Source organism: Pseudomonas thermotolerans DSM 14292, assembly GCF_000364625.1.
In the GTDB taxonomy this organism is placed as follows: domain Bacteria; phylum Pseudomonadota; class Gammaproteobacteria; order Pseudomonadales; family Pseudomonadaceae; genus Aquipseudomonas; species Aquipseudomonas thermotolerans.
This window is the reverse complement of sequence record NZ_KB822622.1, coordinates 1-51,287: the sequence shown is the minus strand read 5'-3', so window position 1 is coordinate 51,287 and position 51,287 is coordinate 1. Positions and strand designations below refer to the sequence as shown.

Genomic DNA, 51,287 nt, shown 5'->3' with positions numbered 1-51,287 from the left:
AGTTTGGTTACACCAAGGTGCGCTTCCGTGGCCTGGCCAAGAACACCGCACAACTGATTACGCTGTTTGCGCTGTCGAATCTGTGGATGGCGCGGCGGCATTTACTCGCGAACACAGGGGAGGTGCGCCTGTAACACGGCGAATAGCCGCTACGGGGTACGCGTAGCGGCTAAAAACCCTACATAAGACGACGATCTGAGCGCTTTTTGATCGATGGATCGCTTCAAAAAACAGCGAGGTCTGTAGTCGGCCAGAAATACGTGGCTACTTCAGACCATCCCCAACACGCGCAGCTTTGTAGTGAAGGCGAAGCCGCAATGAAAAAGCTGTCGCTGTGCTTGGTCTTGTTAGCCATTTTCATTGGTGGTATAGCCTCGCCACTCAATGGTTTGCTCAACTAATTCCAACAATCTGAAATTCAAGACTGATTTATAAAGTTTCAAAGGGTTGTCATCTGAATCTGTATCGACTAGACACATTTGTTCTTCTGGCACCTCAGGTTGCGAACCATAATTCTCTGCTAAAAGGCGTACTTTATCGATAATGACTAGCCACTGCATGGCATGTTTCGGCGACAGCGATACAGCCAAAGGCAAAGCGTGACGAAAATCTTCTAGTCGAGAGTCAGCCGCTTGCAATGCAAACTTCAATGGAAGGAACTTAACCTTTTCATTCTTTAAAAGCGTTTTATGCTCACAGAGCCATCTCTCGCTCAAAACAGATTTATCCACATGAGAAATTGGTGTTTCATGACCGAACACTCTACCCCTCGAATATGCGTCCAATATCGAAGCCAACAAAGAATCAAGAACGACCCTGGTGTCTCTTTCTGCCGTTGCTCTTGGCATGAAATCTATAAACAGATAGAAAACGTATGCCGCAACAATACTGAGGCATAGTTCAGAAACAATACGTTTAAACGATTCGTTTGTGAGCAAATAGCCTACGTTTGTGTCCACCAGAAAACTTGGAAGACCAAAGTTGGCCTCGATTACGCACAATATTGTGGACGCACATAGCGTCAATATGAGCAGATTCCTTTCTTTTCTATCGTTCAGTATTCGCATTCTCTACCAAAGGCACCGAAGCTTCCTGTATGGATAACAGTGATTAGATGGGATTCTTGTATAACGGACTTCCGTATAAATTCCAAACGCTCTCTAATTCCCGTAGGGCTCACGCATTGATGGCGCGACGCTACTATTTCTATACGCCCGCTGTCCACCCACAAAAAAGCCCGACCTGAATCCCTTCAGGTCGGGCTTTTTGCCGCACCTACGCCTTACAGCGTCGGGTAGTCGATATACCCCTCGGGGCTCAAGCCGTAGAAGGTCTCGAACTTCGGCTCATTCAACGGCGCATCCAACTCCAGCCGCTTCACCAGATCCGGGTTGGCGATGAAGGGAATGCCGAAGGCCACCGCATCGCACTTGCCAGCGGCCAGCCATTCGTTGGCCTGTTCCTTCGTGAAGCGTTCGTTGGCGATCAGCGCGCCGCCGAACTGCTGCCTCAGTTGCGGGGCCAGGCTGTCGTCGCCCTGGTATTCGCGGGTGAAGATGAAGGCGATCTTGCGCTTGCCCAGTTCGCGGGCCACGTAGCCGAAGGTTTGTGCCGGGTTTTCATCGCCCATGTCGTGGCTGTCGCCGCGCGGGGTAAGCGCTCCATAAACCCCGTCCTGGCGGACGGGGTTTATGGAGCGCTTACAGCGCTTTTGGTTACTTTTGCCGCGACTGGCAAAAGTAACCCGCCCGTCAGGGCGGAACCTGTGAGCCCACCAGCAGCGCAGCCGCCCAGAAAACCAACCGCAATCCCCTGCCCTACGGAAACCCGCCTGAGCCACCAGGCGACCTCAACCGTCCCTTCAGAAGGGCGGGCGCAGCGAGCAACCCGAAGCACAGCGAAGAGCCGGATGACAGGGGAAAAGCGCTTTTGGTTGCTTTTGCCGCGACTGGCAAAAGCAATCCGCCCGTCAGGGCGGAACCTGTGAGCCCACCAGCAGCGCAGCCGCCCAGAAAATCAACCGCAATCCCCAGCCCTACGGAAACCCGCCTGCCCCCTCAGGCAGCACCATTCAAAGAGGCCAAACCTGCTCCCCATCACCGGCATAACAGCCAAAGACTCCCCCAACTCCGCCCATTAATGTTCTCCCGCCTGCCAATCACCACCAACAACAAGGACGACTCCATGCGCGTGCCCCGACTACTCGCCTTGCTCTCCCTGGTGCTGCTGACCGGCTGTGTCGGCAGCCCCCTGCACAACGCCACCCACCCGGACCGGCAGTTCTACGAGAAGGACGGTCACCATATAGTCGTGCTGAAACAGCCCGACCACTGGGCGGCCTGGTATGACGGCAAGAAGCTGTTCTACTTCGTGCCCAACCTGAATGAACTCAAACCCATCCAGGTCGAAGCCATCGAGCACGTCTCGGGCTGCAAGGTCATGGACGCCAGACACTTCGCGAACGGCCAGCCCGCCTATCTGATGGCCCATGTGATATGCCCTGACGGCACCACGCTCTGACCTTTCCCGTCAGCTACCCAAACTATCAGGCAGCGCCAAGCCCCCTTCAGGAGGACGCGCGGAATCGTTGTGGAAGGGGAGCGAGCGGCAGGAGTGCCGCGAGAGCCACGAAGGGCCGGATGACTGGGGGCAAAGCGCTTTTGGTTGCTTTTGTCGCGCCTGGCAAAAGCAACCCGCCCGCCAGCAGCGCAGAAGTTGCAAGAGTCGGCCCCAGCTACGCAGCAACTCAACCGAAAGCGGCCAACGAGCCCCGGTCAGGGCTGGTCAACGCGAATCGCAAAACCGCCCCTGTTCTCGCTGACGATCCGCAACTGGCGGCTCTCCCCCGCCGCCACCGGCACCGCCAGCTCGCGCCAGAGCAGCCCCTTGCCGCACAGGGTCGGGTCGTCGCGGTCGGCGGCGATGCCGATCACCCGCTCGCCGGGCGGGACCTGGAAGGTGGCCACCTCGCCGACGCCGATCCGCGCCGCCACCTGGCGGTCCACCAGCACCGCTACGTAGCAGCCGCCGCCGAGGAAGCCGAAGTCGCGGTTGACCACCAGTTGCCCGGCCTCGGCCAGCGGCTTCTGATAGGCCAGCAGGCGCTCGACGGGTACCGACCTCACCTGGTCGGGGTCGGCGCGGTAGGACGAACAGCCGGCCAGCATCGCCGGCACAAGCAGCGCGAAAATCGCTCGCATGGGGCCCTCCTTGGGCGGGTGGTCGGCCTTGAGTATTGGCGGGGCCAGCGCCGCGCTCAAGCCAGGCGCCGGCAGAGGTGGCGGCTCAGCGCGCCGGACGGCGGCGCAGCGGCTCCAGCAGTCCCCGCAGGCCGTTGTGGTCGATCTCGTGCATCAGCGCCAGCAGCCGGCCCAGTTCGCCCCTGGGGAATCCCTCGCGGGCGAACCAGGCCAGGTAGTGGCCGGGCAGGTCGGCGAGCAGCCGGTCCTTGTACTTGCCGAACGGCATGGTGCGGGTGACGAGCAGCAGCAGGTCTTCGGGGTTCACGGTGGCGCTTCCGGCAGGTAAAGGCGCCATCCTGCGCTAGCGGCGCGCGCCGCGCAATTCCGCCACCTGCGCCTGCAGCAGCTGCGGGCTGGCCAGCTCCGGGGCCAGGGGCGCGCCGGCCACCAGGGTGATGCGCGACCAGAAGCGCTTGAAGAAGCCCTTGGCCGGGTGGCGGCTGAAGAAGCTGCCCCACAGGCCCTGCAGGGCCATGGGGATCACCGGCACCGGGTTCTCGGCGAGGATGCGCGCCACGCCGCCCTTGAACTCGTCGATCTCGCCGTCGCGGGTCAGCTTGCCCTCGGGGAAGATGCACACCACCTCGCCGTTGCGCAGGTACTCGGCGATCTTCTTGAAGGCCGCGTCGTAGACCAGCAGGTCCTCGCTGCGCCCGGCGATGGGCACGGCGCCGGCGGTGCGGAACACGAAGTTGAGCACCGGCAGGTCGTAGATCCGGTAGTACATAACGAAGCGCACCGGCCGGCGCACCGCGCCGCCGATCAGCAGGGCATCGACGAAGGACACGTGGTTGCACACCAGCAGCGCCGGGCCCTCCTCCGGAATGCTCTCCAGACCGCGGTGCTCGACCCGGTACATGGAATGGCCGAGCAGCCAGACCAGGAAGCGCATGCTGAACTCGGGGACGATCTTGAAGATATAGCTGTTCACCGCGACGTTCATCAGCGACACCACCAGGAACAGCTCGGGGATGCTCAGCCCCGCGACGCCGAGCAGGAGGATCGCCACCAGCGCGGAGATCACCATGAACAGCGCGTTGAGGATGTTGTTGGCGGCGATCACCCGGGCGCGCTGATCCGCCTCGGTGCGCGACTGGATCAGCGCGTACAGCGGCACTATGTAGAAGCCGCCGAACACGCCGATGCCGAGGATGGCGCCGAGCACCCACCAGGCCTGGCCCAGGCTGAGCAGCGCCAGCCAGTCATGGGGCTCGGCGCCAGCCGGGAAGCCGCCGGAGTGCCACCAGAGCAGCAGGCCGAAGCCGGTCAGGCCGATGGAGCCGAAGGGCACCAGGCCGATCTCCACCTTGTGCCCGGAGAGCCGCTCGCAGAGCATCGAGCCGAGGGCGATGCCCACCGAGAACACGGTGAGGATCAGGGTCACCACCGACTCGTCGCCGTGCAGGTGGTCCTTGGCGTAGGCCGGGATCTGGGTCAGGTAGATGGCGCCCAGAAACCAGAACCAGGAGTTGCCGAGCAGCGAGCGGGACACCGCCGGGCGCTGGCCGAGGCCCAAGCGCAGGGTCGCCCAGGTCTGGCGCAGCACGTTCCAGTCCAGCCGCAGCTCCGGCAGGGCCGCGCCGACATGGGGAATCTGCCGGCTGGTCAGGTAGCCGGCGCAAGCCACCAGCACCACCGCGCCGCCCACCAGGGGCGCGTAGGCGTCGCTGGAGAGCATCAGCCCGGCGCCGATGGTCCCGGCGAGGATGGCCAGGAAGGTGCCCATCTCCACCAGGGCATTGCCGCCGATCAGCTCGTCCTCGCGCAGCGCGGCGGGAAGGATGGAGTACTTCACCGGGCCGAACAGCGCCGAGTGGGTGCCCATGCCGAACAGGGCGAGGAACATCAGCGGCAGGCTGGCGAACAGGAAGCCGGCGGCGCCGACCAGCATGATGAGGATCTCGGCCAGCTTGATGGCGCGGATCAGCGCATGTTTGGGGAACTTCTCGCCGAGCTGGCCGCCGAGGGCGGAGAACAGGAAGAACGGCAGGATGAACAAGAGGGCGCAGAGGTTGACCAGCAGGCTGCGGTCGGCGGCGAGGCTCAGCTTGTAGAGGATGGCGAGGATCAGCGCCTGCTTGAAGACGTTGTCGTTGAACGCCCCGAGCAGCTGGGTGAGGAAGAACGGCAGGAAGCGTCGGGTGCCCAGCAGGGCGAACTGTGAATGTTGGTTCATGTCCCTTGTACCTGTGTGGGGCCGATCTGGCCGTCCGCTATTGGACTGCAGCAGCCGGCCTCCAGGCCACAGCCCGGCTCGCAATACCCGTCACAGCGGCAGCTGACCGAGCGCCCAGCGCAGCAGGAAGAAGCTCAGCAGACCGCCGAGGATGGTGGCCAACAGGTGGCGGGTCAGCGCGGCGATCAGGATGGTCGCCAGGCCGGCCAGCAGGTAGGCGTTATCCGCGGACAGGGCCAGATGCTCGCCGTCGGGCAGCAGCATGCCGGGCACCACGATGGCGGTGAGCACCGCGGTGGGCACGTAGTGCAGGCCCTGGCGCACCAGCGGCGGGAAGCGCAGCTCCGGCCAGGCGAACAGGCTGTAGCGGATGGCGAAGGTGATCGCCGCCATGCCGAGGATCAGCAGCCAGATGTGCATCAGGCGCCCTCCTCTTCCAGCTTCCAGGCCAAGTGGCGCTCCAGGACGATGCCCACGGCGATGCCGGCCAGCGCGGCGACCATCAGCCCGAGCTTGTAGGGCAGGCCATGGCAGAGCAGCGCCGCCACGCCGGCCACCAGGGCCGCGGCGACTTGCGGGCGGTTCCTGAGCATGGGCACCACGATGCCGATGAAGGTGGCCAGCATGGCGAAGTCCAGGCCCCAGGCGGCCAGGTTGGGCACTGCCTGGCCGAACAGCACGCCGACCAGGGTGCACAGCTGCCAGTTGAGGTACATGGTCAGTGCCGCGCCGCAGAAGTACCAGTGCTTGTGAGGCGAGGCATCGCGCTCGGCGTAGCGGTGCTGGACCACGGCGAAAGCCTCGTCGGTCAGCCAGAACGCCAGGGGCACCCGCCAGCGCTTCGGCAGGTGGCGCACGAAGGGCTGCAGGGTGGCGCTGTAAAGGGCATGGCGCAGGTTGACCACCAGGGTGGTGAGCAGCACCACCGCCGCGCCGGCGCCGCCACCGATCAGGCTGACGCCGATGAACTGCGCGGAGCCGGCGAACACCAGCAGCGACATGCCCAGCGCCTGGCCCAGGCTCAGGCCGTAGCTGGCCGCCAGGCTGCCGAAGATGATGCCGAAGGGAATCGCCCCGACGATCAGCGGCAGGATGTCGCGGGCGCCTTGCAGGAATTCGTGTCTACGGGTCATGCAACCTCCTTGAAGGCTGGGAGGCTACTGCCGGGGCTCAGGGAAGTCTTGAACGATCTTGCGCTGTTGCGGCGGGCCGCCCCTAGCGCACGCAAGCCCGGCGGTATTCCCCCGGCGCCACCCCGTAGGCCTGCTTGAACTGCCGGGCCAGGTGGCTCTGGTCGGCGAAGCCGAGGCGGCTGGCCACCTCCACCGGCAGGCAGCCGGCCCTGAGCAGGGCGCGTGCCTGTTCCAGGCGGCGCTGCTTGACCCAGGCGTGGGGCGGCAGGCCGGTGGCGGCGCGGAACACCCGGGCGAAGTGGAAGGGCGAGAGGTTTACCGCGGCGGCCAGTTCCTCCAGCGACGGCGGCGTCTCCAGGCGGCTGGCCAGCAGCTCGCGGGCGCGAGTCACCGCACGGGGTTCCTGGCCGGGGCGGCGCGGCTCGGGCAGATCGGCGTGGCGGCACAGCAGCTCGAGCATCACCTCGCGCCACAGCGTCTGGCGCTGCAGGGCGCTGGCCCGCGGATCCTCCAGCAGGCGGTGCAGGCGACCGAGGGCGGCCACCAGGTCGGGATCGGCGTACACGCTGCCGCGGAACATCGGCAGGCCGCGCAACGGCAGTTCCAGCTCGCCGAGCAGCGCCTCCACCAGGGCGGTCTCCGGGTAGAACACCCGGTAGCGCCAGCCCTGCTCGCTGCCCTTGGAGCCGGTGTGCACCTCGTCGGGGTTGAGCAGCGCGAAGCTGCCGGCCGGCACCAGGTGCTCGGCGCCGCGGTAGCGGTAGCGCTCCACCCCGGCCTCCACCAGGGCGATCACGTAGCTGTCGTGAACATGGGGCGCGAAGCGATGCTCGATGTAGCGCGCCGAGAGCAGCTCCAGGCCACCCAGGTCGGCGGGGGCGTGGAAGCGGGCATACTCGCGGACATCGCCGGCAGGCACGGATCAGGCACTCGCGCCGAAGCGCGCCTCCAGCGCGGCCTTGACCTGCGGCCAGTCGCGGTCGGTGATGCTGTACAGCACGGTGTCGTCGAGGCGCCCGTCGGCCAGCCGCCGGTGGTTGCGCAGCACGCCCTCGCGCTGTGCGCCGAGGCGCTCGATGGCACGCTGCGAGCGCAGGTTGCTGAGCGCGGTCTTCAGCTGCACGCGGACCATCCCCCAGTGCTCGAAGGCGTGGCGCAGCATCAGGTACTTGATGCTGGCGTTCAGCCCGGTGCCGTGCTGGGCGCGGTCCAGCCAGGTGGAGCCGATCTCCGCGGCGGGCAGCGTGGTAAGGAAGTCGAAGTAGCGGGTGGTACCGACCACCTGCTCACCGAGGCGGATGGTGAACGGCAGGGCACGGCCCTCGCGCTGTTCGCCCAGGGCCTGGCGGTACCAGTCCGGACGCAGCGGACCGCTCATGTAGACGAGCTCGGCGCGGTTGGCCTCGGCCAGACCGACCAGTTCGGGAATGTCCGTTTCGAGCATGGGCTCCAGGCGCAGCGCGCCACGCTGCAGCGCGACCGGATGCGGCTTGAACATGAAGTACGTCCTCGATGACACGGCGGCTGGCGGATCCAGCCATTTGACGCCGGCGGTGGCGGCGTCGTTCCACGGCCGGGCAGCGCCGCTTCCCGGCAGGGAATGCGCCACCTGCGACCTTGGTCCGACTGACGCGATTGTACTTTGGTGCGACACTGAAAGGTGCCCCCGTTCGGGGCTTTCGCGGTTTCCTTGTGGAGTTCGACATGTCGTTGTCCGGTGGGCTGATCGCCACGGTCGCCTTCTGCTACATGGCCATCCTCTTCGCCATCGCCTTCTACGGCGACCGCCGCCGCGCGCCCCTGCCGGCGTCGGTGCGCGCGGGCGTGTACAGCCTGTCCCTGGCGGTGTACTGCACCAGTTGGACCTTCTTCGGCGCGGTGGGTCAGGCCGCCGGCGAGCTGTGGTCATTCCTGCCCATCTACCTGGGGCCGGTGATCCTGCTGCTGTGCATGCCCTGGGTGCTGCAGAAGATGGTGATGATCAGCAAGCAGGAGAACATCACCTCGATCGCCGACTTCATCGCCGCCCGCTACGGCAAGTCGCAGACCCTGGCGGTGGTGGTCACCCTGATCTGCCTGGTCGGCGTACTGCCCTACATCGCCCTGCAGCTGAAGGGCATCGTCCTCGGCGTCAACATCCTCACCGGCGCCGGCGCCGAATCCGCCGGCACCCGCGCCCAGGACACCGCGCTGATCGTCTCGCTGATCCTGGCGCTGTTCACCATCCTGTTCGGCACCCGCAACCTGGACGTCACCGAGCACCACCGCGGCATGGTGCTGGCCATCGCCTTCGAATCGCTGGTCAAGCTGCTGGCCTTCCTGGCGGTGGGCGCCTACGTCACCTTCGGGCTGTTCGGCGGCTTCGCCGACCTCTTCGAGCAGGCACGCAGCACGCCGGCGCTGGCGGACTTCTGGCAGGAGACGGTGAACTGGCCGGCGATGCTGGTGCACACCGGCCTGGCGATGATGGCGATCATCTGCCTGCCGCGGCAGTTCCACGTCACCGTGGTGGAGAACATCGAGCCGCGCGACCTACGCCTGGCCCGCTGGGTGTTCCCCGCCTACCTGGCGCTCGCCCTGCTGTTCGTGGTGCCCATCGCCCTGGCCGGACAGATGCTGCTGCCCGGCGGGGTGATGCCGGACTCCTTCGTGATCAGCCTGCCGCTCTCCGAGGCGCATCCCACCCTGGCCCTGCTGGCCTTCATCGGCGGCGCCTCGGCGGCCACCGGCATGGTGATCGTCGAGTCGGTGGCGCTGTCCACCATGATCTCCAACGACATGCTGCTGCCCTGGCTGCTGCGCCGCAAGAGCGCCGAACGCCCCTTCGAGCTGTTCCGCCACTGGATGCTCACCGCGCGGCGGGTGAGCATCGTGCTGATCCTGCTCTGCGCCTACGTCTGCTACCGCCTGCTCGGCGACACCGCCAGCCTGGCGACCATCGGGCAGATCTCCTTCGCCGCGGTGGCCCAGTTGGCCCCGGCGATGTTCGGCGCCCTGATGTGGAAGCAGGCCAACCGCCGCGGGGTGTTCGCCGGGCTGACCGCCGGCTCCCTGGTGTGGTTCTACACCCTGGTGACGCCGATCCTGGCCCGCGGCCTGGGCTGGCCGCTGGACCACTTCCCGTTCCTCGAGACCCTCCTCTACCACCCCATAGGCCTCGAGGTGGAGCCGCTGGTGCGCGGCATCGTGCTGTCGCTGAGCTGCAACTTCCTGCTGTTCCTCTGGGTCTCCTACTTCTCCCGCACCCGGGTCTCCGAGCACTGGCAGGCCGGGCGCTTCATCAGCCAGGACCTCGGCCACAAGCCGAGCGGCCGCAGCCTGCTGGCGGTCCAGGTGGACGACCTGCTGGTGCTGGCCAGCCGCTTCGTCGGCGAGGAGCGCGCGCGGCAGAGCTTCACCCGCTTCGCCTATCGCCTGGGGCTGAGCTTCAACCCCAGCCAGCCGGCCAACAGCGAATGGATCGCCCACACCGAACGCCTGCTCGCCGGGGTGCTCGGCGCCTCCTCGGCCCGCGCGGTGGTGAAGGCGGCCATCGAGGGCCGCGAGATGCAGGTCGAGGACGTGGTGCGCATCGTCGACGAGGCCTCCGAGGTGCTGCAGTTCAACCGCGCGCTGCTGCAGGGGGCCATCGAGAACATCACCCAGGGCATCAGCGTGGTCGACCAGAACCTCCGCCTGGTGGCCTGGAACCGCCGTTACCTGGAGCTGTTCGAGTACCCGGAGGGGCTGATCAGCATCGGCCGGCCGATCGCCGACATCATCCGCTACAACGCCCAGCGCGGCCTGTGCGGCCCGGGCGACGTGGAACAGCACGTGGAGAAACGCCTGTACTGGATGCGCCAGGGCACCGCGCACACCTCCGAGCGGATGTTCCCCAACGGCCGGGTCATCGAGCTGATCGGCAACCCCATGCCCGGCGGCGGCTTCGTGATGAGTTTCACCGACATCACCGCGTTCCGCGAAGCCGAGCATGCCCTCAAGGAAGCCAACGAGGGCCTCGAGCAGCGCGTCGAGGAGCGCACCCGCGAGCTCTCCGAGCTGAACCAGCAGCTCAGCCAAGCCAAGGCCGTGGCCGAGGCCGCCAACGCCTCCAAAACCCGCTTCCTCGCCGCGGTCAGCCACGACCTGATGCAACCGCTGAACGCCGCCCGGCTGTTCTCCGCGGCCCTCGCCCACCAATCCGAGTCGCTGCCGCCGGAGGCCCGTGAACTGGTCCAGCACCTGGACAGCTCGCTGCGCTCGGCCGAAGACCTGATCAGCGACCTACTGGACATCTCGCGCCTGGAGAGCGGGCGGATCACTCCGGAACGCACCGCCTTCCCGCTCAACGAGCTGTTCGACGCCATCGGCGCCGAGTTCCGCGCCATCGCCCAGGAACGCGGCGCGCGCTTCCGCCTGCGCGGCAGCCGCCTGCGGGTGGACAGCGACATCAAGCTGCTGCGGCGCATCCTGCAGAACTTCCTGACCAACGCCTTCCGCTACGCCCAGGGCGACGTACTGCTCGGCGTGCGAAGGGTGCCCGGCGGCCTGCGCCTGGAGGTCTGGGACCGCGGCCCGGGGATCCCCGAGGACAAGCGCAAGGAGATATTCGAGGAGTTCAAGCGCCTGGACAGCCACCAGACCCGTGCCGAGAAGGGCCTGGGCCTCGGCCTGGCGATCGCCGACGGCCTCTGCCGGGTGCTCGGCCACCCGCTGGAGGTGCGCTCCTGGCCGGGCAAGGGCAGCGTGTTCAGCGTCCAGGTGCCGCTGGCCCGGACCCCGACGCAGGCTCCCAAGCCGATCAATGGCCTCAAGGAGGTTAACGGCTCGCCGCTGAGCGGCACCCAGGTGCTGTGCATCGACAACGAGGACAGCATCCTCACCGGCATGCACAGCCTGCTGTCGCGCTGGGGCTGCCAGGTGTGGACGGCGCGCAACCGCCTGGAGTGCGAGCACCTGCTGGCCGAGGACGTACGCCCGCAGGTGGCCCTGGTGGACTACCACCTGGACGAGGGCGAGACCGGCACCGAGCTGATGGCCTGGCTACGCGCGCGCCTCGGCGAGCCTCTGCCCGGCGTGGTGATCAGCGCCGATGGACGCCCCGAGCTGATCGCCCAGGTGCACTCCGCCGGCCTCGACTACCTGGCCAAGCCGGTCAAGCCGGCCGCCCTGCGCGCCCTGCTCAGCCGTCACCTGCCCCTGCGCTGAGCCGGGAGACGCCGCCCCTCGCCAAGGGACTTGCGGCGCGCGGCGCGAGTCGGGATGCTTGCGCCCTGCCTCATTCGCCAAGGACGCCGCCATGCACGCCGAAGACCTGCTGCTCGACTTCGCCACTGCCCTGGCCGCCGGCCTGCTGATCGGCGCCGAGCGTGGCTGGCGCGAGCGCGACAGCGCCGAGCGGCTGGTCGCCGGGATCCGCTCCTTCGGCCTCACCGCCCTGCTCGGCGCCCTCGCTACCCTGCTCGCCAGCCTCCATGGCATCGTCGTCTGGGCGGCAATCTTCGCCGGCCTGGCCCTGCTGGTGGTGGCTTCCTACCTCAGCGAGCTGCGCCGCGAAGGCGACCCGGGAATCACTAGCGAGCTGGCCCTGCTGACCACCTTCCTGCTCGGCAGCCTGGCGATCGGCGAGCACACCAGCCTGGCCGCCGCCGGCGCCGTGGTAGTGGCCCTGCTGCTTAGTCTCAAGGAATTCCTGCATCGCAGCCTGGCCCGCCTGAGCGGTGCGGAGATCTCCGGCGCGCTCAAGCTGCTGTTCATCTCGGTGGTGCTGCTGCCGGCCCTGCCGAATCAGGGCTACGGCCCCTGGCAGGTGTTCAACCCCTACGTCACCTGGTGGATGGTGGTGCTGATCGCCGGGCTGGGCTTCGCCGCCTACATGGCCATCCGCCTGGTCGGCACCCACCATGGTCTGCTGATCACCGCGCTGCTCGGCGGTATCGTCTCCTCCACGGCGATGACCCTGACCCTCGCCCGCCTGCGCGAGCAGCACGGCCTGCAGCCGCTGCTGGCGGCCGGCCTGCTGGCCACCTCGGCGCTGATGTTCCCCCGCGTGCTGCTCGAGGTGGGGGTGGTCAACCCGGCGCTGCTCGGCGCCCTGGCCTGGCCACTGGGCACCGCCACCCTGGTCTACGCCGCCGGCGCCCTGCTCCACTGGCGGCGCGCCCGTGCCGCGCCGGCGCCAGACGCCGAGGCGCCGCTGAAGAACCCCTTCGAGCTGGGCCCGGCACTGCGCTTCGCCCTGCTGCTCACCCTGATCCTCTTCCTGGTCGAGGCGGCCCGCCGCCATCTGGGCGACGCCGGCGTCTACCTGGTGGCACTGCTCTCCGGACTCAGCGACGTGGACGCCATCACCCTGTCCCTGGCGCGCGGCGCCCAGGGCGAGCTGGCCGCGCCGGTGGCCACCCTGGGGATATTCCTCGCGGTGCTCAGCAACAGTCTGGTGAAGGCGCTGCTGATCGCCCTGGTCGGCGGCCGCGGCCTGCTGCTGCGCACCCTGCCCTTCATCGCCGGCGGACTGCTGGCGGGACTCACGGTGATGGTATTACGCTAGCATCCGTTGCATGGAAGGCGGTGTTGGCATCAGGGATGCAACCATCGCCACATCGTCGCGGTATCTGCACGGAGTCGTGCCCATGAGTCTTGCCTACGGCGAAGGAGCGCCGACCACGCCCATTCTCGAGGTACCGCCACGGGACTACCTCGCCGAACGGATTGCCAGCCTGTTCTCCACCAGCCCTGCCACGGCCGTCGGCAACGTGGTCGCCGGCAGCCTGGTGTTCGGCATCTATCATCTCAACGCGCCCCTCGGCGGACTGGGCCTGTGGCTCGGCCTGCTGGTGCTGCTGATGCTAGTGCGCCTCGGCCTGGTCGTCGTCCACCGGCGCAACCCCCGGCTGCTGCAACCGCTGACCTGGGCGCGCCTGACCATGTGCCAGTGTGCCGCGGTGGGCCTGGTCTGGGGCATTGGCGCCATCTGGCTGATGCGCTACGGCTCGCCCTACCAGGACATCATCTACGCCTGCATCGCCCTGGCCTCGGTGATGGGCGCGCTGAGCAACGTGTCCTTCTGGCCGGCACACCTGGCCTTCCACGTGCCCATGTTCTTCTTCCTGGGCATCGCCTTCGCTCTCGACGACGAACCCCAGACGCTCTACCTGGCCATCGCCGCCTGGGCGGTGTGCCCCTTCATCGCGGAGATGGGCCGGCGCCTGCAGAGCCGCTTCAACGCCGCGCTGAAGCTGGCCTGGGAAAACCAGGTGCTGGCCTACAAGTACGCCCTGGCCAACCGGGAACTGGCCCTGCTCAGCCGCACCGATAACCTGACCCGCCTCGCCAACAAGCGCCACCTGGACGAGACCCTGGAACGCGAATGGATGCGCAGCCAGCGCAACGGCGAGCCGCTCGCGGTGCTGAGGCTGGATGTCGACCACTTCAAGCTCTACAACGACACCTACGGCCACCTGGCCGGCGACGCCTGCCTGCGCCAGCTGGCCGAGACCATCCACCACAGCGTGCGCGAACAGTGCGACTTCACCGCGCGCTTCGGCGGCGAGGAGTTCTGCGTGGTGATGCCCGACACCGATCTGGCCACCGCGCGCGAGATCGCCGAGCGCATCCGCGCTGCGGTGGAGGCCCTGCAGCTGCCCCACGCGGGCAGCGCGCGCGGACACGTCACGGTAAGCATCGGCGTAGCCAGCAGCGCCCAGAGCCAGGCGAGCTGCGAGGAGGATCTGGTCGGCAACGCCGACAAGGCGCTCTACGAGGCCAAGCGCCGGGGCCGCAACCGGGTCGAGACCTTCGGCCCGCAGCCGGTGGCGGCCTGACTCAGGATTTCAGGAAGCCGTCGAGCAGGCTGCCGACCCGCTCGCCCAGCTCGCGGTTGGCGGACAGTTCCAGACTGCGCGCCAGTTCCACGTCCACAACTTGCTCGACCAGCGGGCGCAGGCGCAGCAGCTGGTCGTTCAGCTGCTGCAACTCGTCCGCCCGCGGCAGACTCTCGCTGAGCAGCGGGTTGACCAGGTGCTGGACGATCAGCCGGACGATGCCGTCGGCCACAGGACGCAGGGTCTCGCGGATCATCGCGAACAGCTCGAGCAGCGCCGCCAGTGGAATGCCGGCGCGGTGCAGTTCCACCCCGGCGGCGAACACCCGCGGGTTGAGCACCCGCAAGGCATCGCCGGCGAACTCCACCAAGCCCAGCTGCTGGGCGCGATCCAGGTTGGCGTCGGTGAGCTCCTCGCCGAACAGCGCCTGCAGCTCGGCGAATTCCAGGCGGGTCGGCTCTACGCGGTTCCAGGCCCCGACGATGGCATCCCCCAGGCCCAGCACGTGGGTCAGCCCCTGGCCCTGCTGCCAGGCGTCGAGCAGCTCGCGGATGCTGGCAATGGTGTAGCCACGCTCGAGCAGCTGGCCGATCAGGCGCAGACGCACCAGATGCCCCTCGTTGTACACACCGACCCGCCCGCGGCGTTCCGGCGGAGGCAGCAGGCCGCGGTCCTGGTAGGCCCGCACGTTGCGCACCGTGGTGCCGGCCGCGGCGGCCAACTGATCGACGCTGTACTCGGCGCCGGTCAGCGCGCCCAGGGAGGGCCGGCGAGTCAGCAGGCGCTGGAGAAAACTCGGGGTGTCCTTCATGGCTGCGATCATAGCCGCCGCGCCGCGGCACTGGGTAGGCCGGTAACAGCAGGCCCTACGACACCGTCCATCTTCCCGCCCTTGGATGAGTGCCCGGCTCCGGCGCCTTCGCCATGCTGCGCGCCTGGCAACCGAGAGAGAGTCCCATGCACTTCTTCATCCACTCCTGCGGAGACGCGGCATGAACGCCCCGCTGCACCTCGGACCGGAGCGCCTGCGGGTGATGGGCGACGGCGTCGAGCTGGCCGTCTACCGCTGGGGCAAGGCCGGTTCGCCGGTGATCCTGCTGGTTCACGGCTACCCGGACAGCCACGAGGTCTGGCTGCCCCTGGCGCGCCTGCTGGCCGCCGACTTCCAGGTGCTGGCCTACGACGTGCGCGGCAGCGGCGCCTCGCAGATCCCCCGGGAGACCCGCGCCTACCGCCTGGCCCACCTGGCCAATGACCTGGAGGCGGTGATCCGCGCGCTGAGCCCCGACCGCCCGGTGCACCTGGTGGCCCACGACTGGGGCTCGATCCAGGCCTGGGAGGCGGTCACCGAGCCGCGCATCGAGCCACTCCTGGCGTCCTTCACCAGCATCTCCGGGCCCTGCCTGGACCACGTCGGCCATTGGATGCGCGCGCGTCTCGCCGCACGCCGCCCCAGGGCCCTCCTACAGCTGCTCGGCCAGTTGCTCAGCTCCTGGTACATCGCCTTCTTCCACACTCCCTGGCTGCCGGAGTTTCTCTGGCGTCACGGCCTGGGCCGGCTCTGGCCGCTGTTCCTCAACCGCCTCGAGGGCGTCCACGATCCGCGACCGGGCAGCACCCAGGCGTCCGACGGCGAACACGGGGTGAAGCTGTACCGCGCCAATTTCTTCGCGCGCCTCTCGCGGCCGCGGGAGCGCCGTACCCGGGTGCCGGTACAGCTGATCGTGGCGAGCCGCGACCGCTACGTGCGACCGCAGCTGTTCGATGGCCTGGAGCGCTGGGTTCCGAACCTGGTGCGCCGGCAGACGCGCCGCGGCCACTGGCAGCTGCTGCTCAACGAACCGCGCCAGCTGGCGCTGTGGCTGCGGGAATTCATCGGCGGACTGCCGGAGGCCCGATAGGCGGCTAGTCCCCGGTGTCGTCGAGCAAGGGCACCGCGGCGCGCTCCAGCAGCTCGGCGGGCAGGCTCTTGCTGGCCCGAGCACCGAGCAGCTTGAGGTTCTCCACCCGACCGACCAGGTTGCCACGGCCCTCCACCAGCTTGTTGCGCGCCGCGGCGTAGGCCTTGTCCAGCTGCTGCAGGCGGCTGCCCATCTCGTCGAGATCGGCGACGAAGGCGACGAACTTGTCGTACAGCGCCCCGGCGCGCTCGGCGATCTCCCGGGCGTTCTGGCTCTGCCGCTCCTGGCGCCAGAGACTGTCGATGACCCGCAGCGTGGCCAGCAGGGTGGTCGGGCTGACGATCACCACGTTGCGCTCGAAGGCCTCGCGGAACAGCTCCGGGTCGGCCTGCAGGGCGGCGGCGAAGGCCGCCTCGATAGGCACGAAGAGCAGCACGAAGTCCAGGCTGTGCAGCCCTTCCAGACGCTGGTAGTCCTTCACCGAGAGGCCCTTGAGGTGGTTGCGCAGGGACTGCACGTGCTGCTTGAGGGCGCTCTGGCGCTGCTGCTCGTCCCCGGCGGCAATCAACTGCTGGTAGGCGGTCAGGCTGACCTTGGCGTCCACCACTACCTGCTTGTCGCCGGGCAGCCGGATCAGCACGTCCGGCTGGAAGCGCTCGCCCTCGCTACTGCGCAGGCTGACCTGGGTCTGGTATTCGCGACCCTTCTCCAGCCCGGCGTGCTCGAGAACCCGCTCGAGCACCAGCTCGCCCCAGTTGCCCTGGATCTTCTGGCCCTGAAGGGCGCGGGTCAGGTTGGTGGCCTCGTCGCTCAGGCGCTGGTTGAGCAGCTGCAGGCGCTCCAGCTCCCTGGCCAGGGAAAAGCGCTCGCGGGCCTCCTGCTGGTAGCTCTCCTCGACGCGCTTCTCGAAGGCCTGGATGCGTTCGCGCAGCGGGTCGAGCAGTTGACCGAGGCGTTGCTGGCTGGTTTCCGCGAAGCGCTGCTCGCGCTCGTCGAAGATCTTCCCGGCCAGCTCGGCGAACTGCGCGCGCAGCTCGTCGCGGGCGCCCTGCAGGTCGGCCAGGCGCTGCTGGTGGCTGTCGCGCTGTTCGCGCAGCTCGGCGAGCAGCGCGGCGCGCTCGGCGTCCAGGCGGCGCAGCTCGGCCTCGCGGCGCTCGCGCTCCTCGGCCCAGGCCTGGGCGGCTTCGCGGCTGGCGCGGCGTTCCGCCTGCAGCAGGTCGGTCTCGCGGCGCAGGGCGGCCAGTTCGGCCTGCTGGTCGGCCCTGTGCTCGTGCAGCTCGGCTACCTCGTCACGGTATTCGTCGAGCTGCGCGCTCAGCCCGTCCTGGGCCAGTTGGGCATGGCTCAGGCGTTCTTCGAGCAGGGCGTTGTCAGTGCGCTGGCGGGCCAGGGCTCGCTGCAGGCGCCATACCAGGAGAGCGGAAGGCACGGCGGCGAGGGCCAGGCCGAGCAGCAGGTTGGGCAGATCGAGGGTCATGGGCGGCTCCGCGCGGGACTGCCGGGCAGTATAACCAGCGCAGCGCCGGCGGCTCAGGCTCGTTCCAGGTGCAGGAGCGCCTGCCGGGCACGGGCATCGCCGCCGCGAGCCGCCTGACGCAGCAGCTCGAGACCGATGCGCCGGTCGCGTGCATTACCGCACTCGCTGCACAGCAGTTGGCCGAGACGGCTCTGCGCAGCCACCACGCCGCGCCGCGCATGGCGCTTGAGCAGGTTGCCGGCGACCCGCTTGACCCAGATGCGCCGCCCCAGTTCCGGCCGGTCGAGCATCCACAGGGCGAGACGCAGCGGCAGACGGGGCTGGGCGGAACGGACGGGGGTTGAACTCGGCATGAATCGGCAGCTGGTGACTTGGAAGGCGCGCACTCTACCGATTTTCCCGAGCTGGTAAAGACTTGTCAGAAGCGGCGTTTTACGTTCCACGGCGGGGCTTTCGACAATCCACAGAAGCTGTGGATAACTTCGTGGACAACTTGGGCGAAAGGATCGCAAGGCCCTATCGTTCGGGGCTCCGAGTCAAATTGGCAGTTTTTTCACCAATGAAAAAATCCATATTTTTCATTGACTTAAAAACACGCCACGAAGAATCAAGCAGTTACGTAGGATTCTGCGAGCTGCTTCCCACGATGTTTTACGATTGTGCACAACTCTGTGCGTCACGGCGTCACACGCCCCTTTTGGGGGCTTCCCTTGGCGAGGGTCCGGTTGTTTGGGCGTTGCGGCCGCACCACCAGCGGGCACGGGCGGATTCGTTCCCTCGTCGCTGCTGCGGTACAGGACGTAGGCATCGGCGGCGCGCCGCCCATGCTCCGGGCATAACAGCCCGGCGTTGCGGATCAGCCCCACCAGGCTGGGCACCGAGTAGGCACCGCGGCTGAAGCCGAGGATGAACACCTGGTCGCCACCTCGTAGTGCCTACCCAGCCAGCGGTAGCCACTCTGGATCTTCTCCGACAAGCCGACGCCGAAGGCATCGCCACGACTCCGCTCGTACCAGGCGGTGCCGACGCCGCTCGCGCATCACTTCAGCTGGGCCACGCCGCTGGTGTCGCTGTTGCCCGGCGGTCAGCGGCCAGCCGCGAGGCCCCTGCCCTCCATGCAGCAATCCGTTTCGTAGCGGACCACTTATATTCCTTTAGGAAATATAAATATTTACATCAATTATTTTTAGAAATAAAAGGTCCGTTCTATAAAAGGCGCCAGTGCATGGCGAACGCCTGGCTTCGCGAACTGTTGCTCCAGCAACAGCCAATCAACTGTCTGCCCAGCAACAGCGAATCAGCAGTTGATCCTCCCAGCCAACACGGGCGGGCGCTCTGGATTTCCATATCCAGCTGATTTCAAAGGACTTTTCCATTGGTACGGCAATTGCTCCGCCCGGCACTCCGAGCAACTTCCACAGGAACCTCGCAGATGAGCACTCCCCTGAAAGTCGTCGCCGTCTCCGGCGGCACCTCCCGTCCCTCACGCACCCTGGCGCTGACCCAAGCGCTGCTCGCCGAACTCGGCAAGCACCTGGCGATCGACAGCTACCTCATTGAACTGGGCGACATCGCCCGCCCGCTGGGCAGCGCGCTGTGGCGCAAGGAGCTACCGGAAAGCGTGGAGCGCGAGCTGCGCCGCATCGAGGAGGCCGACCTGCTGGTGGTCGCCACGCCGGTGTATCGCGGCACCTACCCGGGGCTGTTCAAGCACCTGTTCGACCTGATCGGCCAGGAGGCGCTGATCGACACCCCGGTGCTGCTCGCCGCCACCGGCGGCAGCGAGCGCCACGCCCTGATCCTCGACCACCAGCTGCGCCCGCTGTTCAGCTTCTTCCAGTCGCTCACCCTGCCGATCGGCGTGTATGCCGCGGAAGCCGACTTCCAGGACTACCAGATCACCAGCGAAGCCCTCCAGGCGCGCATCCGCCTGGCCGCCGAACGCGCCCTGCCGCTGTTCGCCGAACAGCAGCTGCTGCGCAAGATCGCCTGAAAGGCGCCGCCCCGGCCATCCAGGACAGGAACAAGAGGACTCTCGCGTGAGCGCCCAACAACGCCCCACCCCAGCGAACCCGCTGCAGATCGCCCGCCAACTGGCCGCCGAGTTCGCCGAAACCGCCGCCGAACGGGATGCCCGCGGCGGCACTCCGAAGGCCCAGCGCGACGCCATCCGCGCCAGCGGTCTGCTGGCTTTGAGCATTCCCACCCAGTTCGGCGGCCTCGGCGCCAACTGGAGCGAGACCCTGAGCGTGGTCCGCGAATTCGCCAGGGTGGACAGCTCCATCGCCCACGTGTTCGGCTTCCAGCACCTGATGCTGGCTACCGTGCGGCTGTTCTCCCGTCCCGACCAGTGGCAGCCCTGGTTCGAGCAGACCGCGCGCAAGAACTGGTTCTGGGGCAACGCCCTGAACCCCCTGGACAAGCGCACCGTGGTGAAGAAGTTCGACGGCTGGCGGGAATTCTCCGGCAAGAAGAGCTTCTGCTCCGGAGCCAGCGATTCGGAAATGCTGATCGCCTCGGCGATCGACGAAAGCGCCGGCGGCAAGCTGCTGATCGCCGCCATCCCCAGCGGACGCACCGGCATCACCCTGCACGGTGACTGGGACAACATGGGCCAGCGGCAGACTGACAGTGGCAGCGCCACCTTCGAGCGGGTGCGTGTCGAGGAGCACGAGCTGCTGCTGGACCCCGGCCCGCTGAGCACCCCCTTCGCCTGCCTGCGCCCGCTGATAGCCCAACTGATCTTCGCCCACCTGTTCCTCGGCATCGCCGAAGGCGCCCTGGAGGAAGCGCGCAGCTACACCCTCAAGGAAAGCCGTCCCTGGTTCAGGTCCAAGGCCGAGCACGTCAGCGAGGACCCCTATGTGCTGCGCCACTACGGCGAGTTCTGGGCCGGTCTGGAAGCCGTGCGGGCACTGGTCGAACGCGCCGCCGGGCTGCTCGACGAGGCCTGGGCCAAGGAGCACGCCCTGGGCAGCGAGGAACGCGGGCAACTGGCCCTGGCCATAGCCGCGGCCAAGGTCAACGCCATCCGTACCGGCCTGGACGTCTGCAGCCGCATCTTCGAGGTCACTGGCGCCCGCGCCACCAGCGCCGCGCTGCGCCTCGACCGCTACTGGCGCAACCTGCGTACCCAGAGCCTGCACGACCCGCTGGACTACAAGCTCGTGGAACTGGGCGACTGGGCCCTGAACCAGGTGCACCCGACGCCCACCTTCTATTCCTAAGGGATGCCCATGCAACTACTGACCCTGCCCCCCTCCCCTTCACTGGCTACCTCGATCAGGGCCACCGCACAGGTGTTCGAAGACCCCAGATCGCAGGCGCTACTCGCCCATCTGCAACAGGTCGCCCCCAGCGAGGCCAGCGTCCTGATCATCGGCGAGACCGGGACGGGCAAGGAGCTGGTTGCCCGGCACATCCACAACCTCAGCGGCCGCCGCAACGGTCCCTTCGTCGCGGTCAACTGCGGCGCCTTCTCGGAGTCCCTGGTGGAGGCCGAGCTGTTCGGCCATGAGAAGGGCGCCTTCACCGGCGCCCTGTCGGCCAAGGCCGGCTGGTTCGAGGAGGCCAACGGCGGCACCCTGTTCCTCGACGAGATCGGCGACCTGCCGATGCCCATCCAGGTCAAGCTGCTGCGCGTGCTGCAGGAGCGCGAGGTGGTGCGCCTCGGCTCGCGCAAGAGCATCCCCATCAACGTGCGGGTGCTGGCCGCCACCAACGTGCAGCTGGACAAGGCGATCAGCGCCGGCAACTTCCGCGAGGACCTCTACTACCGCCTCAACGTGGTCAGCCTGCAGTTGCATCCGCTGCGCGAGCGGCCCGGCGACATCCTGCCCCTGGCCCGGCACTTCATCCGCACCTACAGCGAGCGCCTCGGCTACGGCGAGGTGCGCCTGAGCCCCGAGGCCGAGCGCAAGCTGGTGGGCTACGACTGGCCGGGCAACATCCGCGAGCTGGAGAACGTCATCCACCACACCCTGCTGGTATGCCGAAACGGCGTAGTGGAGGCCGACGACCTGCGCCTGTCGAACATCCGCATCGAGCGCCCCGAGACCCAGTCCCAAGCGAGCGGTCCCCTGAGCGCCGAGGAGCAGCTGCTGAACGCCTTCCAGCGGCTCTTCGAGGAGAGCGGCGGCAACCTCCACGCCCTGGTGGAGGACAGCCTGCTGCGCGCCGCCTACCGCTACTGCCACTACAACCAGGTGCATACCGCCAACCTGCTGGGCCTCAGCCGCAACGTCACCCGTGCGCGGCTGATCGCCATCGGCGAGCTGGTGGTCAACAAGCGCCGCGCCGAGCCTGTCCCACGGGACAGCCGGATAGTACAGCTTTCCATATGAAGAGCTGGAAATGGCGGCGAATGCCGGCGAAATTCCGCAAATCGTCGCCAACTCCAGCCTGACCAACCTTGCGTTGCCCATTCCACAGCAACGAGGAAGCACACATGAGTCTCGACATCTTCTGGTTCCTGCCCACCTCCGGCGACACCCGCTACCTGGGCAAGTCGGACAGCGGTCGTCCGGCGACCAACGAATACATGCGGCAGATCGCCGTGGCCGCCGACCAGCTCGGCTACGACGGCCTGCTGATCCCCACCGGCAGCAGCTGCCTGGACCCCTGGGTGACCGCCTCCAGCCTGGTGCCGGTGACCCGCCGCATCAAGCTGCTGGTGGCCCTGCGCACCAGCCTCGGCAACCCCACCGCCACCGCGCGCCAGGCGGCGACCCTCGACCAGGCCAGCGGCGGCCGCCTGCTGCTCAACGTGGTGCCCGGCGGCGACGCCACCGAGCTGGCCGCCGACGGCGTGTTCCTCTCCCACGACGAGCGCTACGCGGCCTCCGACGAATTCCTGACCATCTGGCGCCGGCTGCTCTCCGGCGAGACCGTGGACTTCGACGGCCAGTACCTGAAGGTGCAGGGCGCGCAGAACTTCTTCCCGCCGGTGCAGAAACCCTACCCGCCGCTGTACTTTGGCGGCTCCTCGGCCGCCGCCCACGAGTTGGCCGCCAAGCACGTGGACGCCTACCTGACCTGGGGCGAGCCACCGGCCGCGGTGGCCGAGAAGATCGCCGACGTCCGTGCGCGCGCCGCCAGGCACGGCCGTAGCGTGCGCTTCGGCGTGCGCCTGCACGTGATCGTCCGCGAGACCAACGAGGCCGCCTGGGCCGCCGCCGACGAGTTGATCAAGCACCTCGACGACGAGACCATCGCCAAGGCCCAGGCCAACTACGCGAAGATGGACTCCGAGGGCCAGCGGCGCATGGCCGCGCTGCACGGCGGACGCCGCGACAAGCTGGAAGTCGCCCCCAACCTCTGGGCCGGCGTCGGCCTGGTGCGCGGCGGCGCCGGCACCGCGCTGGTCGGCGATCCCGAAACCGTGGCCGCGCGCCTCAAGGAATACGCCGACCTGGGCGTGGACACCTTCGTGCTCTCCGGCTACCCGCACCTGGAAGAGGCCTACCGCTTCGCCGAACTGGTCTTCCCGCTACTGCCCGGCAAGGGTCGCGTCACCGTGGACGGCGTGCTCACCGGCGGGGCCTTCGACGTGCGCGCCACCACCAGCAAGGAGAACGCCGCGTGAAAGTCATCGACATGCGCTGTCGGCCGGCCTTCCTGCACCCATTCTTCGGGGGTGCCCCCGGCACGCCGGAACACGCCACCGCCCGCTGGCTGAACCGGCGGGTCGGCACCCGCGGGCCGGACGACCACTTCGAGCGCTCCCTGAGCCAGGAAGGCTTCCTCGCCGAAGTGCGCGAGGCGGGCCTGACCAAGGCGGTGGTGGTCGGCCGCCACACCCCGAGCCAGCACCTGCCCAACGACAAAATCCAGCAGATCGTCCACGGCCATGCCGAACTGCTCGGCATCGGCGCGGTGGACCCAGCCCTGCAGGGCGTCGAAGCGGCACTGGCGGAGATCGACCGGGCCATCGACCAACTGGGCCTGGCCGGCATCGACCTGGAACCAGGCTTCGGCGAGCCGCCCCGGCACCCGGACGATCCGCTCTACTGGCCGATCTACGAGCACCTGCAGAGCAAGGGCGTACCGCTGTTCCTGATGAGCGGCCCGACCACCCCGGACCCGGCCTACAACGACCCTGGCCGTCTCGCCGCCGTGGCTCGCGCCTTCCCGCAGCTGCCCATCATCGCCTACCACGGCTACTGGCCCAACGTGCAGCAGGCCCTGGGCGTGGCCTTCCGCTACGAGAACATCCACCTGGTGCCGGACATGTACCTGTTCCTGCCCGGCAGCGAGGCCTACGTGCAGGCTGCCAACGGCTTCCTCGCCGAGCAGCTGCTGTTCGGCTCCTCCTACACCTTCCGGCCGATCCGTCAGAGCATCGAGGACGCCCGGCGCCTCGGCTTCCGCGACGAGGTGCTGGAGAAGTTCTTCTACGGCAACGCGGCGCGGCTGTTCGGCCTGTAAGGACCTCTCCCCCAGCCTCTCTCCCGATGGGAGAGGGGATCTGGGGGAGCCGCCTGTCGGCGGGGGAGCCAGCCCCAAGCCTGTCCGGCAGGCTGAAGGCGCCGGCTCCGGCCTCGCACCGCCGCGCCGCCCTCCCCCCTAGCCCTGGAAGGCTGGGGAGCGGGAACGGCCGCTATACCTGAACAACGCCGCCCCGCTCTTCGAGTCAGCCGGTTTCCTCAAATCGCATGGGCCAGATGCAGCTCGGTCAGCGCCTCGGCCTTCAGCCGCGCCAGCTCGGGATCGCGGCGGTCGCGGGGACGCGGCAGGGCGACCGAAAGCTCCTGGCGGATGCCACTGGGCCGGCTGCCCATCACCAGCACCCGGTCGCTGAGGTACAGGGCCTCATCCACGTCGTGGGTGACCAGCAGCAAGGCGATGGCGTGGTGCTCGGCCAACTGCAGCAGCAGGTCCTGCAGCTTCATGCGGGTGAAGGCGTCCACCGCGCTGAACGGCTCGTCGAGCAGCAACACCCGCGGCCGCGAGTAGAGTCCGCGGGCCAGGGCGACGCGCTGCGCCATGCCGCCGGAGAGCTGCTTGGGCAGGGCCTCGGCGAAGCCCTCCAGGCCCACCTCGGCGATCAGCTGGGCGACCCGCTCGCGGTCGTAGTCTCGATCGTCGGCGAAGCCGATGTTCTCCGCCACCGTCAGCCAGGGCATCAGTCGCGGCTCCTGGAACACGAAGGCCACCGCACCGTCGGCGCGCAGCACCCGGCCGCTGAAGTCGCGCTCCAGGCCGGCGGCGATGCGTAGCAGGGTGCTCTTGCCGCAGCCGCTGGGGCCGAGCAGGCTGACGATCTCCCGTTCGGCCAGCCGCAGACCGAGGTTCTGCAATACGGTGGCGCCGGCGAAGCTCTTGCGCTCGATGCGGATGTCCAGCAGGGGCGTGCTCATCCTCAACCCTCCCCGCCCTGGCCGGCGAAGGCGTCTCGCCAGCTCAGCAACTGCCGCTCCAGGCGGGCCAGCAGGCCGTCGCTGAGCTTGCCGAGCAGGGCCAGGACGATGATCGCGGCGAGCACCACGTCCGGCCGCGAGGTTTCCCGGCCGTCGGTGAGCAGGTAGCCGAGCCCCTTGGTGGCAGCGATCAGCTCGGCAGCCACCAGGAACATCCAGGCCAGGCTGAGACCGCCGCGCAGTCCGGTGAGCAGCCCCGGCAGCGCCGCCGGCAGGAGAATGCGCCGGGCCAGGCGGCGCGGCGTGAAGCCGTACATCTGCCCCACCTCCACCAGCTTGCGGTCGATGTTGCGGATCGCCGCCACGCCATTGAGGTACACCGGGAAGAAGGCGCCGATGGCGATCAGCACCACCTTGGAGGTTTCGTCGATGCCCAGCCAGAGCAGCAGCAGGGGCACCCAGGCCAGGCTGGGGATCGCCCGCAGGCCGGCGAAGGTTGGTTCCAGATAGGCTTCCGCCTCGCGGCTCAGACCCACCCAGAGGGCCACCAGCAGGGCCAGTCCGGCGCCTATGGCGAAACCGCCTAAGACCCGCGCCAGGCTGGCGCCGATGTGGGTCCACAGCGGGCCCTCGGCCAGCTCGCGGAGAGTCAGGAGGATCTCGCTGGGCGCCGGCATCTGGTAGGCGGGTACCCAGCCGATGCCGACGAGTATCTCCAACAGGACGATCAGGCTCAGCGGAATGGCCAGTCCCTTGGCTCGCCGGCGCCAGAGGGCGGCGTCCGGACGCGTTTTCCAGGTGAGGCCGGCGAACGCCGGCAGCGGCTTGCTCTTGGTGGTCATCTCGGGCTCCGGTCGGGACGGCGGCCCGCCGGACCGGGCAGGCGCGCCTGGGACGTTCAGTTGCGGGCGATCACCTGACGGCCGAAGGACGGCTCGATCAGTTGCTCCACCACCGCCTCCACGTCGGTGCCGCGGCGCACCAGCTGCTCCTCGACGAGGATGGGCGCGGCGGCCTTGAGCGCAGCGATGTGCTCGGCGCCGGGCTGCGGGTTGCTGAAGTCGGTGCGCTCCAGCTGCAGGCGGGCGACTTCCAGCGGCAGGCCGGACTCCTCGGCGAGGATCCCGGCCAGCTCCTGGGGATTCTCCAGGGCCCAGGCGCGGGCCTTCTCGTAGGCGCTGAGCACCTGGTCGATGGCCTGCGGGTACTGCCTGGCGAACTTCTCGGTGACGTTCAGCACTCCGTAGCTGTTGAACTCCAGGTTGCGGTGCAGGATCCGCGAGCCGGCCTGCAGCTGGCTGGCGGCGAGCAGCGGGTCGAGCCCGGCCCAGGCGTCCACCTCGCCCTTCTCCAGCGCGGTGCGGCCGTCCGGGTGCTGCAGGTGGACCAGCTCCACGTCGTTCTTGCCGAGGCCCACGGTGGCCAGGCTGCGCAGGGTGAACAGGAAGGGATCGGTGCCCTTGGTGGCGGCGATCTTCTTGCCCTTCAAGTCCTCGAGAGTCCTGATCGGCGAGTCCTTGCCCACCACCAGCGCGGTCCACTCCGGCCGGCTGGCGATGTACACGGTCTTGATCGGGCTGCCGTTGGCGCGGCTCAGCACCGCGGCCAGGCCGGCGGTGGAGGCGAAGTCCACGGCGCCGCTGTTGAGGTACTCCAGGGAGCGGTTACTGCCCTGGCTGAACACCCAGGATACCCGGGTGTCCGGGCCGACGCTCTGCTCCAGCCAGCCGAAGCGCTTGAGCACCAGGCTGGTCGGCGAGTAGTAGGCGTAGTCGAGTTTCAGCTCCTTGGGCAGCTCGGCGGCCCGAGCCGGCGCGACCAGGGCGAGGGCGGCTGCGGCAAGGGCCAGCAGCCGGGCGAACGGATGAAGCGCGGGGGCATGACGCATGGTGGTCTCCTGAACGGGTGACTTCCCTTCTTATTCCAAAAACAAATTTCAATATCTTTTAATTTTTTATTAAGGAATAATGCAGCACTCGTGCCACTCCGCCGCAGCGGCGCTCCGCAGCCTCCCCGCGCACCGCCCTGCCCGCCCGGCGACAAACTGCTGATCCGCTGTTCGCCGAGCAACACTTCAACCCTGTGCGGCCTGACCACCCAGGTAGAAGGCGTGGAGATCCTCGCGACGGGCGATCTCCTGGGCCGGTCCCTGGTCCACCACCCGGCCGCTTTCCAGCACGTAGGCATGGTGGGCATGGCGCAGCGCCACCTCGATGTTCTGCTCGGCGATCAGGAAGCTGACGCCCTCCTCGCGGTTCAGCGCGGCGACGATCTCGAAGATCTCCTCAACGATCTGCGGCGCCAGGCCCATGGAGGGCTCGTCGAGCAGCACCAGACGCGGCCGGGAGATCAGCGCGCGGCCGATCGCCACCATCTGCTGCTCGCCGCCGGAGGTGTAGCCGGCCAGACTGCGGCGCCGGGTCTTCAGCCGCGGGAACCAGGCGTAGATGCGCTCCAGCTCCTCGCGCAGCTGGGCCCGCGAGACGCGCGGACGGGCGAAGGCGCCGGCGAGCAGGTTCTCCTCCACGCTCAGGTGGGCGAAGCAGTGGCGCCCCTCCAGGACCTGCACCAGACCGCGGGCGGCCAGGGCCTGCGGCGCCCGGCGGGTGACCTCCTCGCCCTGGTAGAGAATCCGCCCGCGCACCACCTCGCCGCGCTCGGCACGCACCAGCCCGGCGATGGCCTTGAGGCTAGTGCTCTTGCCGGCACCGTTGGCGCCCAGCAGGGCCACCACCTGGCCTTCGCCGACTGCCAGCGAGACGTTGCGTACCGCCAGGATCACCTGTTCGTAGAGCACTTCGATATCGTCGACCTGCAGGATCATCTCGGACTCCTCATAACGAAAAGGCCGGGGCCAAGGCCCCGGCCACGGACGCGGCGGCTCAGCCTTCCTTGCTGCAGTCGCGCGGAGTGATGCCCTTCTCCTCGGCGTACTTGCGCGCGGAGGCCTCGATGATCGGGCGCAGCAGGGCGCGATCGGCCTGCACCCAGTCGCTGATCAGGTTCCACTTCTCGCCGTCCCAATGCTGGAAGCGCACCGCGCCGCCGCCCTCGTGGTCGGCGCAGGAGAGTTGCAGCGGCTGCACCAGGCCCTTGGCGCCGAGCGCCTCGAGGCGGGCGTCGTCCAGGCGCAGATTCTCGAAGCCCCAGCGCACCTGCTCGCCGGTCAGCGGCTGCTGGCCGAATTTTTCCTGGGCGATGCGCAAGGCCTCGACGTTGAGGATGCCGTTGACCACCCCGAGGTTGTAGTAGACGGTACCGAAGCGCTTGGGATCGGCCAGGTCGCCCTCGCCCTTGTCCACCACCTGCGCCTTGATGCCCTGCAGGACCGGGAACCCGGTGCCGGACGGGTGGGTGGTGATGGAGATGAAGCCCTTGGCGGCGGCCCCGGCCGGGGCGGCGTCCTCTTCGGAGTTGCTCCAGATGTTGCCGATGATGCGGTTGGCCGGGAAGCCGACCTTCTGCGCGGTCTTCAGCGCCACCGGGTTCATCACCCCCCAGCCGCGGAGGATCACCCAGTCGGGCTTGAGGCGGCGGATGTTCAGCCACTGTGACTGCTGCTCGTTGCCCGGGTGCGGCACCTCGATCAGGGTCAGCTCGAAGCCGTACTTATCGGCGAGGACCTGCAGCACCTCGTTGGTTTCCTTGCCGTAGGGCGAGCCGTGGTAGAGGGTGACGATCTTCTTGCCCTTGAGCTGCGCTGCACCGCCGCTCTGCTCGCCGATCCAGTTGACGATGGCGGAGACCTCCGAATAGGGGTTCAGCTGCAGCGGGAACACGTAGGGGAACACGCTGCCATCGGTGGAATCGGTGCGCCCGTGGTTGATGGTGATCAGCGGCAGCTTGTCGGCGGTGGAACGGTCCAAGGTGGCGTAGGCGATGCCCACCGAGAGCGGGTTGGTGGCCGCCGCCGGGGCGCCGTTGAGGCCCTTCTTCAGGCGCTCGTAGCACTCCACGCCCTTCTCCACCACGTACTCGGTCTCGCATTCGCTCCAGGTCAGCTTGACGCCGTTGACGCCGCCGTTGGCGTTGACGTACTTCAGGTAGTCGATGAAGCCGCCGAAGAAGCCGGTGCCGCCGGCCGCATAGGGACCGACCCGGTAGCTCTGCAGCGGGAAGTACTGCTCGTTGGCCGCCTGGACGGGGATGAAGGCCGTGGCGGCGAGTGCCAGCGCCACTCCGGCGAAGGTGCGTTTGAACATCGTGAAAGTCCTTGTCGTATCGGTTGGTTGGCCTTTTCGGGGGTCCACTCAGTAGCGCAGCGGCCACAGCCGTGCGCGCTCGCGGAAGCGTTGCCAGAGGCGCGCCAGGCCCTCCGGTTCCTTGATGAGGAAGAGGATGATCAGTACGCCGAACACCATCTTCTGCAGGTTCTCCAGCTGCCCTGCGTCGATGAACCCGGCCGGCAGCAGCGTGGCCAGGTTGGACAGCAGCAGCGGGAAGAGCACGATGAAGGCGGCGCCGAGGAAGTTGCCGAGGATGCTGCCCAGCCCGCCGATGATGATGATGAAGAGGATCTGGAACGAACGGCTCAGGTCGAAGCCATGCGGCTCCACGGTGCCCAGGTAGGTGAAGGCCCAGAGCGCCCCGGCGACGCCGAGGAAGAAGCCGCTGATGGCGAAGGCCAGCAGCTTGGTCTTCAGCAATGGGATGCCGATCACCGCGGCGGCGGTGTCCATGTCGCGCACCGCCATCCAGTTGCGTCCCAGCTCGCTGCGCGCCAGGTTGGCGCCGAGCCAGAACAGCGCGCTAACCACGCCCAGGGTCAGCAGGTAGCGGCCGGCCGGCGAGCTGAAGTCGAGGCCGGCCACCTGCAGCGGCGGCGCCGTGATCACTCCGGAGGAGTTGTAGTTGGAGAACCAGCCGAAACGGGTCAGCGCCCACTGCACGAAGAACTGCGCGGCCAGGGTCGAGACGATGAGGTAGAAGCCCTTGATGCGCAGGCTGGGCAGGCCGAACAGCACCGCCACCAGGGCCGCGGAGAGACCACCGAGGACGATGCTCGCCAACAGCGGCAGGCCCGGCAGGCGCAGCTCGAAGTTGTAGGTGGCGAAGGCACCCACCGCCATGAAAGCCGCCGAGCCCAGGGACAGCTGCCCGGCGTAGCCGGTCAGCAGATTCAACCCCAGCCCGGCCAGGGAGAGCACCAGAAAGGGAATCAGGATGGCGCTGAACCAGTAATCGTTGCCCAGCAGCGGCACGCCGAGGAAGGCGAAGGTCAGTAGCGCGGCGAGGCCGAGGCGGCCCTGGCGCAGGCGGAAGAATCGACGGTCGTCGGCGTAGCGGACGCTGAACTGGCCGGCTTCTCGATACAGCATGCTCGTCTCCTTACACTCGCTCGATGGCGCGCTCGCCGAACAGCCCGGCCGGGCGCACCAGCAGGAACAGCAGGGCCAGCACGTAGGGGAACCAGTTCTCCAGGCCGCCACCGATCCAGGGGCCCAGGTAGACCTCGGCGAGCTTCTCCGAGGCGCCGACCAGCAGGCCGCCGACGATGGCTCCGCTGACCGAGGTGAAGCCGCCGATGATCAGCACCGGCAGGGCCTTCAACACCACCAGGGACAGCGAGAACTGCACGCCGAGGCGCGCGCCCCAGAGCAACCCGGCGACCAGGCCGACGAATCCGGCCACCGCCCAGACCACCGCCCAGACCCGCTGCAGGCGCACCCCGACCGCCTGGGCGGCCAGGGGATCGTCGGCCACCGCACGCAGGGCCAGGCCGATGCGGGTGCGGTTGAACAGCAGCGACAGGGCGATCACCAGCACGGCGGCGGTGGCCGCGGCGAACAGGTCAAACTGGGAAAGCAGCAGGCCGCCCAGCTCCAGCGGCTCGTCGCTGATGCCCAGCTCCAGGCCGTGCACCTGAGCGCCCCAGAGCGCCTGGGCGGCGCCCTCGATCACGTAGGAGAGGCCCAGGGTGGCCATGAACAGGGTGATCGGCGAGCGGTTGACCAGGGGCCGCAGTACCGCCCGCTCGATCAGCAGGGCGAGGGCCACCATCAGCGCCAGGGTGACGGCGAACGCCGCCCAGAATGGCACGCCGCGCTCCAGCAGGCTGACGAAGGTCAGCGCGGCGAACAGCACCATAGCGCCCTGGGCGAAGTTGAACACCCCGCTGGCCTTGTAGATGAGCACGAAACCGATGGCCACCAGGGAGTACATCACCCCCGCCAGCAGACCACCGATCAGTACCTCGAAGAAGAATTCCATTGCTGCGTGTTCCTGCTTTTTTTCGGGCAAGGCCGGCCCCACCCGTTGACGCGAACGGGGGCGGACGGGCGGAAAGCTCAGTGTCGGGTGCCTAGGTAGGCGGCGATCACCTCGGGATTGCGACGGACCTCGTCGGGCGGGCCGTCGCCAACCTTGCGGCCGTAGTCGAGCACCACCACGTGGTCGGAGAGGCTCATCACCACACCGATGTCGTGCTCGATCAGCACCACGGTGGTGCCGAACTCGCGGTTGATGTCGAGGATGAAACGGCTCATCTGCGCCTTCTCCTCGGCGTTCATCCCGGCCATCGGCTCGTCGAGCAGCAGCAAACGCGGCTCGGCGGCCAGGGCGCGGGCCAACTCGACGCGCTTCTGCAGACCGTAGGGCAGCCTGCCGACGATGGCGTCGCGCCAGGGCTGGATGCGCAGGAAGGCCAGCACCTGCTCCGCGGCCTCGCGCTGGCGGTCGTCCTCGCCGGGGGCGCGCCCCAGGCGCAGGGCCTGCTCCAGCCAGCCGGCGCGACGCTTGAGGTTGCGCCCGGTGAGCACGTTGTCGAGCACGCTCATGCCCTTGAACAGCGCGATGTTCTGGAAGGTACGGGCGATGCCGCCCAGCGCCGCGTCATGGGGCCGCATGGCGCGGCACTCCCGACCGGCGAAGCGGATCAGCCCCTGCTGCGGCTGGTAGACGCCGTTGATGACGTTGAGCAGCGAACTCTTGCCGGCGCCGTTGGGACCGATCAGTGCGCAGATCTCCCCTTCCGCCACGGCGAAACTGATGTCGCTGATCGCCCTGACCCCCTTGAAGGATAGCGAGATGTCCTGCAGTTCCAGCAGTGCGGCGGCACTCATGGACTCCACTCCTTATGCAGTCTGCGGCTGGCCCAGGTGCCAGGCCGGGGTTGCTTGGGGCTGGCAGTCCTGCCAGCGTTCCGGGGCCGCCCAGTTGCGCACCTCGATGCCGAGGGCGGCGAAGAACAGCCGCGCCGGCTCGTCCAGAGGCGCGCCGATCAGCAGCGGCACGCGGGTGCGACTGAAGCCCAGCACGTCGCACAGTGGCCGGCGCACCAGGAGATCGCCGAGCAGCCGGCCGAGCGGCCCGCCCTGCCCGGCCAGCGCCCAGTCCACCAGGCGCCGGGAGGCGCTGCCGGGCAGCGGCAGGCGCTGGCTCGCCCAGGCGTACAGGCGGCCATAGGTCTCGCGGGTGCCGAGCACCAGGGTCGGGCCCAGCTCGCGGCGGTCGCGGTCGCGGGTTTCCAGGCGCTCGGGGAAGTTCAGCCGGAAGCCGGCCAGCAGCCAGGGGGCCAGCAGGTAGCGGGCCTGCCCGCTGGCCGCGAAGGCCCGGGCGGCCAAGGCCTCCTCGCCCGCTCCCAGCCCCTCGGCGGCGACCAGTCGGCGGCCCTCGCCGAGCAGCTCGGCGTGGCTCAGGTCCTGACGTTCGATGCCCTCCGCTCCCTGGCGATAAAAGACGAAGGCGCTCTCCCCGGGCTGCGCCTGGGGGGCGACGCCATGCGGTTCGGCAGCGACCAGCTCGGCGTAGCCCTGCAGGCCGGCGCGCTCGTCGAGCGCGGCCAAACCGCGGCCGTCGGCGTAGGCGAGCAGCACCGACCCCAGGCCAGCAGCGCGCAGGCGCTGTAGCTCCGTCACGCCCTCGGCGAGGGCGAAGCCGGCGCGCACTTCGCGCAGGGCGGCCAGTTGCGCCGCCAGCTCCTCCTGGGGATCGAAGAGCGCCGCCGCGCCGCCCAGCCACTGCGCCGCCAGGGTGGCGAACAAGGCTTCCGGGCGCGGCCCGCTGAGGATCGCCAGCTGTGCGCCGGCGCCGAAACCACGCGCGCGCAGGCTGCCGGCCAAGGCCAGCACCTCCGCCTCCACCTCGGCCCAGGTGTAGGCCTGCCAGATGCCCAGGCGCTTGTGGCGCAGGGCGATGCCATGGGGGCGCTGGCGAGCCTGGTGGGCCAGCCAAGCCGGCAGCGTGGTCGCGTCACTCATGCCACGCTCCTCAGGCCACGGCCTTGCTGAGCGCGCCCTGGGCCTCCAGCTCGCGGACCAGGGGCAGGACGTGCTTGCCGAAGTATTCCACCTCTTCCTGGAAGTGCAGGAAGCCGGAGAGGATCAGGTCCACGCCCACCGCCTTGAGGGCGACGATGCGCTCGGCGATCTGCCGCGGAGTGCCGATCAGATTGGTCTTGAAGCCATCGTTGTACTGCACCAGGTCCTCGAAGGTGGACTTGGCCCAGTTGCCCTCGCGCTCCGGGCTGGCTGCGCCGGCATTCTTCACCTCGGCGCCGAAAGCGTTGACCGCCTCGGGGTCGGCCTTGTCGATGATTTCCTGGAGCACCGCGCGGGCCTCCTCCTCGGTGTCGCGGGCGATGATGAAAGCGTTCACCCCGATCTTCACCTGGTGGCCGTTGGCCGCGGCCTTGGCGCGGATATCGTCCACCTGGGCCTTGATGCCCTCCACGCTGTTGCCGTTGGTGAAGTACCAGTCGGAGACCCGCGCCGCCATGTCGCGCGCGGCCCGCGAGCTGCCGCCCTGGAATATCTCCGGGTGCGGCTGCTGCAACGGTTTGGGCTTCAGGCTGTAGTCGTGGAAGCGGTAGAAGTCGCCGTGAAAGCTGAAGCTGTCCTGGGTCCAGATGCCCTTGAGGACGCGGATGAATTCCTCGGAGCGACGGTAGCGCTCGTCATGCTCCAGCCAGGGCTCGCCGATGGCGTGGAACTCGCCGCGGAACCAGCCGGAGACGATGTTCACCGCGATGCGTCCGCCAGTCAGCTGGTCGATGGTGGCGATCTGCTTGGCCAGCACCGCCGGGTGCCAGGGGCCAGGCAGGATGGCGGCGATCACCTTGAGCTTCTCGGTGGCCGCCAGCAGGGCGTGGCTGATGGCCACCGACTCGTGCTGGTATTCGGCGCCATAGCCGGCGGTGAAGCGGATCTGCGACAGTGCGTACTCGAAGCCGGCCTGCTCGGCGATCTGCGCCAGCTTGCGGTTGTAGTCGATGTCCCAGCTGGTGCGCTGCTCGATCTTGCTGACGACGAGACCGCCGCTGACGTTGGGAACCCAGTAAGCGAACTTGATCGGTTGTGCTTGGCTCATGACATTCTCCGTAGGGAAGTGGGGGGCAGTGCTCAGACGAGGCTGGCGGGCTGACGCAAGGCCGGGCGGTCGAACAGCGCCACCAGGGGCTCAAGGGCTCGCTCGATGCGCTCCTCGAGGGCGGGACTGACGATCCTGTAGTTGTCGAAATCGCTCTCGGTGGCGTACACCCCGAGCGGCAGACTGTTGGCCTGGAAGAAGCCGAACAGCGGGCGCAACTGGTGGTCGATGACCAGCGCGTGGCGCTCCGAGCCGCCGGTAGCGGCCAGCAGCACCGGCCGGTTGCGCAGCGCCTCGTAGTGCACGAAGTCGAACAGGTGCTTGAACAGGCCGGTGTAGGACGCGCGGTACACGGGGCTGGCGGCGATCAGCAGGTCCGCCGTCTCGATGGCCGCGATCTGCTCGCGGACTTCGGCCGGCAGCTCCTCGCGGCGCAATACCCCGGCGAAGTCCGGACCTATGTCGGTCAGCTTCACCAGGCGCACCTCCAGAGGCAGCCGCTCGGCCAGACGCTCGAGCAGCGCCTCGACCAGGACCAGGGTGCGCGACGGCGTCTGCAGACTGCCGGAAACCGCCACCACCTTCAGGGTTCTACTCATCTTCTTTCCAGGGCCTCTTTCTGCACGGGGTCGACGGGACACCCGCTGCAAGGCCTTGAGCAGCAAGCGTGCCACCCCATGAAATTCAAGGAATATCAACGAGTTATGAAATTCGTGGTGGATTCCACCGCTGTGCCCGGGCGGGCAGGCTGCTGATCCCTTGTTGCTCCGCCAACAGCGGCGCCATGACGGCTGGCCGAGCGACATCACCGGCGGCTGTTGCCCCGTCAGCAGCGCATCAGCAAGCTGCCCGGCCGCGAACAGCACGCCGGAGCGGCGAAAACCTCGCCAGGCCGCATGACGCCTGGCTTTCGGCCATCGGGCACGCCCCGTGCACTGGTCTCGGCAACCGGCGGCCGCGAGCCGTCGGGGCGCCTTCCCCCATTTGCCAAGGAGCATTCCGATGACCGTTCACCAGCAGCACCTGCCCGCACAGCTTTCCACCGGTACCGACTACGAGAGCCTGGCGGCGCGCTTCCGGCCCATCTTCCAGCGCATCGCCGAGGGCGCCGTGGAGCGCGAGCGCAACCGCACCCTGCCCCATGAGCAGATCGGCTGGCTGAAGCAGGCCGGCTTCGGCGCCGTGCGCGTGCCCACCGAGTTCGGTGGCGCCGGCGCTTCTCTGCCCCAACTGTTCCAACTGCTGATCGAGCTAGCCGAGGCCGACTCCAACATTCCCCAGGCCCTGCGCGGCCACTTCGCCTTCGTCGAGGACCGCCTCAACGCCCACGCCAACGCGTCCCAGGAGGTCTGGTTCAAGCGCTTCGTAGCCGGCGACCTGGTCGGCTGCGCCTGGACCGAGATCGGCTCGGTGAAGATCGGCGACGTACTCACCCGCGTCTCGCGCAAGGGCGACAAATGGGTGGTCAACGGCACCAAGTACTACAGCACCGGGAGCATCTTCTCCGACTGGATCGACCTGTTCGCCCGCCGCGACGACACCGGAGGCGACGTGATCGCCGCGATCAGCACCCACCAGCCGGGGGTCAAGCAGAGCGACGATTGGGACGGCTTCGGCCAGCGCACCACCGGCAGCGGTACCTCGGTGTTCGAGGACGCGGTGGTCGAGGAAGAAAACATCATCGACTTCGCCACCCGCTTCAAATACCAGACGGCCTTCTACCAGTTGGTCCTGCTCGCCGTGCTGGCCGGCTCCGGGCGCGCCGCGGTGCGCGACTTCGCCGCCGAGGTGGGCAAGCGCACACGTATCTTCAGCCACGGCAACGCCCCGGCGGTGAGCCAGGACCCGCAGGTGCTGCAGGTAATCGGCAAGGCCTCCGGCCAGGTCTATGCCGCCGAGGCCGCCACCCTGCGCGCCGCGCTGACCGCGCAGCGCGCCTACGAGAGCCGTTTCGGCGGCGACGCCGAGGCCGAACGCCAGGCCAACATCTTCGCCGAGCTGGAGTCCGCCCAGGCCCAGGTGGCGGTCGCCGAACTGGTACTGCGCGCCACCACCGACCTGTTCAACGCCCTGGGCGCCTCGGGCACCAGCACCGCCAAGCAGCTCGACCGCCACTGGCGCAACGCGCGCACCGCGGCCTCCCACAACCCGCTGATCTACAAGGAGCGGATCATCGGCGACTGGGAGGTCAACGGCAGCGAACCGCCCTACGTCTGGCAGATCGGCGGCGGCGCCAAGCAGGCCTGAGTCTCCCCTACCCCAGCGAGGCCGGCCTTGTGCCGGCCTTTTCATGTCCGCCGGCTGCCCGCCGGGCAACAGGGCCGCCTACAGAGTGCTGCGCCACGCACAGCGGCGCCTCCCCACAAAAACGAAAAAGACTTCCAAATCAACCAATTAGCCATTGGCACGGATGATGCGATGCCCACCTGGCCTGTCCACCGGACGAACGGACGCAGCGCACCAACCGGCGCGTCCAGACGCGCGCCGACTCCCTGCAACAGACAAGGAAGCATCCCATGCCACGACACTGGTTCCGTCACCTGCTGATCGGCAGCCTGGCGCTCGGCTGCGGCACCCCGTCCCTGGCCGCCGACAGCCCCTGGCTGCTGCGCCTCGGGGTCAGCAAGATCGTCCCCACCTCCGACCCCGGCAGCATCCTGCCCGGCGAGGTGGACATCGACTCCGACACCGGGCCGACCTTCAACCTGGTCTACTTCTTCACCCCCAACCTGGCCCTCGACGTGCTCGGCGGCCTGCCGTTCCTCCACGACATCAAGCTCAACGGCGCCAAGGTGGGCGACACCAGGCAACTGCCGCCGATCGTCTCGCTGCAGTGGCACTTCGCCCCCGAGGCGCAGCTCCGCCCCTTCGTCGGGGTGGGGGTCAATTACACCTACTTCTACGACGAGCACCTGGACAACGGCGCCAAGCTGGAACTGTCCGACTCCTGGGGCCTGGCCCTGCAGGCCGGCCTCGACCTCACCCTAGACGAACACTGGAGCCTGGGCGCCGACCTGCGTTACGCGCGCATCGACAGCGACGTGAAGATCGACGGCCAACGGGTCGGCAGCGTCGACGTCGATCCCTTCGTCTACAGCCTCAACCTCGCCTACCGCTTCTGAAGGAGACGCCCATGAGCGAACTGCACGACATCCCGACCGGCCAGGCCGATCCCTACCTGCAAGTCCAGCCGGCCACCCCGGCCCGACGTCTGACCAGCGAGGCCGAGGCCATCGCCACGGCGCGCCGCCTGGCCGCCGAGTTCCGCCGCGAGGCCATCCAGCGCGACCGCGAGCGGCGGCTGCCGGTCGCCGAGCTGGATGCCTTCTCCCAGAGCGGCCTGTGGAGCATCGTGGTGCCCAGGGAATACGGCGGCCTGGGCGCCAGCTACCGCACGGTCGGCGAGGTGTTCAAGCTGATCTCCGCGGCCGACGGTTCCCTCGGCCAGCTGCCGCAGAACCACTTCGTGGTGCTCGCCCACATCGGCTTCGATGCCAGCGAGGAGCAGAAGCGCTTCTTCTTCGACCTGGCGCTGTCCGGGGCACGCTTCGGCAACGCCTTCTCCGAGCGCTCCAGCAAGAACGTGGCGGACTTCCAGACACGCATCGAGCCCGACGGCGACGGCTTCGTGGTGAGCGGTCAGAAGTTCTTCTCCACCGGCGCCCTGCTCGCCCACTGGATTCCCATCGTGGCGGTGGACGCCGAGGGCCGCCCGCAGCTGGCCGTGGTGCCGCGCGATACCCCCGGGCTCAAGGTGATCAACGACTGGTCCAGCTTCGGCCAGCGCACCACCGCCAGTGGCACCGTGCTGATCGACCAGGTACGCGTGCCGGCCAGCCGCGTGGTGCCGATCTGGAAGGCCTTCGAGCGGCCCACCGCCGGCGGGCCCATCTCCCAGTTCATCCAGGCCGCCATCGACGCCGGGCTGGCCCGCGGCGCCCTGGACGACACCCTGGACTACGTGCGTCGGCATACCCGGCCATGGATCGACTCGGGACTGGAGAAGGCCAGCGAGGATCCCTACATCCTCCAGCAGCTCGGCGACCTGCAGGTCCGCCTGCGCGCCGCCGAGGCGGTCCTCGACCTGGCCGCCGACGCCATCGACCTGGCCCTGCGCGAGCCGAGCGAGGACAGCGTGGCGGAAGCCTCGATTCGCACCGCCGAGGCCAAGGTGCTGACCACCGAGGTAGCCATCCTCGCCAGCAACCGCCTGTTCGAGCTGGCCGGCGCGCGCTCCACCCTGGAGGAGTACGGCCTGGACCGCCACTGGCGCAACGCCCGGGTGCACACCCTGCACGACCCGGTGCGCTGGAAGTACCACATCCTCGGCAACTACCTGCTGAACGGCGTCAAGCCGCCGCGCCATCCCTGGAACTGACGAGGGCGTCACCCCGGCCGTTAGCGCGGCCGGGGCTTTTTCTTGCCCGAGACCAAAAGCTGCAAAAAAAGCCCCGCGGCCCGAAAGCTGCGGGGCAAAGCCGTGGACAAGCGAAGGCTGCCTGGACTAGCCGCCGCCCAGGTAGAAGTGGCGAATGTCCTCCCGCGCCGCCAGCTCGGCGGCCGGTCCCTCGCCCGCCACCCGGCCGTTCTCCAGCACGTAGCCGTAGTGCACGTGGCGCAGGGCGACATTGATGTTCTGCTCGGCGATCAGGAAGCCCACCCCCTCGCGGGCGTTCAACTGGGCGACGATCTCGAAGATCTCCTCGACGATGATCGGCGCCAGCCCCATGGAGGGCTCGTCGAGCAGCACCAGCCTGGGCCGGGTCATCAGCGCCCGGCCGATGGCCAGCATCTGCTGCTCGCCGCCGGAGGTCAGCCCGGCCTGGGTGCGACGCTTGGTCTTCAGACGCGGGAACCAGGCGTAGACCCGTTCCAGGTCCTGCTCCAACTCGCCGCGCCTGGGCCGGCGCAGGAAGCCGCCGCTGAGCAGGTTCTCCTCGACGCTCAGGTGCGAGAACACATGGCGTCCCTCCAGTACGTGGACCAGCCCGCGGCCGGCCAGCTGGTTGGCCGCCACCCCGACGATGTCCTCGCCGCCCAGGCGGATGCGCCCGCGGCTGACCTGGGCGCGATCGGCGCCGACCAGCCCGGAGATGGCCTTCAGGGTGGTGCTCTTGCCGGCGCCATTGGCGCCCAGCAGGGCGACGATGCCGCCCTGCTCGACGCGCAGCGAGACGTCGGCCACGGCGAGGATGGCGCCGTCGTAGATCACTTCGATGCCCTCCACGGCGAGCAGTTCGCTCGCCGCGGGCCGGGCCTGGATGGCATTGCTCATGGCCACTCTCCTTCACTGTTCGGCGCGGCAGTCGCGCGGGATGACGCCCTTCTCGCGAGCGTACTCGGCGGACTTGGCGTCGATCAGCGGACGCAGGGTCGCGCGGTCGGCAGCCACCCAGTCGGTGATCAGGTTCCACTTCTCGCCGTCCCACTGCTGCACCTTAGCCGCGCCGCCGCCCTCGTGGTCGGAGCAGGACAGCTCGAGCGGCTGCAGCAGGCCGAGGAAGCCCATCTCCTCGAGGCGCGCCTCGTCCAGCCGGAGGTGCTCCAGCCCCCAGCGGCCCTCGTCGCCGGTGAGCGGGCGGTTGCCGAACCTGGCCTGCCCGGCGCGAATCGCCTCCACGGCGATGGCGGCGTTGACCAGCCCGGAGTTGTAGTAGACGCTGCCGAAGCTCTTCGGGTCCTTGAGGTCGCTCTTGCCCTGGTCGAGGATGTGCTCCTTCAGGCGCTTGTGGATCTCGAAGTCGGCGCCGCCCGGATAGGGGGTCAGCGCCAGGTAGCCCTTGCCGGCGTCCCCGGCGGGCAGCACGTCCTCGTCGGAACTGGCCCAGATGTCGCCGATGATCCGCTCCACCGGAAAGCCGAAGCGCGCCGCGGTCTTGATCGCCACCGGGGTGGACACCCCCCAGGTGCGCAGGAACACCCAGTCGGGCTTGGCCTGACGCACCTGGCGCCATTGCGCGGACTGCTCGTTGCCGGGGTCGGCCACCGGGATCTGGATGTTCTCGAAGCCGTACTTCTCGGCCAGCAGCTTGAGCGGGCCCTGGGTTTCCCGGCCGTAGGCCGAGTCGTGGTAGACGGTGGCGATCTTCTTGCCCTTGAGCTTGTCGAAGCCGCCCTCGCGCTGGGCGATGTAGTTGATCACCACCGAGGCCTCGCTGTAGAAGGTCAGCATCACCGGGAAGTTGTAGGGGAAGACGCTGCCGTCGGTGGCCTCGGTTCGCCCGTAACCCAGGGTGATCAGCGGGATGCGGTCGGCAGCGGCCTTGTCGCTCAGGGCATAGGCGGCCGGCGCGCCGTTGGGATGGTAGACCGCCACCGGGGCGCCATTCAGGCCGTTCTTGAAGCGCTCGTAGCACTCGATGCCCTTCTCCGCGGTCCATTCGGTCTCGCACTCCTGCCAGACCAGCTTGACGCCGTTGATCCCGCCCTCCACCTCGTTGATGTAGCGCAGGTAGTCGATCATCCCGGCCCATACCGGGATGCCGCTGGAGGCATAGGCACCGACCCGGTAGGTGGCCAGCGGGAGGAACTGTTCGCCGGGCGCCGCCGACACGGGCGGCGCGGCGGCCAGCAGCAGCGCCAGGGACGCCGCGGCCAGGCCATGTTTGCGGATGGCTTGCATGGTTCGGATTCTCGCTTGCTGGTGATGAGGGGGTGGCTTCAGCCCTCGGCGCGGCAGTCGCGCGGGGTGATGCCCTTCTCCGCGGCGTAGGCGGTGGACTTGGCGTCGATCAGCGGGCGCAGGGTCTCGCGGTCGGCCTGGATCCAGTCGGTCACCAGCACCCACTTCTCGCCGTCCCACTGCTGGACGCGCGCCGCGCCGCCGCCCTCGTGGTCGGCGCAGGACAGTTCGAGCGGCTGCAGCAGACCGTCGAAGCCGATCTCCTTGAGGCGCGCCTCGTCCACCTTGAGATGCTCCAACGCCCAGCGCCCTTCCTCGCCATTGAGCGCCCGGTTGCCGAACCTGGCCTGCCCGGCACGCAGGGTCTCGACCATGATCGCGGCGTTGACCAGGCCGATGTTGTAGTAGACCTTGCCGAAGAAGCTCGGGTCCTTGAGGTCGCTCTTGCCCTGGTCGAGGATGTGCTCCTTCAGGCGCTTGTGGATCTCGAAGTCGGCGCCGCCCGGGAAGGGAGCCAGCGCCTGATAGCCCTTGGCGGCCGCCCCGGCGGGCAGCACGTCGGCCTCGGAGCCGGCCCAGACGTCGCCGATGATCCGCTCCACCGGGTAGCCGAAGCGCGCCGCGGTCTTGATCGCCACCGGGGTGGACACGCCCCAGGTGCGCAGGAACACCCAGTCGGGCTTCTCCTGACGGACCTGGCGCCACTGCGCGGACTGCTCGTTGCCGGGGTGGGCCACCGGGATCTGGATGTTCTCGAAGCCGTACTTCTTGGCCAGCAGCTCGATCGCCGCCTGGGTTTCCCGCCCGTAGGGCGAGTCGTGGTAGACGGTGGCGATCTTCTTGCCCTTGAGCTTGTCGAAGCCGCCCTCGCGCTGGGCGATGTAGTTGATGCCCACCGAGGCCTGGCCGTAGTAGGTGAGCAGCAGCGGGAAGGCGTAGGGGAAGACGCTGCCGTCGGTGGACTCGGTGCGCCCGCCGGCCGGATCGAGCAACGGGATGCGGTCGGCATGGCCGCGCTCCATCAGCGCGTAGGAGGCCGGGGTGCTGTGGGTGATGAAGAAGGCCACCGGCGCGCCGTCCAGGCCGTTCTTGTGGCGCTCGTAGCATTCCACCGTGCGATCGACGCTCCACTCGGTCTCGCACTCCTGCCAGACCAGCTTGACACCGTTGACGCCCCCTTCCACCTCGTTGACGTAACGCAGGTAATCGAGGGTGCCGGCCCACCAGGGAATGCCGCTGGAGGCGTAGGGGCCGACCCGGTAGGTGGGTAGCGGGATGAACTGTTGGTCGGCGGCCGCCCAGGACTGGGCCGGCAAACCGGCCTGCAGGCCAAGGGCACAAAGGGTCGCGATCAGGGTCTTGCGCATGGGATTCTCTTTTGTCTGTCGTGTTGGCGTGGCGTCCCTCCCGTGGTCGGGTCGAGTCAGGATCGGGTTCAGAAACGCAGGGGCCAGCGCCGCAAGCGTTCAGCGAGGTTGCGGAGCAGGCGGATCAAGCCTTCCGGCTCCTTGACCAGGAACCAGATGATCAGCGCGCCGAAGATCACCTTCTGCAGGTTCTGCAGCTGGCCGGTATCGACGTGGCCGCCGGACAGCCATTGCCCGGCATGGTTGAGAAAGATCGGCAGCAGGCTGATGAAGGCGGCGCCGAGGAAGTTGCCGGCGATGCTGCCCATGCCGCCGATGATGATGATGAACAGGATCTGGAACGAGCGGTTGATGTCGAAGCTGCCGGCGCTGGCGGTGCCCAGATAGGCGAAGGCCCAGAGCGCGCCGGCGATGCCCAGGTAGAAGGAGCTCACCGCGAAGGCCTGGCGCTTGTAGCGCTCCACCGGGATGCCAATCACCGCGGCGGCGGTGTCCATGTCGCGGATCGCCATCCAGTTGCGGCCGATCTGGCTGCGCACCAGGTTGTGCGCCACCCAGGTGAGCAGCACCACGCAGGACAGCGCCAGCAGGTAGCGGCCGGCCGGCGTGGCCAGGTTGTAGCCGAACAGTTCCAGGCGCGGCGCGCTGATGGTCCCCGAGGAGGCATGGTTGTAGAACCAGGGGAACTTGGCGAACACCCACTCGAGGAAGAACTGCGCGGCCAGGGTGGTGACCATCAGGTAGAAGCCCTTGATCCGCGCGCTGGGGATGCCGAACAGCCAGCCCACCGCCGCGGCGATCAGCCCGCCGCCGAGCAGCGCCAGGGGCAGCGGTAGGCCCGGCACGCGCAGCAGCAGGCCATAGGTGGCGAAGGCCCCCACCGCCATGAAGCCGGCGGCGCCCACCGAGGTCTGCCCGGTGTAGCCGGTCAGCAGGTTGAGTCCCAACCCAGCCAGGGACAGCACCAGGAAGGGAATCAGAATGGCGTTCAGCCAGTAGTCGCTGCCGAGCAGCGGCGGCAGCGCGAAGGCCAGTGCCAGCAGGCCGCCGAGCAGCAGCAGGCGGCGCCGGCGGAGCAGGGTCACGGGTGCCTCGTCGTAGGCGGCGGCGATGGAAGGAATGCTCGTGGTCATGACTCAGACTCGTTCGATGGTGCGCTCGCCGAACAGGCCGGCGGGGCGGATGTAGAGGAACACCAAGGCCAGGAAGTAAGCGAACCAGGGGGTGATGCCGCCGCCGATCAGCGGGCCCAGATAGGCTTCGGCGAGGTTTTCCGCGGCGCCGACGATCAGCCCGCCGACAATGGCCCCGCCGATCGAGGTGAAGCCGCCGATGATCAGCACCGGCAGGGCCTTGAGGACCACCAGGGAGAGCGAGAACTGCACGCCCTGACGGGCCCCCCAGAGCAGCCCGGCGACCAGCCCGACGATCCCCGCCACGGCCCAGACGATCTGCCAGATGCGGTTCAGGTTGATGCCGATGGACAGCGCCGCGCGGGTGTCGTCGGCCACCGCGCGCAGCGAGATGCCGATCCGCGTCTTGTTGAACAGCAGGGCCAGCAGGATCACCAGGGCCACCGCGGTGCCGGCGGCGACCAGGTCGAACTGGCTGACCATGATCTCGCCGAAGAACAGCGGCACGTCCTCGATGCCCAGGTCCAGGGCGCGCACCTGGGCGCCCATCAGCCCCTGGGCCAGGCCCTCGATGATGAAGGACAGCCCCAGGGTGGCCATGAACAGGGTGATCTGCGAGCGGTTGACCAGCGGTCGCAGCACCGTCCGCTCGATCAGCAGGGCGCCGACGATCATCACCAGCACGGTGAGCAGCAGCGCCAGCACGGTGGGCACGCCCTGCTCGCGGAGGCTGACGAAGGTCAGCGCGGCGAACAGCAGCATGGCCCCCTGGGCGAAGTTGAACACCCCGCTGGCCTTGTAGATCAGCACGAAGCCGATGGCCACCAGGGAATACATGGTGCCGGCGAGCAGCCCGCCGATCAGGGTTTCCAGAAAGACGTTCATCAATGCACAGTCCCCAGATAGGCCGCGATCACCTCAGGGTTGGCCTGCACCTCGGCCGGCGTGCCGTCCCCCACCTTGCGGCCGTAGTCGAGCACCACCACGTGGGCGGAAAGGCCCATGACCACGCCGATGTCGTGCTCGATCAGTACCACCGTAGTGCCCAGATCACGGTTGATGTCGGCGATGAAGCGGCTCATCTCGCGCTTCTCCTCGGCGTTCATCCCGGCCATCGGCTCGTCCAGGAGCAGCAGCCTGGGCGCGGCGATCAGCGCCCGGCCCAGTTCCACGCGCTTCTGCAGACCGTAGGCCAGGCTGCCCACCTCCACGTCGCGCCAGGGCTGCAGTTCGAGGAACTCCAGCACCTCCTCGGCGCGCTCGCGGAACAGCCGTGCCTCGCGGCGCGCCCGCGGCAGGCCCAGGGCCTGCTCCAGGAAGCCGCTGCGCATGTAGCGCGACAGCCCGGTGAGCAGGTTGTCGACCACGCTCATCTTCTTGAACAGGGCGTTATTCTGGAACGTACGGCCGATGCCGCGCCGCGCCGCTTCCAGCGGATGCACGCGGCGCAGGCGCTCGGACTCGAAGATCAGCTCCCCGGAGTCCGGACGGTAGACGCCATTCAGCACGTTGAGCAGCGAGCTCTTGCCGGCACCGTTGGGGCCGATCAGCGCGCAGATCTCGCCGCGACGCACGGAGAACGACAGGTCGGAAATCGCCTTCACCCCCTTGAAGGACAGGGAGATGTTGCGCACCTGGAGAATCTCGGCATCACTCATGCGGCGCGCTCCAGGTATTCGCTCAGCCACACCGGGCCGCTGGCCGCCGGCGCCGGGGCGCCGACCAGGATGCGCTGCAGGCGGCGAAAGCCGAGCAGCTCGCGGACCCGCGCCTTGATCCAGCGGCGCGGAGCCTGCTGCGGGTTGGCCAGGGTCCAGTCGCACAGGCGGCGCCGCCAACTGCCGGGCGGTGCCAGACGGCTATCGATCTCCGCGGCCAGGGCCTGCAGGCGCGGCTCGGAGAGCAGCAGCACGGCCGGCGCCACCTCGCGGCGGTCACGACTGGCCGACTCGCTGGTTTCCGGAAAGGCGAAGCCGGTGCCCTGCTTCAGCCAGAGGGCGAGGATGTGCCCCAGGCCGTCGCGCCACTCGGTGCCCTCGTCGCACCAGGCCAGCGGCGCGCCAGCTGCCTGCCGCCAGCCTAGGCTCAGGGCCTCGGCCGGCTCGTCGGCGAGTAGCACGCTCAGCGGCAACACCTGCCAGGCGCCCCGCACGCGGGCCGCCGCTTGGGCGGAGAACAGCCGGAGCGGCTGGCTGGTATCGCCGGCCTCCAGCCAGTCGGAGACGTTCTCGCGGCGCTGCACGTAGGCGAATGCCGGACGCGCCTGGCGCAGCAGGCGGCGCAACGCCTCGCCCTTGGCCTGACGCGACACCGTCAGCACTCGGGCACCCAGATGCTGGCCGGCCAGGGCCAGCAGCAGCAGGGTCGGCTCGAAGGCCCCGCACAGCGCCAGCCGGGCGCCGGGCTCCAGGCCCTGCTCGCGCAGCGCGGCGGCCAGGCGCTCCACCTCACGCTGCACGTCGATCCAGCGCCAGGCCTTCCACACCCCGCGGCGCCGGTGGCGCAGGGCGATCTGCAGCGGGCGCTGCTCCGCCCAGCGCTGCAGCTGGCCGAGGGGGAACGCCGGCAGCGGCTCGTCCGGCGGCAGGTTCAGTTCGTGCACGCTCATCACAGCCCTCCCCGACCTCAGGCCAGCGCCGCGGCGGCGAGCGGACCGTGCAGGCGACCGAGGTCGCGGTAGGCGGCACCCGGATGGCTGGCCGGCAGACGCGGGCCGTCGCCGAACAGTTTCTCGCGCAGGGTGCCCGGGGCGTACTCGGTCTTGTACACGCCGCGCTTCTGCAGCTCCGGCACCAGCAGCTCGACCACGTCGACGAAGGTCTCGTGGGTCACCGCGTAGGCCAGGTTGAAGCCGTCCACGTCGGTTTCCTCGACCCAGCTCTGCAGTTCGTCGGCCACTGTCTGCGGGCTGCCGACGATCAGCGGGCCGAAGCCGCCGATGCCGACCCAGTCGGCCAGCTCCTGGACCGTCCACTGCTTGCTCGGGTCGGCGCTGGAGAAGGCCTCCACCGCCGACTGGATGGCATTGGTGTGGATGTGCTTGAGCACCTGGTCGGGGCGGTACTGGCCGAAGTCGATGCCGGTCCAGCCGGAGATCAGCGCCAGGGCGCCCTCGTAGCTGGTGTACTGCTTGTAGTCGCGCCACTTGGCCTGGGCAGCGGCGTCGGTCTCGCCGAGGATCACCGTCTGCAGGTTGAAGATCAGCACCTTGCGCGGGTCGCGTCCGGCCTCGGCGACGCGGCGGCGGATGTCGGCCACGGTCTTCTTGAGGATGGTCTTCGAGGGCGCAGCGACGAACACGCACTCGGCGTGCTCGGCGGCGAACTGCTTGCCGCGATTGGAGGCGCCGGCCTGGTAGAGCACCGGGGTACGCTGCGGCGAAGGCTCGCAGAGGTGGATGCCGGGCACTTGAAAGTGTTTGCCGTGATGGCGGATCTCGTGAATCTTGCTGGGATCGCTGAAGATCCGCCGCTCGCGATCGCGCAGTACCGCGCCGTCTTCCCAGCTGCCCTCGAACAGCTTGTAGAGTACCTCCAGGTACTCGTCGGCGTAGTCGTAGCGGGCGTCGTGGTCGCTCAGCGCCTTCTGGCCGAGGTTGCGGGCGCCGCTGTCCAGATAGGAGGTGACGATGTTCCAGCCGATGCGCCCCTTGGTCAGGTGGTCCAGGGTCGACAGGCGGCGGGCGAACGGATAGGGATGCTCGAAGCTCAGCGAGGCGGTCAGACCGAAGCCGAGGTTCTCGGTGACCAGCGCCATGGGAGTGATCAGCGCCAGCGGATCGTTGACCGGTACCTGGGTGGACTGACGGATGGCCGCCTCGCCATTGCCGTTGAGCACGTCGTAGATGCCGATCACGTCGGCGATGAAGATGCCGTCGAAACGGCCGCGCTCGAGCAGCTTGGCCAGCTCGGTCCAGTATTCCAGATCCTTGTACTGCCAGGCACGGTCACGCGGATGGGCCCAGAGACCCGGCGACTGGTGACCGACGCAATTCATCTCGAACGCATTCAGGCGGATTTCCCGCGACATGGCTGCAACCTCCTTCGATGAAACTCTGCGCCGCCTGCTGCGGCGCGCCTGACAGTGCCATTACAGGATCCATGCCAGATAAAAAATTGTTAATTTTCAAAGACTTATATAAAACCAAGGAAAGCCTCGGTGTAGCCCGGGCGGCAGCCTGTTGAACCGCTGTCCGCCCGGAAACAGCACGACGGAGCGGTTCAGAACACCTGCAGCGGGTACTGGACGATGAAGCGCAACTCGTCGACGTTGGCCTCGGCGGTATGGTCGCCGCCGACCCGGTGGGTGGCCTGCAGCAGATTGAAGGACAGCCCCTTGGCCGGGCCGTCCTGCAGCACGTAGCTGAGCCACAGGTTGCGCTCCCAGTGCTTGCCGTCCTCGATGCCGGTGAAGTAGCCGTAGGCCGGGCCGGCGTTGCGTCCGTCGATGTCGCTGCCGCGCACGTAGCGGGCGGTGAGACTCAGGCCGGGCGCGCCCAGGGCGGCGAAGTCGTAGTCGTAGCGCAGCTGCCAGGAGCGCTCGTTGGGGTTGTTGAAGTCGGACACCTGGGAGGCGCTGTCCAGCTCCAGGTCGTAGGTGTTCCACACGTAGTCGAAGGGGGTATCGCCGTCGATGCGCGTGTAGGCCAGGGTGACAGCGTGGGCGCCGGCCTTGAGGCCGAGGCGGGCGCTCCAGGAGTCGTTGTCGATCTCGCCAACCAGCGCCTTGCCGGTGTCGCGGGTGCGGTACCAGTTGAGGCCGGTGTTGAGGCTCAGGCCCTCAGCCAGCGGCTGGCTGAAGTCGACGCGGAAGAACGACTGGGTCCAGATGTCGTCCAGCTTGCTGGTGTGCAGCTTGAAGCTCAGCTGATCGTTGAAGCGGTAGTCGCCGCCCAGGTAGAGGACATCGTCGGCTTCCTTGAAGCGCCCGGCGTAGACGGTGCCGAGGTCGCCGCGGTGGCTGCTGGCATTGCGGTCGCTGCTGGATTCCAGCTTGCCGCCCTGCAGATGTAGGCCCGGCAGGGAGCGGTTGTCGAACACCAGGCCGCGGAGGGTCTGCGGCAGCAGGCGGATATCGCTGGCGTGCAGCACCGGGCTGGTAGGGCGCACGTCGCCGTAACGCACTTCGGTGTCGTCGAAGAGGCGCAGCTTCAGCGCGCCGCCGAGCTTGCCGTACTCGTCCTTGGGCTCGCCGTCGAAGTTCTCCCCGGCGCGGGAGACGATGCCCGGTACGCCGACGCCGTTACCCACCCGGCCGTTGCCGCCGTCCAGCTTGAGGCCGACCAGGCCCAGCAGGTCGACGCCGAAGCCGAGCGTGCCGTCGGTATAGCCGGACTGGAAGTCGGCGATGATGCCGTGGCCCCACTCGGTGCGCCGGCTCTGCCGCTCGCCGTTGTGCGGATTTAGGGCGAAGTCGCCGTTGCGGTAGCCCTGGTTGAAGTAGAAGTTACGGTTGGTCAGTCGGAAGCTGCTGTCGTCGAGAAAGCTCCCGTCGGCGGCCGCGAGGGCCGGCAGGACCAGACTCAGGGCGAGAGGTAGGACAGCGAGGGATTTGTCGTGAAGGTGCATGGCGGTTCCTGTGAGAGTCGTGACATCCAGCACCCGAAGGTGCCGGCGCCCCATCTCAACAACCGTGCCAGACGATAAAGTCCTTTATATTCAACAAGTTATCGAAGCACCTCGACAATCGCCCCGCTGTCGAGCCGGACAAACTGCCCGTTCGCTGTTGCCTGCCGGGCAGCGCTGCCGGTCGCCGCCCCCATACGCACACGCCCCACCGGGACGATCCCGACAGGGGCGTGCGTTGCTGAGAATGGGCGCGGGATGGGCAATCCGGTGCGCCGCTCGGCGCTGGATGACGGAAATAAAAAAGGTCGCCCCTCCCTGCCTGAAAGGTGGCGACCGAAAACCTCCGATGATGCTGCCTACCGGGGAACTCCAGCGCGCAGGCAGTCGCTTGCGCTGGGGTGGAGCCCGGCATGGCGCTATCATGGAGGCTTCTTCTTATCTTGAAAAATTATCTTTAATTATTCTTTTATTCAAAAAAGAAATTACAAGCCCCGATCGCCCACGGCCCCCCATGCAGAGACTCACGCCCCTGGCCGCCTACCGGCAGGCCCTCGACCAGGACGGCTTCCGGCCGGATCCCGCCCAGCGCCAGGCAGCCGAGGAGCTGGAGCGCTGCCACCAGGCGCTGCACGCCGGCGGTCGGGCGGTGCCGGGGGTCTATCTGTGGGGTCCGGTGGGCCGCGGCAAGACCTGGCTGATGGACCGCTTCCAGCAGAGCCTGCGGATGCCCTCGCGGCGCCAGCACTTCCACCACTTCATGCGCTGGGTGCACCAGCGGCTGTTCCAGCTCAGCGGTACCGCCGACCCGCTGCGCGCCCTGGCCCACGAACTGGCCGGCGAGGTCCGGGTGCTGAGCTTCGACGAGCTGTTCGTCAGCGACATCGGCGATGCCATGCTCCTCGGCCGTCTGCTCGGCGAGCTGTTCGAGCAGGGCGTGACCCTGGTGGCCACCTCCAATCAGCCACCGCAGCAGCTGTACGCCGATGGTTTCAACCGCCAGCGCTTCCTGCCGGCAATCGCCGCCATCGAACGGCACATGCGCATCCTCTGCGTGGACGGCGGCCAGGATCACCGCCTGCACCCCGGCGCGCCGCAGCAGCGTTACTGGGTCGCCACAGACGGCCGGGCCAGCGCTCTGGAGGCGGTGTTCCAGCGCCTGAGCGCCGGACAGGCGGTGAGCACGGCGCCCATCGTGCTGGGCCACCGGCAGATCCCGGTGGTGCGCTGCGGCGAGGACGTGGTCTGGCTGCGCTTCGCCGATCTCTGCCAACAGCCCCTGGCGGCGCTGGACTTCATCGCCCTGTGCGACCGCTTCGCGACCATCCTGCTCGGCGAGGTGCCCGGCCTCAGCGCCCGCCAGCGTCCGGCGCGGATCGCCCGCGGCACCGAGGACGGCGTGGAGCAGGTGGCAGCCGGCGACCGCCAACTGCCCGAGCTGTCCCGCCACGACGACAGCGTGCGGCGCTTCATCGCCCTGGTCGACGAGTGCTACGACCGTCGCGTGCCGCTCTACCTGGAGGCCCGGGTGCCGATGGACGAGCTGTACACCGAGGGCTACCTGGCCTTCCCCTTCCGCCGCACCCTGAGCCGCCTGAAGGAGATGCAGCTGCAGCGCTTCCTGGCCGGCTAGGCCTGCTCGCCTGCGCTCTCCGGCCGATAGCCCAGGCGCAGGCCTCCCCAGTGCCGGCCGTGGACGAAGATCGGCACCGAGAGGTCGTGCATCAGCTCGCCTGTGTCCCGGGTGTAGGTCTGCAGCAGCAGCGGCTGCCGGTGGCTGCCGCAGCGGATCCCGGTGCGGTCGTTGAACAGGCGCTTGCTGCGACTTTTCGCGGTATCGATCGCCGGATCGCCGCTGGGCGGCGCGCTGAACGCCAGGTTGTGGGTCGGCACGTAGCCGTCCTCGGTGCAGGCGATGGTGCGGATTCCACGGTCATCTGGCCACCCATTCCATGAGCATCTGACCACCGATTCCACGGTGATCCGGCCACCCATTCCACGCGTATCCGACCACTGATTCCACGGCCATCCGGCCACTCAACCGGGCAGGCAGTAACGCAGGATTTCTTCACTACCATCGACCTCTTTTTCGAAGCAGAGAGGTCGTCGTGGAGCGTTTATCCATGCGTAAGATTCGCGAAGTACTTCGTCTCAAGTTCGAGGTCGGGCTATCGGCTCGCCAGATTGCCGTCAGCGTGCAGATCGG

46 protein-coding genes and 3 pseudogenes are annotated in these 51,287 nt (G+C 68.0%); 15 read left to right on the top strand and 34 right to left on the bottom strand.

Annotated elements, in window-relative coordinates:
- Positions 1-134 (top strand): annotated as a pseudogene (locus H165_RS19630) (IS5/IS1182 family transposase); the annotation flags it as partial.
- 213 nt (positions 135-347) lie between these two features.
- On the opposite strand, the gene H165_RS19300 reads toward H165_RS19630, so the two are convergent.
- Positions 348-959: a hypothetical protein gene (locus tag H165_RS19300; RefSeq protein WP_211206293.1), complete on the bottom strand. Its 612-nt coding sequence runs from the start codon at positions 957-959 to the stop codon at positions 348-350.
- 323 nt (positions 960-1,282) lie between these two features.
- Positions 1,283-1,657 (bottom strand): annotated as a pseudogene (locus tag H165_RS0115740) (oxidoreductase); the annotation flags it as partial.
- 527 nt (positions 1,658-2,184) lie between these two features.
- On the opposite strand from H165_RS0115740, the gene H165_RS0115735 reads away from it, so the two are divergent.
- Positions 2,185-2,520: a hypothetical protein gene (locus tag H165_RS0115735; protein WP_155943624.1), complete on the top strand. Its 336-nt coding sequence runs from the start codon at positions 2,185-2,187 to the stop codon at positions 2,518-2,520.
- A gap of 254 nt (positions 2,521-2,774) precedes the next feature.
- On the opposite strand, the gene H165_RS0115730 is transcribed toward H165_RS0115735, so the two are convergent.
- From H165_RS0115730 to H165_RS0115700, 7 genes are all read right to left on the bottom strand, one after another.
- Positions 2,775-3,200 (bottom strand): hypothetical protein, encoded by a 426-nt coding sequence (locus H165_RS0115730; protein ID WP_017939903.1) that lies wholly within the window; start codon positions 3,198-3,200, stop codon positions 2,775-2,777.
- An 85-nt stretch (positions 3,201-3,285) separates the two neighbouring features.
- Positions 3,286-3,507, bottom strand: a complete 222-nt coding sequence (locus H165_RS0115725; RefSeq protein WP_017939902.1) for a DUF3820 family protein — start codon at positions 3,505-3,507, stop codon at positions 3,286-3,288.
- Positions 3,508-3,543: 36 nt separating this feature from the next.
- A complete protein-coding gene (locus tag H165_RS0115720; protein WP_017939901.1) occupies positions 3,544-5,418 on the bottom strand; it encodes an MFS transporter in 1,875 nt (624 codons plus the stop codon).
- Between the two features lie 90 nt (positions 5,419-5,508).
- On the bottom strand, positions 5,509-5,838 hold the full coding sequence (locus H165_RS0115715) for an AzlD domain-containing protein (protein ID WP_017939900.1): 330 nt from the start codon (positions 5,836-5,838) through the stop codon (positions 5,509-5,511).
- Positions 5,838-6,551: an AzlC family ABC transporter permease gene (locus H165_RS0115710; protein WP_017939899.1), complete on the bottom strand. Its 714-nt coding sequence runs from the start codon at positions 6,549-6,551 to the stop codon at positions 5,838-5,840. The genes H165_RS0115715 and H165_RS0115710 overlap by 1 nt, the downstream gene beginning before the upstream one ends.
- A gap of 82 nt (positions 6,552-6,633) precedes the next feature.
- On the bottom strand, positions 6,634-7,470 hold the full coding sequence (locus tag H165_RS0115705) for an AraC family transcriptional regulator (protein WP_017939898.1): 837 nt from the start codon (positions 7,468-7,470) through the stop codon (positions 6,634-6,636).
- 3 nt (positions 7,471-7,473) lie between these two features.
- Positions 7,474-8,049 (bottom strand): GNAT family N-acetyltransferase, encoded by a 576-nt coding sequence (locus H165_RS0115700; protein ID WP_017939897.1) that lies wholly within the window; start codon positions 8,047-8,049, stop codon positions 7,474-7,476.
- 206 nt (positions 8,050-8,255) lie between these two features.
- Between H165_RS0115700 and H165_RS0115695 the strand changes: the two genes are divergently transcribed.
- The 3 genes from H165_RS0115695 to H165_RS0115685 all read left to right on the top strand — a co-directional run bounded on the left by H165_RS0115695 (position 8,256) and on the right by H165_RS0115685 (position 14,353).
- Positions 8,256-11,738, top strand: a complete 3,483-nt coding sequence (locus tag H165_RS0115695; protein WP_017939896.1) for a hybrid sensor histidine kinase/response regulator — start codon at positions 8,256-8,258, stop codon at positions 11,736-11,738.
- Between the two features lie 91 nt (positions 11,739-11,829).
- Positions 11,830-13,080, top strand: coding sequence for an MgtC/SapB family protein (locus tag H165_RS0115690; RefSeq protein ID WP_017939895.1), 1,251 nt, complete (start codon positions 11,830-11,832; stop codon positions 13,078-13,080).
- 82 nt (positions 13,081-13,162) lie between these two features.
- Positions 13,163-14,353, top strand: a complete 1,191-nt coding sequence (locus H165_RS0115685; RefSeq protein WP_017939894.1) for a GGDEF domain-containing protein — start codon at positions 13,163-13,165, stop codon at positions 14,351-14,353.
- 1 nt (position 14,354) lies between these two features.
- On the opposite strand, the gene H165_RS0115680 is transcribed toward H165_RS0115685, so the two are convergent.
- The gene (locus tag H165_RS0115680) at positions 14,355-15,164 is read right to left on the bottom strand and encodes a MerR family transcriptional regulator (protein WP_017939893.1); all 810 of its coding nucleotides are present in this window, start codon (positions 15,162-15,164) and stop codon (positions 14,355-14,357) included.
- 181 nt (positions 15,165-15,345) lie between these two features.
- Here H165_RS0115680 and H165_RS0115675 point away from each other — a divergent pair, with 181 nt between their 5' ends.
- The gene (locus H165_RS0115675; RefSeq protein WP_017939892.1) at positions 15,346-16,254 is read left to right on the top strand and encodes an alpha/beta fold hydrolase; all 909 of its coding nucleotides are present in this window, start codon (positions 15,346-15,348) and stop codon (positions 16,252-16,254) included.
- A 4-nt stretch (positions 16,255-16,258) separates the two neighbouring features.
- Here H165_RS0115675 and H165_RS0115670 read toward each other — a convergent pair whose 3' ends face one another.
- The 3 genes from H165_RS0115670 to H165_RS20270 all read right to left on the bottom strand — a co-directional run bounded on the left by H165_RS0115670 (position 16,259) and on the right by H165_RS20270 (position 18,597).
- Positions 16,259-17,731, bottom strand: a complete 1,473-nt coding sequence (locus H165_RS0115670) for a DNA recombination protein RmuC (protein ID WP_017939891.1) — start codon at positions 17,729-17,731, stop codon at positions 16,259-16,261.
- A gap of 53 nt (positions 17,732-17,784) precedes the next feature.
- Entirely contained in the window at positions 17,785-18,084 is a 300-nt protein-coding gene (locus H165_RS0115665) for a hypothetical protein (RefSeq protein ID WP_026146672.1), read from the bottom strand.
- Between the two features lie 225 nt (positions 18,085-18,309).
- A complete protein-coding gene (locus tag H165_RS20270; protein ID WP_420493627.1) occupies positions 18,310-18,597 on the bottom strand; it encodes a hypothetical protein in 288 nt (95 codons plus the stop codon).
- A gap of 566 nt (positions 18,598-19,163) precedes the next feature.
- Between H165_RS20270 and msuE (H165_RS0115660) the strand changes: the two genes are divergently transcribed.
- From msuE (H165_RS0115660) to H165_RS0115640, 5 genes are all read left to right on the top strand, one after another.
- Positions 19,164-19,724: an FMN reductase gene (gene msuE, locus H165_RS0115660; RefSeq protein ID WP_017939889.1), complete on the top strand. Its 561-nt coding sequence runs from the start codon at positions 19,164-19,166 to the stop codon at positions 19,722-19,724.
- A gap of 46 nt (positions 19,725-19,770) precedes the next feature.
- The gene (locus H165_RS0115655) at positions 19,771-20,958 is read left to right on the top strand and encodes an acyl-CoA dehydrogenase family protein (protein WP_017939888.1); all 1,188 of its coding nucleotides are present in this window, start codon (positions 19,771-19,773) and stop codon (positions 20,956-20,958) included.
- Positions 20,959-20,967: 9 nt separating this feature from the next.
- Positions 20,968-22,074: a sigma-54 interaction domain-containing protein gene (locus tag H165_RS0115650; protein WP_017939887.1), complete on the top strand. Its 1,107-nt coding sequence runs from the start codon at positions 20,968-20,970 to the stop codon at positions 22,072-22,074.
- A 104-nt stretch (positions 22,075-22,178) separates the two neighbouring features.
- Positions 22,179-23,315 carry an FMNH2-dependent alkanesulfonate monooxygenase gene (ssuD, locus tag H165_RS0115645; protein ID WP_017939886.1) on the top strand — a complete coding sequence of 379 codons (1,137 nt, stop codon included), beginning with the start codon at positions 22,179-22,181 and terminating at the stop codon, positions 23,313-23,315.
- Positions 23,312-24,157 carry an amidohydrolase family protein gene (locus H165_RS0115640; protein ID WP_017939885.1) on the top strand — a complete coding sequence of 282 codons (846 nt, stop codon included), beginning with the start codon at positions 23,312-23,314 and terminating at the stop codon, positions 24,155-24,157. Before ssuD ends, H165_RS0115640 begins: the two co-directional genes overlap by 4 nt.
- A gap of 218 nt (positions 24,158-24,375) precedes the next feature.
- Here H165_RS0115640 and H165_RS0115635 read toward each other — a convergent pair whose 3' ends face one another.
- The 11 genes from H165_RS0115635 to msuE (H165_RS0115585) form a co-directional block, all read right to left on the bottom strand.
- The gene (locus H165_RS0115635; protein WP_017939884.1) at positions 24,376-25,089 is read right to left on the bottom strand and encodes an ABC transporter ATP-binding protein; all 714 of its coding nucleotides are present in this window, start codon (positions 25,087-25,089) and stop codon (positions 24,376-24,378) included.
- Between the two features lie 2 nt (positions 25,090-25,091).
- A complete protein-coding gene (locus H165_RS0115630) occupies positions 25,092-25,931 on the bottom strand; it encodes an ABC transporter permease (protein WP_017939883.1) in 840 nt (279 codons plus the stop codon).
- A 56-nt stretch (positions 25,932-25,987) separates the two neighbouring features.
- Positions 25,988-26,977: an aliphatic sulfonate ABC transporter substrate-binding protein gene (locus H165_RS0115625; protein WP_017939882.1), complete on the bottom strand. Its 990-nt coding sequence runs from the start codon at positions 26,975-26,977 to the stop codon at positions 25,988-25,990.
- A gap of 186 nt (positions 26,978-27,163) precedes the next feature.
- Positions 27,164-27,913, bottom strand: a complete 750-nt coding sequence (locus H165_RS0115620; RefSeq protein WP_017939881.1) for an ABC transporter ATP-binding protein — start codon at positions 27,911-27,913, stop codon at positions 27,164-27,166.
- A 58-nt stretch (positions 27,914-27,971) separates the two neighbouring features.
- The gene (locus H165_RS0115615; protein WP_017939880.1) at positions 27,972-29,291 is read right to left on the bottom strand and encodes an ABC transporter substrate-binding protein; all 1,320 of its coding nucleotides are present in this window, start codon (positions 29,289-29,291) and stop codon (positions 27,972-27,974) included.
- Positions 29,292-29,339: 48 nt separating this feature from the next.
- Positions 29,340-30,407 carry a branched-chain amino acid ABC transporter permease gene (locus tag H165_RS0115610; protein ID WP_017939879.1) on the bottom strand — a complete coding sequence of 356 codons (1,068 nt, stop codon included), beginning with the start codon at positions 30,405-30,407 and terminating at the stop codon, positions 29,340-29,342.
- Between the two features lie 10 nt (positions 30,408-30,417).
- Positions 30,418-31,299, bottom strand: coding sequence for a branched-chain amino acid ABC transporter permease (locus H165_RS0115605; RefSeq protein ID WP_017939878.1), 882 nt, complete (start codon positions 31,297-31,299; stop codon positions 30,418-30,420).
- A 77-nt stretch (positions 31,300-31,376) separates the two neighbouring features.
- Positions 31,377-32,150, bottom strand: coding sequence for an ABC transporter ATP-binding protein (locus H165_RS0115600; RefSeq protein WP_017939877.1), 774 nt, complete (start codon positions 32,148-32,150; stop codon positions 31,377-31,379).
- Between the two features lie 12 nt (positions 32,151-32,162).
- Complete coding sequence (locus H165_RS0115595; RefSeq protein ID WP_017939876.1) at positions 32,163-33,287, bottom strand: AMP-binding protein; 1,125 nt, start codon at positions 33,285-33,287, stop codon at positions 32,163-32,165.
- A gap of 10 nt (positions 33,288-33,297) precedes the next feature.
- On the bottom strand, positions 33,298-34,395 hold the full coding sequence (gene sfnG / locus H165_RS0115590; RefSeq protein ID WP_017939875.1) for a dimethylsulfone monooxygenase SfnG: 1,098 nt from the start codon (positions 34,393-34,395) through the stop codon (positions 33,298-33,300).
- A 32-nt stretch (positions 34,396-34,427) separates the two neighbouring features.
- Complete coding sequence (gene msuE, locus H165_RS0115585; RefSeq protein WP_017939874.1) at positions 34,428-34,994, bottom strand: FMN reductase; 567 nt, start codon at positions 34,992-34,994, stop codon at positions 34,428-34,430.
- Between the two features lie 403 nt (positions 34,995-35,397).
- Between msuE (H165_RS0115585) and H165_RS0115580 the strand changes: the two genes are divergently transcribed.
- The 3 genes from H165_RS0115580 to H165_RS0115570 all read left to right on the top strand — a co-directional run bounded on the left by H165_RS0115580 (position 35,398) and on the right by H165_RS0115570 (position 38,773).
- The gene (locus H165_RS0115580; RefSeq protein ID WP_017939873.1) at positions 35,398-36,642 is read left to right on the top strand and encodes an acyl-CoA dehydrogenase family protein; all 1,245 of its coding nucleotides are present in this window, start codon (positions 35,398-35,400) and stop codon (positions 36,640-36,642) included.
- 269 nt (positions 36,643-36,911) lie between these two features.
- Positions 36,912-37,517 (top strand): OmpW/AlkL family protein, encoded by a 606-nt coding sequence (locus H165_RS0115575; RefSeq protein WP_017939872.1) that lies wholly within the window; start codon positions 36,912-36,914, stop codon positions 37,515-37,517.
- 11 nt (positions 37,518-37,528) lie between these two features.
- Entirely contained in the window at positions 37,529-38,773 is a 1,245-nt protein-coding gene (locus tag H165_RS0115570) for an SfnB family sulfur acquisition oxidoreductase (protein WP_017939871.1), read from the top strand.
- A 126-nt stretch (positions 38,774-38,899) separates the two neighbouring features.
- Here H165_RS0115570 and H165_RS0115565 read toward each other — a convergent pair whose 3' ends face one another.
- The 9 genes from H165_RS0115565 to H165_RS0115525 form a co-directional block, all read right to left on the bottom strand.
- Positions 38,900-39,670, bottom strand: a complete 771-nt coding sequence (locus H165_RS0115565) for an ABC transporter ATP-binding protein (protein WP_017939870.1) — start codon at positions 39,668-39,670, stop codon at positions 38,900-38,902.
- 12 nt (positions 39,671-39,682) lie between these two features.
- Complete coding sequence (locus H165_RS0115560) at positions 39,683-41,017, bottom strand: ABC transporter substrate-binding protein (protein WP_017939869.1); 1,335 nt, start codon at positions 41,015-41,017, stop codon at positions 39,683-39,685.
- A gap of 38 nt (positions 41,018-41,055) precedes the next feature.
- A complete protein-coding gene (locus H165_RS0115555) occupies positions 41,056-42,384 on the bottom strand; it encodes an ABC transporter substrate-binding protein (protein WP_017939868.1) in 1,329 nt (442 codons plus the stop codon).
- Positions 42,385-42,452: 68 nt separating this feature from the next.
- Positions 42,453-43,517 (bottom strand): branched-chain amino acid ABC transporter permease, encoded by a 1,065-nt coding sequence (locus tag H165_RS0115550; RefSeq protein WP_017939867.1) that lies wholly within the window; start codon positions 43,515-43,517, stop codon positions 42,453-42,455.
- A gap of 3 nt (positions 43,518-43,520) precedes the next feature.
- Positions 43,521-44,402 (bottom strand): branched-chain amino acid ABC transporter permease, encoded by an 882-nt coding sequence (locus H165_RS0115545; RefSeq protein WP_017939866.1) that lies wholly within the window; start codon positions 44,400-44,402, stop codon positions 43,521-43,523.
- Positions 44,402-45,175 carry an ABC transporter ATP-binding protein gene (locus tag H165_RS0115540; RefSeq protein ID WP_017939865.1) on the bottom strand — a complete coding sequence of 258 codons (774 nt, stop codon included), beginning with the start codon at positions 45,173-45,175 and terminating at the stop codon, positions 44,402-44,404. The genes H165_RS0115545 and H165_RS0115540 overlap by 1 nt, the downstream gene beginning before the upstream one ends.
- Positions 45,172-46,125, bottom strand: a complete 954-nt coding sequence (locus tag H165_RS0115535; protein ID WP_017939864.1) for an AMP-binding protein — start codon at positions 46,123-46,125, stop codon at positions 45,172-45,174. The genes H165_RS0115540 and H165_RS0115535 overlap by 4 nt, the downstream gene beginning before the upstream one ends.
- Before the next feature lie 17 nt (positions 46,126-46,142).
- Positions 46,143-47,546 carry an LLM class flavin-dependent oxidoreductase gene (locus H165_RS0115530; RefSeq protein ID WP_017939863.1) on the bottom strand — a complete coding sequence of 468 codons (1,404 nt, stop codon included), beginning with the start codon at positions 47,544-47,546 and terminating at the stop codon, positions 46,143-46,145.
- Positions 47,547-47,737: 191 nt separating this feature from the next.
- Complete coding sequence (locus H165_RS0115525) at positions 47,738-49,084, bottom strand: OprD family porin (protein WP_017939862.1); 1,347 nt, start codon at positions 49,082-49,084, stop codon at positions 47,738-47,740.
- A gap of 511 nt (positions 49,085-49,595) precedes the next feature.
- On the opposite strand from H165_RS0115525, the gene zapE reads away from it, so the two are divergent.
- Positions 49,596-50,714 carry a cell division protein ZapE gene (zapE, locus tag H165_RS0115520; RefSeq protein WP_017939861.1) on the top strand — a complete coding sequence of 373 codons (1,119 nt, stop codon included), beginning with the start codon at positions 49,596-49,598 and terminating at the stop codon, positions 50,712-50,714.
- Here the strand turns inward: zapE and H165_RS0115515 are convergent.
- A pseudogene (locus H165_RS0115515) lies at positions 50,711-50,998 on the bottom strand (methyl-accepting chemotaxis protein); the annotation flags it as partial. The gene zapE and the pseudogene H165_RS0115515 overlap by 4 nt on opposite strands.
- Positions 50,999-51,287: the final 289 nt, after the last annotated feature.

Bases quoted from the DNA above. Each gene is read 5' to 3' on its own strand.
- H165_RS0115690 (WP_017939895.1), top strand. From the start codon at position 11,830: ATGCACGCCGAAGACCTGCTGCTCGACTTCGCCACTGCCCTGGCCGCC.
- H165_RS0115595 (WP_017939876.1), bottom strand. From the start codon at position 33,287: ATGAGTGACGCGACCACGCTGCCGGCTTGGCTGGCCCACCAGGCTCGC.
- H165_RS0115615 (WP_017939880.1), bottom strand. From the start codon at position 29,291: ATGTTCAAACGCACCTTCGCCGGAGTGGCGCTGGCACTCGCCGCCACG.
- H165_RS0115735 (WP_155943624.1), top strand. From the start codon at position 2,185: ATGCGCGTGCCCCGACTACTCGCCTTGCTCTCCCTGGTGCTGCTGACC.
- H165_RS0115730 (WP_017939903.1), bottom strand. From the start codon at position 3,200: ATGCGAGCGATTTTCGCGCTGCTTGTGCCGGCGATGCTGGCCGGCTGT.
- H165_RS0115575 (WP_017939872.1), top strand. From the start codon at position 36,912: ATGCCACGACACTGGTTCCGTCACCTGCTGATCGGCAGCCTGGCGCTC.
- H165_RS0115675 (WP_017939892.1), top strand. From the start codon at position 15,346: ATGAACGCCCCGCTGCACCTCGGACCGGAGCGCCTGCGGGTGATGGGC.
- H165_RS0115540 (WP_017939865.1), bottom strand. From the start codon at position 45,175: ATGAGTGATGCCGAGATTCTCCAGGTGCGCAACATCTCCCTGTCCTTC.
- H165_RS0115685 (WP_017939894.1), top strand. From the start codon at position 13,163: ATGAGTCTTGCCTACGGCGAAGGAGCGCCGACCACGCCCATTCTCGAG.
- H165_RS0115635 (WP_017939884.1), bottom strand. From the start codon at position 25,089: ATGAGCACGCCCCTGCTGGACATCCGCATCGAGCGCAAGAGCTTCGCC.
- H165_RS0115620 (WP_017939881.1), bottom strand. From the start codon at position 27,913: ATGATCCTGCAGGTCGACGATATCGAAGTGCTCTACGAACAGGTGATC.
- H165_RS0115710 (WP_017939899.1), bottom strand. From the start codon at position 6,551: ATGACCCGTAGACACGAATTCCTGCAAGGCGCCCGCGACATCCTGCCG.
- H165_RS0115605 (WP_017939878.1), bottom strand. From the start codon at position 31,299: ATGGAATTCTTCTTCGAGGTACTGATCGGTGGTCTGCTGGCGGGGGTG.
- H165_RS0115680 (WP_017939893.1), bottom strand. From the start codon at position 15,164: ATGAAGGACACCCCGAGTTTTCTCCAGCGCCTGCTGACTCGCCGGCCC.
- ssuD (WP_017939886.1), top strand. From the start codon at position 22,179: ATGAGTCTCGACATCTTCTGGTTCCTGCCCACCTCCGGCGACACCCGC.
- msuE (WP_017939874.1), bottom strand. From the start codon at position 34,994: ATGAGTAGAACCCTGAAGGTGGTGGCGGTTTCCGGCAGTCTGCAGACG.
- H165_RS0115670 (WP_017939891.1), bottom strand. From the start codon at position 17,731: ATGACCCTCGATCTGCCCAACCTGCTGCTCGGCCTGGCCCTCGCCGCC.
- H165_RS0115650 (WP_017939887.1), top strand. From the start codon at position 20,968: ATGCAACTACTGACCCTGCCCCCCTCCCCTTCACTGGCTACCTCGATC.
- sfnG (WP_017939875.1), bottom strand. From the start codon at position 34,395: ATGAGCCAAGCACAACCGATCAAGTTCGCTTACTGGGTTCCCAACGTC.
- H165_RS0115600 (WP_017939877.1), bottom strand. From the start codon at position 32,150: ATGAGTGCCGCCGCACTGCTGGAACTGCAGGACATCTCGCTATCCTTC.
- H165_RS0115570 (WP_017939871.1), top strand. From the start codon at position 37,529: ATGAGCGAACTGCACGACATCCCGACCGGCCAGGCCGATCCCTACCTG.
- H165_RS0115560 (WP_017939869.1), bottom strand. From the start codon at position 41,017: ATGCAAGCCATCCGCAAACATGGCCTGGCCGCGGCGTCCCTGGCGCTG.
- H165_RS0115715 (WP_017939900.1), bottom strand. From the start codon at position 5,838: ATGCACATCTGGCTGCTGATCCTCGGCATGGCGGCGATCACCTTCGCC.
- H165_RS0115720 (WP_017939901.1), bottom strand. From the start codon at position 5,418: ATGAACCAACATTCACAGTTCGCCCTGCTGGGCACCCGACGCTTCCTG.
- H165_RS0115545 (WP_017939866.1), bottom strand. From the start codon at position 44,402: ATGAACGTCTTTCTGGAAACCCTGATCGGCGGGCTGCTCGCCGGCACC.
- H165_RS0115610 (WP_017939879.1), bottom strand. From the start codon at position 30,407: ATGCTGTATCGAGAAGCCGGCCAGTTCAGCGTCCGCTACGCCGACGAC.
- H165_RS0115565 (WP_017939870.1), bottom strand. From the start codon at position 39,670: ATGAGCAATGCCATCCAGGCCCGGCCCGCGGCGAGCGAACTGCTCGCC.
- zapE (WP_017939861.1), top strand. From the start codon at position 49,596: ATGCAGAGACTCACGCCCCTGGCCGCCTACCGGCAGGCCCTCGACCAG.
- H165_RS0115630 (WP_017939883.1), bottom strand. From the start codon at position 25,931: ATGACCACCAAGAGCAAGCCGCTGCCGGCGTTCGCCGGCCTCACCTGG.
- msuE (WP_017939889.1), top strand. From the start codon at position 19,164: ATGAGCACTCCCCTGAAAGTCGTCGCCGTCTCCGGCGGCACCTCCCGT.
- H165_RS0115530 (WP_017939863.1), bottom strand. From the start codon at position 47,546: ATGTCGCGGGAAATCCGCCTGAATGCGTTCGAGATGAATTGCGTCGGT.
- H165_RS0115700 (WP_017939897.1), bottom strand. From the start codon at position 8,049: ATGTTCAAGCCGCATCCGGTCGCGCTGCAGCGTGGCGCGCTGCGCCTG.
- H165_RS0115580 (WP_017939873.1), top strand. From the start codon at position 35,398: ATGACCGTTCACCAGCAGCACCTGCCCGCACAGCTTTCCACCGGTACC.
- H165_RS0115555 (WP_017939868.1), bottom strand. From the start codon at position 42,384: ATGCGCAAGACCCTGATCGCGACCCTTTGTGCCCTTGGCCTGCAGGCC.
- H165_RS0115550 (WP_017939867.1), bottom strand. From the start codon at position 43,517: ATGACCACGAGCATTCCTTCCATCGCCGCCGCCTACGACGAGGCACCC.
- H165_RS0115535 (WP_017939864.1), bottom strand. From the start codon at position 46,125: ATGAGCGTGCACGAACTGAACCTGCCGCCGGACGAGCCGCTGCCGGCG.
- H165_RS0115625 (WP_017939882.1), bottom strand. From the start codon at position 26,977: ATGCGTCATGCCCCCGCGCTTCATCCGTTCGCCCGGCTGCTGGCCCTT.
- H165_RS0115525 (WP_017939862.1), bottom strand. From the start codon at position 49,084: ATGCACCTTCACGACAAATCCCTCGCTGTCCTACCTCTCGCCCTGAGT.
- H165_RS0115695 (WP_017939896.1), top strand. From the start codon at position 8,256: ATGTCGTTGTCCGGTGGGCTGATCGCCACGGTCGCCTTCTGCTACATG.
- H165_RS0115665 (WP_026146672.1), bottom strand. From the start codon at position 18,084: ATGCCGAGTTCAACCCCCGTCCGTTCCGCCCAGCCCCGTCTGCCGCTG.